Below are 47875 nucleotides of genomic sequence, written 5' to 3' on the forward strand. Positions count from 1 at the left end.
TGAGGAGGCTTGCCAGTTCGTCCGCGGAAAGCGAGTAGATTCCATGACCATTTGAAAATTAACAATGGAATTTAACAGAGCTTAATAAAAAGGAGACTGACCATGCTTCCTAAGTAACTCAGCAATAAATATTCATAAACGTAAGTAACATTAAAAGGTGAAGGGACCTTTAATTTTAGTTATGTAAACGTCGGTTAAACCACGTTTTATAAAACAAGATGATGATTATGAGGAAAATCAAATAAAAGATAGCGCTTATTAATAATTTAGGCAATGATGAGATGTAGGTTAGAAAAGCGATGCCAACTACACCCGAATATATATTAACCACAGGGGGAGGAATAACAGGGATTGTTCTTGCAATAAAAATGGCAACAAAAGCGTTTTTTTGAATCATTCGCTGAAATTTATCAATTCCTTTAAACCTTTTCAAATACACACTAAAAAAGTCGGTAAAAAAATAGCGTGCAGATAAAAAATAGATGGCAGAAGAAATTATCCTTCCAAACCAGTTGACCAGTGCCCCGACAACCAAACCATATTTCGCACCCATTAAACCAGAAAATAAAGTAAAGGGGATAATCGGGATGGTGGCAATAAACGCTGAGAATAGAAACATAAGGGGTAAATGCGTATTTTCTTCAATTTCATTTGGGTGGTTTCGGAATACCATTGTATTTGACGACTGGCCATTTTTCCTTCCGTAATGAGTTCATCAGTTCCGGTCCTACACTCAGGTGATCCTGTACTAGTTCTTTTGGAGTCAGAGCCATCCACTGATTTAAGGACACGTCGGCAAAACGATTACTCTTGAACATCTCCAGAAACCATAGGCTTTGGTTGCCTGTATTTTGGATGTAATGTCCCATGGAGAACGGTACATATCCTACATCACCAGCCCGATAATTAAATGTTCGGGCCTTACCACTCGAAGCGAATACTGTCATGCGCCCGGTTCCCGAGAGGTAATACTGCCACTCATCGTTATTCGGATGCCAATGCATTTCTCTCATTCCTCCGGGTTTGATTTCAACCAATGCCGCCGCGATTGAAGTGGAAATGGGAAAGTTGGTGGAGTCAACTATACGTACCGTACCGCCAGAAGTTATGATTGGATCCTGTGCAAGCAGCCGATATGTCATGCTTTTTGGCACAGTACCATAAGGATCAGACACATGCTGGCTTTCCAGTGAGCCAGGCACTTTTGCTTGGAAAATGTACCGCTGTTTTGTAGGGATGTGAGCAAAGGTACTTTTAGGCACTCCAAAATTCGCAGCCAGCACGTCCTTTGGAGTATGTGCGAACCAATCGGTAATAGTAAAGGTATTGAGTTCGGAGAAGTTCCCGTCGTCGAAGACGAGAAGAAATTCACAGCCTTCCTCCAGCCCTTGAATCGAGTGTGGAATTCCGGCTGGAAAGAACCATAAATCTCCTGGACCGACATCGGCAATAAAGTTCCGCCCATCCTGGTCGACCGAGGTGATTCGAGCACCACCCAAAATCATATAGGCCCATTCTGCTTGCTTATGCCAATGTAACTCACGTACACCACCAGGGGTCAGGCGCATGTTCACCCCCGCAAGCGTTGTTGCGATCGGCAGTTCTCTAACTGTTACTTCCCGTGACCAACCGCCGTGATTTAACTGCATATGTGTATCGGAAAAAGAGAATTTTAAGTTAGGCACCGCTCCTGCGTCGGTGGCTGGCGGAACTAGCATGTCAGGGTTCTCAATATCCCTCATGACATCTCGAGGCCCGAAATCGGTTGCGCCTGCACCATCATTCCTTATCGGCTGCGGTACATTTCCGTATGAAGTTTGATTCCAATGGCTTTTTTTCAAAGCGATATGCTCCCTTCGTTGGGATTGGTTGGTATAAAATATCTCAGTTTATGTTTAACCAGGAAAAAGGTACTTGCGGTAGTTAAGCAAGAATAGAGGATTGACAGGATACAGTCGATCATCGGATAACGATATATGGTCTCATCATTTCATAATCCTCGTGCTCCAAAATATGGCAGTGCCATACATACAATCCGGTAAAAGGACCAAATTTCATGATAATTCTAGTTACCTGGTTAGGATTAGCTCTTACTGTATCTTTCCCTCCTTGTTCTTGGGGTTCCGGAGGCATTGCCGGGCCCGTATAATGGATAACCCCTTCCTTGTTATACTTTTCCACATCGAAATCTCTCCGGTCTAATATTTGAAAATCAATTAAGTGAAGATGAATAGGGTGTGCATCCGTAGTTAAGTTAATTAGATACCAAATTTCGGTTGATCCCAATTTTGGATTTTCTGTTATGGGGGCATCCCACTGTTTATTATCCAATAGCATGAATTCACGGCCGTACTTATCCATATTGTCGTTTAATGTTAGATATCGTGTCTTTGAAGCTGTCTGTTCGTTTATTTTTGGAAGAGGCATCATATAAGCCGGAATAACACTTGTATCAACATTTGACAGTGGAAGTGTCACTCTAAATTGCATTACAGTACCTGTATTTTCATCCACTGGATCTCCGGTTGGAAAAGGAGCGGGGGCATCATTTGTCAGGATAATATTCTTGCCATGAAGATTGGTAAAATCAATAATTACATCAGCTCGTTCTGCAGGTGCCAACATGATTTCTTTGACTCCAATAGGATATTGCATCAATCCTGCATCCGTCGCGATTTGATAAAAAAGTTGTCCTGAATCCAGCTTCATCCTGTAAAAACGGGTGTTGGATGCGTTTAACAACCTAAATCGATATTTACGTGGTTCCACTTTTAAATAGGGCCATACTTTGCCATTCACCAGGATGGTATCCCCAATAAATTCAGGAACGATCGACGTTTCCAACTCCGGGACTGGTTTTTCCGGTTGCCTCGGGTAATATAGAGAACCATTTTTATTAAAAGTCTTGTCCTGTATCATAAGAGGGACCTCATATTTCCCATGTGGCAAATTCAATAAACGTTCCTGCTGATCTCTGATCAGATAGAATCCTGCCAATCCAGCATATACATTGAGCCTCGTGATACCAAGCGTATGGTCATGATACCAGAGTGTGCAAGCTCGATTGCAATTTTCATATTGATATATTTGCTTTCTAAAAAAGGGACCGACTTGTTTGAATCCCTTTGTAAACCAAGCCTCGGGGTATCCATCGCTTTCCCATTCAACACAAGCGCCATGTACGTGTACCACGGTTCGAACTTCCGGTACATCCTTATGGGCACCATGCACCGTATAGTCAACAGGCAAAAGATGCTTATCTGGAAGATTATTAATCCATTTAATAAACACTTTTTCTCCGGTCTCTACTTCAATGGTAGGTCCTGGATAGCTGCCTTCATAACCCCATACCGTTGTATCATTTAACTCACTATGGAGTGATTGCTTAAATTCCGTCATATTCACTTCATAATAAGTATGAGACTGATTTTTCCACCGAGGCTTCAACCTAGGAGGAATGGGGAGTTCATCTATGAATTTAGAAAGAACCATATTTCCGCTCCTTTATAACCTGCTAATTAGAATTACCTTCTTTATAAAGGTTATAAATCTTACAAGCCATGTATGACAACTTCAAATGGTTCTTTCCTAAACAAATCGTGCGATTGTGCCAGAATACAAAAAACAAAAGAGACGTACGTTGCTGTTCACCTGGCGGCTACTATTTTAATGATTAAAATTTATCCTGCATACATGAATAGGCATTCACCTATATTTGCCAAAGTGAGTATATTATTGCAGATGAGAATTTTATTAACATGGAGGAATCAACGTGGGTTACTTTGTAACTGTAGAACCAGGCGTAAAAATATATGTTGAAGATGTAAATCCGGGGGGCAACAAGACAATCCTGTTTATACATGGTTGGCCGTTAAACCATAAGCAGTTTGAATATCAGTTTAATGTTCTTCCTGCAATGGGATATCGATGTATAGGCATTGACTGGAGGGGGTACGGTAAATCGGATAAACCAATGAGTGGCTACAATTTTGACAAATTGGCAGACGATATCCGTACAGTAGTTGGTGCACTTCAATTAGACAATTTCACACTCGCGGGTCACTCCACCGGTGGCGCGATTGCGATTCGTTATATGGCCCGATACAATGGTTACGGAGTATCCAAACTTATCCTTATAGACGCTGCAGCTCCCACTGGCTTTACAAAAGAAACTGCTAATCAACTTCTTACTGAAACGTTAAATGACCGGCCAAAGATGATAAGAGGAGTAACGGACACCTTTTTCTTTCAGTATATAACCAGCCCATTCTCGGATTGGTTTTTTCAATTGGGATTACAGGCAGCAGGTTGGTCTACCGCGGCAATCATAGTTTCACTGAGAGATGAGAAGCTGTATGCTGATCTACCAAAAATATTAGTCCCTACTTTAATAATTCATGGCATTCACGATAAAGTAATCCCATTTGCACAAGCTCAGGAACTAAATCAAAAAATAAGAAATTCGCAGCTTGTCCCGTTTCAATACAGCGGTCATGGTCCTTTCTGGGAAGAACGTGACAAGTTTAACAAGCTGTTGACACAATTTATTGGATAGTATAGTTTTTGAAATTATGACAGGAATAGAGTATATGACATACGTAACGATTTGGAGCACGAAGATTATGAAATGATGAGACCGTTAATGTTTACCCGATAGTAGAGTAAAGAAAAAGAGCCTCCCATAAAACTGGGAGGCCTTGACGTTTCAATCCACTACGATATAAGCGATCATTGGACCGTTATTTTTGATGTCATGATGAGCGGTACAAATGAGCCGATAGACTCCTTCTTTCTTAATACGTAAATTCAACACGGTTTCCTTGCCTTTTTTTACTGTCCCTTTAATGTTAGTACCTTCGATATAAAATGGATGTTCTTTCCCATTTACACCAAATATGCTTAATTTTAAAGGTTCATCTTTCGGTACATAAATCGTCCCGGGGTCCCATCGATATGCTTCAATTTCTTTCCCATCATCCCTTGTGGATTTAAATTCCCCGGTGACCATATTGATGGCGTATTTTTTTGCTGCAGTTGACGATCCTGATGTCTCGACAGCTTCCGGCCTTGTTATAAACCAGCCTCCAACTAAAAAGCAGATGCAGATGGCTAAAAATAAAAACCATTTCTTTTCAATAAACACAATCCTCAGAAAAACACCTCCCAAATCAGCTTGTCTCCTTAATATGTATGTGAAAGGGAGGGGAAAGTTGTCTATCATCTTAATTATATAAATCGACTTAAATCGCTCAATTTGGACGGCGTACGGTAACCTGATGGCTTTAAAAAAGGAGTTAGGACTTATTTCGTGGAATAATTATAGTGTAAAGAACAAAGTAGTTAACTGAATATATAATATATTGGGAGGTCATATGAATCCTTTTATTAGCTTATTAATTTATCCTGGAACATTGACAGCCATTTTGAGTTCCGTAGCCTTATATTTTTTTGTTAAGTTTTTTGAAAGGTTACCATCTTCTTATATGAGCATTATTATTATTTCTTTAGTCATTATTATTTCTGTGAATGTATACCGTGGTATTGACTTTTTGTTCTGGTTATTTGATTTACCAAGCAATTTTCATTTCTAATATCGATTGCTCTTAATACTATTTCCAGTGTATATATTAATTTGATAAACAGGCTAAGTATTAATAGCTTTTTATTCAACTGACAGGGCAGGTTAGTTGAATAGTAATATGTAATCTAGGTTCAACAATCAGGCCAGATTGTGGAAAAGCATCTGGAATATTGGATTTTTATGGTTAAAAATAGATAGAATTGTGAAATATTCTTCTTAAACACTAACGAGGGACAAATACATAAATAAAGGTATGGTTTATTTAGGGTAAAGTAATCATACAAGGAGTGTGACATAGTGGAGAGACTGAAAAAAATGAAGTGAAGGACTAACAATAATAGGTGTATTTGCTGGAGGAGTCGCGGGGTGGGTAGTTAATACTGGGTTGAATAATATTACTGATACTGATATGACACACCTTTATGGAATATCAATATTCTTAGGAGTGATTGTTGGGTTACTATGGGATATAGCAGATAAGTTAAACGGGATTAAGAATAAATATTGAAAGGAGGAAGGAGTAGAAGTAACAATAGACCCTACTGACTTCATATCTTTTGCTTTTGAAGCTAATGGGAATACTACTATGTATCAAAGACAAACTGGTGATGTTCTAATATATGCTTCTGACCATGATTTTTTTGATTTTATTAAACCATATAAAAAATATCCTAAATATACAGTTTATGAATTTAAAAACTGCCACTCGTTTAGTGAATGGGTCGAAAGAATTGCTGTACAATGGTTAAACCATATACAAAAATAAGATGCTTTTGTTGAATAATCCATGCCATTCGGAAGGGTTTTTTTATTTAAAAAGTATATTCCTAAATATCCAGACTGGTACAAAGTGGGAATCTCAAGAGGTTGCTTGATATAAGCACTAAATTGGACCAGAATTGTATCAAAGTATTGTTCATTAAAGATAAGCCCTCCAACGGAGAGCTTTAACTTGTTCAACTAATGGGTGGTTTAGTTGAAGATCCAGCGGCTGCATTCAGGTGGAGAAATATAGGCCATCTGGTACTACACCTTATTTAAATAATATAGATATCGATTACATGAAATCGAACTTTCGTTATGGTGTATTACGGGATGTTGAATTTTATTAGTTGTATAACCTCGAGTTAGTATCGAAATTTGCGCCAAATGTTTAAAAGCTGGCCTAATGACAGAATTTATCAGATAGGCTGATTGATTACTCCCCGGCTTTCGAGTTTTATTCAGAGCTTGAATCATTTGTTTAGCGGTACGTATACCTAATCCATGCCCAAAATACGTGCCATCTCCAAGAACAACGGCACTTTCTCCTCTCCACCAGTAGGTATTTGGATCAAAGTCCGGATTATTAAAATAAACAACATCTCCAGGAATGAAATGGTCTATATCAATGCTTTGTAACCCAAGATCAGAATCGGTATGCCAGCTGTATAAATAAAGGTTTTTGAATATTTGATTAAATAACTGTTCACCAATACTGTTTAGAACGGCATGGTAATAGATAATCACCGTTGCCGTTGCGCATTCAAACGCATACAGTGAACTGTTCCTGTAAATGTCCTGGATCGCATCAGATGGCATTACATCACGCCTCAGCATGAATCCGCCCGCCTTTGTCAAATGCCAGTATTGGGCATTGCAACGAGATCTTGCAAAGATTTCAAACCGCGCACGACCTTGATTCATGGCCCTTGCACTTAATATGATGTTTTTGCGCAGTTTGAGTTCAAACGATAATTCTTCAATGGAATTATACGAATGAATCACCGGATCTTCATGCATTCGTTGAATGATTACACTTTCAATACTTCCAGACGGCCACATGCCACTTTGTTGAAAAGGCTTTCCCAATAGTTGTATCATACTATCCCTCAATCCAAGCTAAAGTATCTTTTCTGTTATTGCCTAGCGTATTCAATTCTTCGGTTTAATGTGTATAAAGATAATACGTAAGGCTGTAAAGGTCTTCACTGAATGAACGAAGGCTACTTACGAACGTTCTCCGAAGTCAGTCATTCAGCAGTAGGGAATATCATCGGGACCCGCATGTCTCCTTGGATAAAGGACTCTTCGTATAGAGGATAATCAAAATGTCATGGCTTATAAACTATAATTTCCGCCTGCCTGGTTATCTTCATCTGAGGAGGGTAATCAGGTTTACTTAATGTTCGGACACAGGAGCCGCCTCGAATCCCAGAAGCGGTTTTGTAAATTCCAACAATCCGATTGGCTTGCCTTTTGCAACTATGTTCATTTTAGGGAAGTTATTGGAAGTGGACAATTATTGTAAAAAAGACGCTCTACAGTTATATACTTTTAGACAGACCAGCTATCGCTGGCGATATAAGTCAGATACTTTTTAAAGCCTCTAATATGCTTTTAAAGACATTTTGACTATCCAGGTTGTAAAATATATAGTTGGAAATATGAGTTGTTTAAGAACGTGTCTGAGCGGTTCTGTGAGGAGTTTTAACAACGAATGGGTTTGAGGGACTTCTCTGAACGACGTAATTTTTATTTTAGGAGGAAAAAGATGGAATTTTTCGCAGAATATTAAGCGCATATTGATAACCCGCAACATCGGATCCGAACGGAAGAAGTTTTGACTTGGGTAACTAAGAAATTTCCAAAAATTTAATGCCAAAAATTGCGTGGAATCAGCCTATGTTTACCAATCACGGCACATTTATTATTGGCTTTAGCGTAGCCAAACATCATTTGGCTGTTGCCCCTGAAAGGGCAGGGGATTAATCATTTTTCTGATGACATTGTGCAGGCTGGCTATGTTCACAGCAAGGAGTTGGTAAGTATCCAGTGGGATAGTCCGGTTGATTTCTCATTACTTGAGAAAATGATCGAGTTTAATATTTTGGATAAGGCAGACTGTTCAACTTTTTGGCGGAAATAAAAAAATAGAGAAAGGAAAATAAAAAAAAGTCTGTTATCAGATCCTTTTTTGGTGTTTTTTTATGCCGTGATCCAAATTCCAAAACTTACTTGTAACATAAAGCGAGCTGCAATCGATTGTTTAATGGAAGATGGTCCCATGTGATGATATGTTTATTTCTCCGATGCTTCTCCATAAAAAGGTAATAACCTGGACGGCGAACTAATCATGACAGAAACACTGATAGACTTGCAAAAACTGTTTGGTTTGAAGGTAAGGGCATCGAACTGTTCGATATATGTAGTAGTAAGGGCCTGGAAGGGATCGTGCATAAGGATGCAGAATCCAAATATTGACTGAAGACATAAATGTGTTGTCTTTTTTTTTGCCGAAATGACTGAGTTTTTATTTTCGAGACAACAGATTTATGTCAATATTTTGTGACAAAAATCTGTTGTCTTTTTGTTTTTATGACATAAATGTATTGTCAAATTGGAACACACATAAAAAATACAAATATTATATTCACTTTGTAAACGAAATTTAGTTAGCCTGGAAAAAAGAAACTTATAAGAATTTCACATCCGTTACTTCAATAATGTGATAAGCTGATTTTGGGGGATTTTGTAAAAAAACATCTATTAGGGGAGATTAAGTTGAAAATAGCAGTCGATTTTCTTATTGAATGGGCAGGAAATGATTCATGGAAAAAGAAAATTTGTAACGCTGTACTTTCAGAAGAGCAGGTTGATATAAAAGAACTTACTAAAGAAGTAATTAATCTATTTTATTCAAAGGAAGAAATTATATTTCAAATACCTAAAAATGAATCAAAACCAGAGGCAAATTCATTATTTATTGAAAAAATTTCTCAGCCAATTAATATAAATGCGTTATCTGCAGATAGTGAATTTGTGTTGGGTAAGAATCTAAACGTGATATATGGTGAAAATGGTTCTGGAAAGTCTTCCTACGTTAGGACTTTTCGTAAACTTGCTAATAATTACTATACACAACTTAAAACATTAGAACTTTTACCTAATGTTTATCTCCCAAATACATCTGGAGAACAGTCAATTCATATTTGTTTTAAAGATGGTAGTGACAGTATAAAGGAAACAGTAGATATAAATGTCCCTCATGAAATTTTATCAAAAATAAATGTCTGGGATAGTGAGTCTGTTATTCCACTGATTAATAGTGACTTATCGTTTAGCGTTCTTCCCAAAGGATTTGAATACTTTAAACAAGCATCACAGGTAATAGATCAGATTAAAGAACAAACTACTGCAATTTTAAAAAAGTATGAAGATATGAAAGCACAATTATTTATTGATTCTTCATACGAATTAATCACAGAAGAAATTAATTCATTGTTAACATCCGGAATTAAAAGGAACGAATTACTTTCCTTCTTGCAATCGGAATACCCCATCAGTGATGATATCAACGAACTAATTACTGAGGTAAGTATCCAGGAAAAGGAATTACAAAGTAATAGTCCTCTGGAAAAAATTAAATTACTGCGAGTACATAAAACTAAATTAAATGAAATGAATAAAGAAATTGAAACGGTATCTAAAACGCTAAATGAAGAGAATTTCGAAAAAATTAACCAGTTAATTTATCAGTATAAAGCCAAAATTAAATTGGAGCATAATTTAAATGAAGAATATAAAAAGAGTATATCGGTGCTAAATAATATTAATGAAAATTGGCTTCAATTTATTAAATTTGGTGGCGAGTATTATAAGTCAATAAATGGGAAGCCGAACGAGCACGATCGCTGCATCTTTTGCTCTCAAGAATTGTCTCAATCTAGCGTTGAATTTATTAGTACTAATATAGATCATGTTGAAAAATCATTTGCGCATGAAATAGAATCATTAAAAAAGCAAATAGATGGATTTGAGCCGAAGAATCTAATGAGTAATTTAAATGGAGAGGAAAAAGCAATACTAGAAAATGAATTCCTAATAAAAGAAATTGAGTCCTCAATAAATATAATAAAGAGCAACCAAGAAGTACTTCAAAAATGTATTAAAGAAAAAGAGTTGATAGGTAAGGTTCCCTCAATCGATTTATCAGATTTGTTGATGAAAATTAATAAAGAAATTGAAACTATCTCAACAAGAATAAGTTTTCTAGAGGGAAATGATGCTGAAATTAAGAAGCGATTAAAATCGCTTTCAGATATTAAAAAGAAATTTATGAAACATCAAAAAATGCATCAATCACTAGATAAATTCCATACATATTTAAATATCGATGAAAAATGTGTGAAGGTAAATAATGTAAAGAAAAAGTTGACTACAATAGCTTTAACAAGGAAATCACAGGAAGCATTTGAACATATTGTTAAAGATGACTATGTTGCTCTTTTCAAAGAACATTGTGATGAATTAGATGTAGATAATGTATCAATCCAATTAAAACCTTCAAAAGGCATGAATCTTAGAGGAAAATCAGTTGGCTCTACAAAGTTTAAGATATCTAATGTAATGAGTGAAGGCGAACAAAAAGCTGTAGCATTAGCAGAATTTGCAACAGATTTAAATATTAGAAAAAATTATAATACAGTTTTATTTGATGATCCAGTCACATCATTAGATTATAAAAGGGCAGAAAAATTTGCAAAGCTAATTTTAAAATTATCACAAGATAGACAAGTAATAGTATTTACACATAACATAATGTTTTACTATTTTTTATATAACTTATCACCAAAGAAAAAGAATGATGAAAATTTTAAGTTTTTTAAAGTAGATGAATCTGACACTAATAATAAAGGAATAATTACGCAATCCTTTAGCGGCCGATTAGAAAATTTAAATGAAGCTACCAAAAAAATAAACAAACATAAAAATATCATTGAAAGTAAATCATGTGTTGGAGATATTTTAGAAGCGCAGTTAAAACAGGCATATTCAGATATTAGAACTTGGTGTGAATTAATCATTGAAGAGGGCTTTTTTAAGCATATCATAAGACGCTATGAACCAAATATTCAATTTGGATATGTTCGGAAACTTAATCCTAATTTTATAGGTGAATTAGAAACAGTGGCTGATTTATTTGAAAAATCATGTCGATGGATGATGGGCCACAACCAACCTGTTGAAACTCAAATGGCATCAGCTGGTAGAGCAGCTTTTTTAGTGGATCACGCATATATAATTACTATGTATAATGAATATGGTAAATAGCACTAAAGGCATCTTTTTTAAGATGCCTCTAGTGCTATTTACTTTGAGAAGTACACTGCTTTTGGCAATTAATCGATGTATCTTTTGGCAGTGTGTTATTTAATCCTTTAAGATTATTAATTAAAGGGAATTTGATGTTTGAGGCTGCAGCTCCACAAGCCCCGCAAGCAATACATGTGTCTTTGTCTACATTCGTACACTACTTTGCCATACCCTACTCTTCCTTCTAACAATGTCTTATTTCAAATGAAACCGCCACATATCCTAAACCTAATTGAATATGTGACGGTTTGATTCTTGTTTATTTAGAATGCGGTGTTATCCAACGATATTAACTGAAATCGAATCCGATGTTATTTGCCCCTACAACATGGAGGTTGGATCTACAGGCTGAGCCGGTGTGAACTCGCCAGCCAATGCCCGTCGATGGAGGTCATCATGTGATGCACCTCCATTGGCGGCCTCAATCATCAAATCGGGATCGACCTGCACTCCGAGTGGGTTCTTCATCATCTCTTGTGAATTTCCCATGTATTCTCTCGACTTGTCCCAGTCACCGAAGTTGTCGACTTGCAACTCAATCATGTTGCCATCTGGATCTTTGTAATAGAAAGAAGTGGTCGCGCCGTGGTCCACTGAGGCAATAGGCGTGATTCCGATTCCTTTCATACGTGCATAGGAGTTCAGAAGGTCATTGATCGTTTCATACTCGAATGCCACATGCTGCATCCGAATATGAGCATTCTTGTCTCTATCTTCACTCACACCCGGCAACGACATCAACGCAATGCGATGATTTGCCCTGTCATTTGTGAGCCAAGCACCCACAGGAGCTTGATTCTGATCTACCCCCATCGAAGTGGAAGACTCAAGAATTGTCGTTGTACCGAGTACCTTGTTGTACCAGTCAACCATTTCGTCCAGATTGCCTGTGATGATGCCGAAGTGGTGCAGTGTAGGGCGGATGATGCCGTCGTTTTTTTCTTGTGACATAAAGTTCCCTTCCGGGTTAATTGCAGGTCTTAAAGCTTGTTCATTGGATTGACTCATAAAATATTCCACTCCTTGTAGTGATTTTAACTGAATTTAATTCACTGAATATCATTCAGTTAAATTTATTATAACTTAATTCACGAAAGTAGCAAAAATATTACACTTCCTCAATAGGATTTAGTTTCCTCTAGGATGTGTTCATTCACAGAATTCCCTATTTTTAGTGGCATATGCATACTGAAAGGTGGCGAGGAGTTGATTTTGTTTAATCCGTGTTTTAAACTTCATAAATGGAGCGTCCTTCTATGTGATGGTATTTAAGGGCTTTTGAAATTCTACGAGATCATAATTTATTAATATAGGGGTAATACATATGAAAGAACAGAAGCTAACCAAGAGGAAAGAACGGTCCATTCAAACCAAACAAAATATTTATGATGTGGCTTTGGAACTCATGAAGAACATAAGTTTCAATGATGTCACAATCGAGGAAATAAGCAAAAAAGCCGGGGTATCTGTTGGTTCGTTTTATTACTACTTCAGTTCAAAAGAGGATATTTATCTAAAACTGTTCAAACAAATGGATGAAGAGCTTTTTCAGGACTTTGATGTTAAAGGTCAAACGGGGCCTGTGGATGGAGTCATTCAGGACTTCTTTATCCAACTTGCCAGGTATATTACGGAACTGGGGTTAAATATTACGAGGTATAATCTTTTTACAGATCACACTATTTTTTATGAAGAAGATTTATATATGAATATTGCTTTGCAAAATATAATAAAACTAGGTCAGACAAATGAACAACTCACCACTGATATGAGTGAAAAGGAAATGACTAACTATCTGCTGGTCATAGTCAGGGGAATCGTACTCGACTGGTGCGTCAACAATGGGGATTACTCGTTAGAAGAAAAGATAATGGAGTTTATGAAACGGATTCTTTCGTCCGTCAAATCTTGATATTGATAGCTGGACGACGGCGGCCCATTTCAATGCCTTATCAGGCTATAGATTTCATGAAAAAGACTGGAACTCGTCAATCCTGAAAACATTGGAAGCCACTGCGAAAGTAAAAACACAACTTTCAAAATTTCGGTTAATACAAAAGGCAGGGTTAACTAATATGTACCCTTTGTAAAGGACAATTCTAAAAAAGGTCAGGTAGCCTTAAGAAGATGATCTCTGTATTGAACAGGGGTCATCTTTTTTAGCTTCCATTGATACCTGTGATGATTAGGTAATATACTTGTCTATCTCACGTTTCAATTCAGTTAACGTTTTACACGTCTTTATATTTGCTTCATCTTTAAGGTGGCCAAAGAAGGACTCGATTGGTGCTTTGTCCCAACAGTTGGCCACGTCTAGACATAGACGGACGCAGTCCCATTTTCTTGACGAGTTTTTGAAAGTCAGGATGTGTATAGTGGGTTTCTAGGTCTGAATAAATGAGTGCGTCCTTAGCTTTCTTAAAGTTACGTTTCTTCTTATGGTTGTGTAAAGTGTGGTAGCCAGCTCCATCGTGATGTGGTCCGACAAATGTTCAGCCAGGACTTGCCCCGTTGAACCGTCTTTGATGATGGAAATTGGTCCTTTGCCCATTGTGGTAGATTAGATACGTGATATCAGTGACAAGCACTTTGCCAGGGATCTCTTGCTTAAATTCACGATTTAACAGGTTGGGAACCACTCGATGTTCTTTTGTGGCCTTCATCATTCTTTTGTATGGATTTGCTTTTCTAATAGGGCAGATAATATCGAATTTCTTCATAATTCTGCGAAGGCGTTTCAAATTGTAGACATACTTAAATTGACCAGCCAAATACCGGTTGAGCTTTGTGATCCTAGGATTATAATAATAAGATATTTACATCAATACAGTTCCTATTTTTTTATGAAATGCATTAATTGCTTTAGATAATCTTCTGGTTGTGTCGTTTGATTTTGCATCCAATGCATCGCAGCTCCATAAAGTGCCCAACTTAACATCACCGCAACAGCCTCTACCTCATTTTGGTTTCGGTTAGGCCATTGATTTTGTGCCCACTCTAAAAAAAAGGCTTGAAGTTCCTGTTTAAAAATCGTTTCTATTTGGGGTGTGAATGCCTCGTAGCTTCGCTGACATTGGTTACTGATAGACGTTTGGAACTTAATAATGGATAAAAAAATAGCCTTAATGGTCTCTTCGTTAATTACCTCATGTGTACTTACTTCTTGAATGACTTCTCTCATAACACTTTCACTTAACACCTTTTCAAGCAAGTCATATTTGTCAACGAAATGATAATAAAAGGTTGCACGATTAACAGTGCAGTAGTTGTAATATCTTTAATTGTGATGTCCTTAAAATCTTTTTTCATTGATAACTCGATAAACGCATCCATAATGAGTTTGCGGGTGCGGAGAATACGGGGGTCAATTTGTTTTTCCATAAAATTATCTCCTATTTTTTAGACATTTTTATCGATATGTTGGATATACGATATATTTCTTATTTTATCGGTTGTTTACCGTTTTCCGACTTGTTATATTGATTTTACAACAAGTGTAGGATAAACGAAAGGTGTTGGAGTGGAGAAAATGAAATTAACGATTTTTGGAGCAAATGGTCAAATTGGTCAGCTTCTTGTTAAGCAAGCACTTGAGGGTGGATATGATGTTACAGCCTATACAAGACGACCTAATGCTTTAAATATAGAACATGAAAAACTACAAATTGTAGTTGGGGCTTTAACAGACCGAGAAAAATTAAGAGAAGCAATTGTAGGAAGGGATGCGGTTTTAAGTGCCATTGGACCAGCACTGTCAATGAAACGACAAGTTGTGGACCTTCCTATTGCAGAAGCACATAAAGCTATTGTCTCAGTTATGGAAATGTGCGGACTTAAAAGGTTGATTACACTTGGAACACCTAGTATCTCTGCTGAAGAAGACGTAAAACAATTTATTACTGTGTTTCCAAATATAATGCCAAAACTATTCTCTCCTACTCCATACGCTGAGATGAAAGGAATAGAGACATTGATCAAAAATTCTAAAATGGATTGGACTGTTGTACGGATTATTAATCCGAATGTTAAAACAAATGGTAACGGTTATTCAGTTTCTTTTGGAGATACAAAAGGTAAGATGGGTGTTTCCCGTTATAATGCTGCGAAATGTATGCTTGATGCTGTGACGAGAGACGAGTGGATTCATAAAATGCCAATCGTATTTAACAACTAGGAGGGCAAGCGAATGAGTAAATTTGAGTTTGGTGTCTATTCTTTAGGCGAACGAATACCTGATACAAATGGGAATATTCCTACTGCTCAATCCAGAGTAGAAGAGATTATTCAAATGGCAAAAATGGCGGAGGAATCAGGACTTGATATTTTTGGTGTTGGAGAACATCACCGCCTGGATTTTGTCACATCTTCTTACGCCATGCTGCTTGCAGCTATTGCTCGGGAAACGAAAAATATTAAACTAACCAGCACACTGTCCGTGATTAGTACAGCCGATCCAGTTCGTGTGTATGAAGATTTTGCCACATTGGATTTATTATCGAACGGACGAACTGAAATAATTTTAGGTCGTGGGGCATTTTTAGAATCGTTTTCTCTCTTCGGAGAAAGTTTAGAGAATTACAATGAATTGTTTGAAGATAAGTTAGATCTATTTTTGAAACTACAAGAACAGGAAGTCATCACATGGCAAGGGAAATTCCGTTCCCCTCTTCAAGATTCACAAATCGCACCTAGACCTGTTCAGAAGAAACTGCCGATTTGGATTGGTGTTGGGGGAACTCCTGAAAGTGCAATTCGTGCAGGAAGACTTGGTTTAAATATGGCACTTGGCTTGCTAAGTGGTCGTCCAGAATCTATCAAACGACTAACAGACCTATACTGGCAAGCCGCAAGAGAAGCAGGACATGACTTAACTAAGTTACGAATTTCTGTGACAGGACATTCGTATATAGCCCAAACAGGAGAACAAGCCATAAATGAATTTGTTCCTCACTATAATCAATACTTTGGTTACTTTTTAAAAGAGCGTGGTCAACGCTTCCACACAACAGCTGAGTATTTGATGCCTCAGAGAGATGCTGGACAAATTTTAGCAGTTGGAAGTGCAGAGGAACTAGCAGAAAAGATATTGTATCAGCATGAGTTATTCGGACATTCACGATTTATGGGACAGTTTGATATGGGGAATCAGCCATTAGCCAGAGTGGAAAAAGCTATTGATTTACTGGCAACCAAAGTAGCACCAATCGTTCGTAAAGCCTTATCAAAATAACGTAAAACTTAAAAATAGTTTAATAAATAAAATAATATAACAAGGGGAGAGAAGAATAATGGTGATTTTAACTTATATTTTACAAGGGATTCTTGTATTACTGTTTTTAATGGCAGGGTACGGGAAACTATCAGGATCTGAGATGCATGTGGAAGGTTTTAAAAAATGGGGATATCCACAATGGTTTAGAATTGTAACAGGGATCGTGGAGTTAGTAGGGGCTGTCCTTTTAATCGTCGGATATTGGGCAGAAGCTTCAGCAATAACTGGAGCATTAATACTCGGTATTACAGGTATTGGAGGAATCCTTACACACATTAAGGTTAAGGATTCCTTTAAGGATACAGCGATGATTCTACTCTTAACCATTCTAGCGTTCGTTGTATTTTTTCAATATTTAACGTAAAGAAGTAATAAGATGATATAACATACATTTTGGAGGAAAAATAGAATGAAAATATTAGTTACAGGTTCAGCAGGGAAATTAGGATCAAATATCGTTGAAAATCTAGTGAAGAAAGTACCCGCTTCAGATATTATCGCTGGTGTACGTGATCCACAATCAGAAAAAGCAAAGGCATACGAAGCACAAGGTATTGAAGTTCGCTTAACAGATTTTGAGAAAAAAGAAACATTAGTTGAAGCATTCAAGGGTGTGGACCGTGTCTTCATAGTTTCGACAGTACCTGTTATGGAAACAGCCATCCAACAGCAGAAAAATACTGTAGAAGCAGCGAAAGAGACTGGTGTATCTCAATTGGTTTACTCAAGTGCTCCGCGTGCAGATGTGAGTGATTTCGTTTTAGCTGCTCCTCACCGTGAACGTGAAAACATCATAAAAGAATCAGGTATTCCATATGTATTAGTTCGTAACAACTGGTATGTTGAAAACGAATTAGGTACCATTCAACAATGCTTAAATGATGCACCTTGGGTTACATCTGCAGGAGAAGGGAAGGTAGCTTGGGTCTATCGTCCAGATTTAGGTGAAGCCACTGCCAATGTGTTAGCAGGTGATGGTCACAATAATAAAGCATACGAATTAGCAGGTGAAAACTTAACCCAACAACAATTCGTTGATGCAGTTAATGAGGTTACAGGTAAAGAAATTCCTTTATTAGTTGTAGATTCTGAAGCTCATGCAAAAATGCTAAAAGAGGCTGGCGTGCCAGAAGAATTTGTATCAATGTTAGTCATGATACAAAAAGGAATTCGTGAAGGTGGGTTAGATGCTCCACATTCTGATTTAGAAATGCTTCTAGGTCGCAAACCAACTTCTGTGAAAGAAGCGTTAAAAATTTTATTAAAATAATTACAAATGAAACTGTATCAAACGCCTAGTCGCGCCGATGAAGAGGCTTTGGGCCAAATTGTTAGCCAACTATGCTCAAACAAACAATTAAATGATCTTAGAACTAATTCAAAATATTCGTTTTAATAGATCTAGGAGGAAGAAATCATGACAAATGAAAAATTAAATATCGGAATTATTTTAGGAAGCACTCGTCAGGGTCGAGTTAGCCCTGAAGTTGGAGAATGGGTAAAAGGAATCGCTGACAAACGTGAAGATGCAAATTATGAAATTGTTGATATTGCCGATTTCCAATTGCCGTTTTTCGGAGCAACCGATGGAACAGAACCTGGAATAGCAGCTTGGAGTGCGAAGGTTGCCAGCTTGGATGGATTCGTATTTATTGTTCAGGAATACAATCACAGTATTACTGGGGCATTAAAAAATGCACTTGATATTGCTACTCGTGAAGCTTGGAATAACAAAGCGGCGGGCATCGTTAGCTATGGTGGAGCTGGTGGAGCTCGTGCAGCTGAACATTTACGAGGTATCTTTGGAGAATTACAAATTGCGGGTGTGAAGGGTCACCCAACATTATCTTTGTTTACTGATTTTGAAAATTTTTCAACATTTAAACCTGGTGATGTACATCTTGATACAGTTAATTTGATGCTTGACCAAGTTAACGCTTGGAGCGGTGCATTGAAAATCTTGAGAAATAACGAGAATTGATAATAAAATCCGAATATCAGATGCTAGCATAAAGTGTCTGGTATTCTTTTTTTATGGAGAAAACTTAAAGAGTGCAATCGATAAAAAAAGATTGTGAACCGTTACACTTAAGCTAACGGGTGCTTTACTTCAATAAGGAGTAAGGCTTTTTACTTGTTCAACTAAAGGGTCAGTTTAGCTGAAGAAGGATTTTTTATTATGAATGTTGAAACTGTTGTTATATTTCAAAAAAGGGGAAGAGGAATGTATATTTCTACTAATGATGGAGTCAAATTGTTTATAGAAAGAAAGGGTAACGGTATGCCTTGCATTTATCTTCACGGAGGACCAGGTTATTGGAGTAAATCGTTCAGTGAGGTTGCTGGTAGTCTTCTTGAAAATCAAATGGATATGATTTATTTGGACCAAAGAGGATGTGGTCGTTCTTCAATTAATTCAAAGACTATTCTTTAGATAGATTAGTAAAAGATATTGAAGAAGTTACATACCAGTTAAAACTTAATAAATTTTACCTTTTAGGACATTCATTCGGTGGGATTCTTGCTTTAAATTATGCCTATAAATACCCTAATAAAGTAGCTGGAATCATTCTAACAAACGTTACACTAAATATGAAAGAATCATTTATGCATCAAATAGCCAAGGGTAACCAGCTTTTACAATTAGATAATAACGTTACATATGAAAATATCATTGATGCGTTTATTCCCATTCAATTAAAATTACTCGAACAGAATATGTATTTTAACCTCCAATTTAAAAATATAGAAAATAAAATGGCTTTAGATGAGATAGATAAGTAACTAACTTTTGAATCCAATTTTCAACAGTATGTATTTTCTTCTGGAGAATACTTTAAACATTTTACGCCATTATCAAAGGATATAGATAAACCCGTCTTAGTTTTGACAGGAAAGTATGATAATGCAATCGGTCCAGAACATTATAAGAAATTTAATTTTAAGGATTTAGTTGTTCATAGATTAGATTGTGGACATCACCCTTACATAGAAAGTCCACTCGAGTTCCAAAATGCTATATTAAACTTCATAGAGTAGAATTTTTGTGAAATATTGTACTTAAACAAACGGGTGCTTTAGTTTAAGAAGGATTGCTGCTGCAATCCATTTTTCTTATTCAACTAAAGGGCAGGTTAGTTCAATAAGAAGTGACTAAGTTTTAAAAAGAGGTACCCTGCACTTTTGAGCCAATCCAAAGATAGATCTAGAACTTTTTTTATCAAGGTCATTGGTCAGAGGATCGGAGTCTGCTAATTTGCTATCAGCGTTCGTTAATCTTACACCTGATCTCCTTTTCTGTTTCACATTATTTGTGCCGATGAGCTAACATTGTTATGATGTCATGTAAAGGAGGGATATCAATTGATTGAAAAAGTAGAAAAAGCAGTGCAAGAGCGATGGGTTCCATCTTTTCGTTTTGAACGAAACGAGGCAGCACCCTTCACACCCTTTAAGAAAAAAACCACAGAGGCCAAAATTGCTCTCATTACAACCGGTGGAGTATATATAAAAGGAATGACACCGTTTAACGATAACTATGGTCTAGGTGATGTTTCTTATCGGGAAATTCCAGTTGATACTAATTTATCCACCGTATCATTTGCTCATGAACATTATGATCAAACCAATGCACGGAAAGATCCTAATGTTGTATTCCCTTTGGATGTATTAAAAGAATTGCGGTCAGAAGGAAAAATAGGTGAATTAGCGGAAACCCATTATAGTTTTATGGGATATATTCCTGTTCCCCATTCCTTAAAAAATGTTACTGCCCCTGAAGTTGCAAAAAAGTTAAAGAAAGAGAAAGTGGATGCTGTCATATTGGTTCCTTCCTGACCACTTTGCCAGCAGTCGGCCGGTCTGGTCGCACGAACCATTGAATCTCATGGAATTCCAACTGTAGCACTTACGTTAGCCAAAGAAATTTCTGAAATTGTTAATGTTCCCCGATCTCTTTATAATCGCTTCCCTTTTGGTAGCCCCGTGGGTGGACCTGGAGCCAAAGAACAGCAAAAACAAGTTCTTAGCTTAGCATTAGAAGTATTAGAAACATCTACTGAGCCGGGTACGATTATCGATTCAAACTTAAAGTATGAACGTTAACATCTTTCCGTCTTTTAAACAGGTGAAGTAACTGTGTAATATGTAAACAGGTATTGAAAACACTCATTTCCTACATGCATAAACAAATCCCCCTTGGCTAAAGCCAAGGGGGATTATTTATACTCATTTTCTCGAAAGGGGCATTAAATTGGTTATAGCGTAATTATTTCATAATCTTCGGAGATTAGTTTAGCTATACTAGGGTGACCTTCGTAGTCATTTGCTGTGGATATGTTTGCTTTTTGAACATCTTCCTGTACCCCAAAAGCTCCCGCACAATGTTCACAAGCCTCAATGACACCTAATGCCTTAACTTTTTTATATAATGGGTTCATCGGATGGTTTGTGTCTTCAAAACGGCCAATCCACTGCGTCCCTTCACCATCAAAAATCAATCTGACTTTTCCGCCGGCAGCGTGGATTTCTTCTGAATACAACAATCCATGGACTGCTCTTCCCAGTTCCTTTTCACTTGCGTGTACAAATATAGCTACTTTTTTCATCTGCATTCTCTCCTTTATGTTGATGGCTTCATTATAGCTCGGGTTTAAGTAGTAGTCTGTAATCCAGTTCCTTTAATAAATGTGAACTAGAATACATTATTTGGACCAATCATTAAGTTAGTCATGCATATCGTTCCCGTGATAAAGTAAGGATATTCAATATGATTACAACGAGGTTGGCTTATGATTGATAAACTGTGGTATTTGACTCAAATTAAATTGTTTGACAAAGTCTCTCCGGAGGATATGAAAGAGATTAATAAAGGGACTCACCATGCCAAAATAAGAAAGAATACAATTATTCAATCTCCTGAAATGGTTCGGGATGGACTTTATTTTGTAAAGGAAGGGGCTTTACGTCTCTATATCGTTAATACAGAGGGGAAACAGTTTACAATAGGTATTTTAGGAAAATGGAGTACCTTCGGTGAAATTGATTCGTTCTCTTTAGGTACCCATGGTGTTTATATTGAAACGATGGAAGACACCTTGCTTTGTTCTGTTGGCAGTGAGCAGTTTGAGAAATTTTTATCAACCCGCCCTCTTATCATGAAACGTGTAATTAGGATTCTGAGCGATCAATTGCAAGAAAAGAATAATATGTTGGAGAAGATGGCTTTAGGCACCGTCAAAGAAAAGATTATCTTTCTATTACTGAATCTTTCCGAAGAATTTGGTGTGCAGGAGGATAACTTTCATCGAATAGATCTCCCTTTGACTCATCAAGAAATTGGTAATATGATTGGGGCCACTCGTGAGTCGGTGACTTCAACTATCAATGAACTAGTAAAGGTAGGAATGATCCGAACAGGGCGTAAAAGTCTTTCTATTGATCCAAAGCTAGCGAAAGAACAACTATTGATCTAGACAAGGCAACACTTCTTGGTTTTTTCCATGTGAATGTCATACAATTATGGCAGCATTGATCCTGTAAACTAAAAGTGTCACACATACAGGTGGTTTTTCTCATGAATAAAACCCCTGTATGTATGTGATCATTGCGAGTCATGTGAACAGGTATTGCAATATTTCAAAGAAAAAGATATCTAAGGGATTTTGTTAAACCTCACCGCGCAAAGCCCAAAAAGCAGGCCACTCTCCGGTTCGAAACCCCTCCGGGGAAACAGGCGCAGATGGACAGGGCAGAGGTCGGAATGTTGTTATGCAGAAGATTTTCTTATTCATACAAACTTTTCAGATTGTGTAAAAAAACCTTAACGAAACTGAGTAAATATCGTTGTAGCATGGTTTTCGTATTCGGAATACTACTAATCGGTTATTCTCAGCCGTAATTCATAAAGGGTTTTCGAAAAGGATATTTATGTTAAAATTGGCGTGAGATTGTGAAAAAATGGGGCAGGTTAGTTGAATGAGGATACCCATTTAAGAGCGATAGGGTGCGGATATGAACAAAGTATGAGATACTAATAAATAATAATACATTTGAATACTTCAATGACTTGGAGGAGCCTGTCACCAAGGGATACGTATGTCCCTTGGTGACAGGCTCTTTTTGTATGTCTGTGTGTTATAAAACAAATAATAAAGATGAAAGGTGGAATATGGGTGTTAATACTACAGTTAGCCATTATTCTAGTTACAGCCAAAATAGCCGGGAGCTTGAACGTGAGATTGGGGCAGCCCGCAGTTCTCGGACAATTATTGATCGGAATTGTCTTGGGTCCCTCTGTCCTGGGCTTGGTGAATGAAACAGAAACACTGGCAGAATTTAGTCAGATTGGTGTTATACTTTTGATGTTCATCGCTGGCTTAGAAACGGACCTGGATGAATTTAAACGCACCGGGAAAGCCTCCGCATATGTAGGTTTGGGCGGTATCGTTGTTCCTCTGTTAATTGGTTTCTTAGCAGGCATTACATTGAACCTTGGTACTTTCGAATCCTGGTTCCTCGGTTTGCTGCTCTCTGCTACCAGCGTTAGTATTTCCGTGCAGGCTCTAAAGGAGATGAATCAATTGCAAACCCGAGAAGGCACCACGATTTTAGGGGCAGCTGTAATTGACGACGTAGTTGTAATCATTGCCTTGGCATTCTTAATGAGCTTTGCAGGCGGAGATGTAAGTTTGACGACAGTCGTGCTTAAAAAGGTACTATTCTTTGCTGGAGCGATTCTTATAGGATGGAAACTGGTGCCGTGGTTCTTGAAAAAGTTTTCAACATTAAAAGACTCGGAAACGGTGATCTCGTCCGCCCTAATTATTTGCTTCGTTTATGCGTTCCTCGCTGAATATACGGGAGTGGCTGCGATTATCGGAGCCTATATCGCAGGTGTTGCTATCAGCGTGACAAACTTCAAGGGAGAAGTTTTTGAAAAGGTCGAGACGATCAGTTACGCCATCTTTGTTCCCGTGTTCTTCACATCCATTGGTGTGACAGCTCAATTTGCAGGCATAGGTGAAAATTTGGGTTTAATTACAGTTTTAAGCCTTATCGCAATCATCACCAAATTAGTTGGTGCGTCGCTCGGGGCAAAATTGGCTGGGTTTAATTGGAACAGCTCATTGGGCATCGGAGCAGCGATGGTTTCAAGGGGAGAAGTCGCATTGATTTTGGCAGCATTGGGACTTGAATCTGACTTACTTTCACAAGATATGTTTGCTGTGATTGTCGTCGTAATACTGGTTTCCACCATTGTGACTCCACCAATGATGAAATGGTTCTTTCAATCGAAAAGCAAAGCACAGAATATCGCATAATCTGTAAGTCAAGCCTCCAAGTTTTCTTGGAGGCTGTTTATTAGAGATGATTTATTGTAGCTTTTCTTGTTCCACTAAAGGGGCAGGTTACTTGAAGAAGGATTTGGTATTACTATATCGAATATCTATAAGATACCACCCTTTGTTTAATAGAGTTTAATTTCAAACAAATGGAAGTACTCCTATAATAGAGCAGTTAATTAGAAATTATAAAAGAGGTGAGTTATTTGGTAAGGACAAACCTAAATGTGTTCACTAAAATTTCATTCTATATAGCATTGGCTACGATTAGTGTTATCCCTATATCTATATTCACCTCAATGATAACTTTAAACGAGAGTTCCGTATCTATCATAAGGATGTTTGCATTACTTGCGTTTCTCGGTTCCGTGTTTAGCATTCCATTGAGCATCATTTCAATGTTCAGCAAAGAAAACTTGGCTAAAAGAATTTTTTCTTTAATTGTAAATTTATCACCTATCTGCATTATTGTTTATGCTCTAATTATGGAATTTATAGATGAATTTCTCCGAACTGCACCTTAAAAAATTTAATTGGAAAATAGTCTTCAAACTCATATTTCTTGTTCAACTAACGGGTGCGTTAATGGAAAAAGGTGTTGTGTCCTGTTTATTAAACAGTTCGCATTGTCATTTTTACTGGTTTGTGTATTTTCCCTTTGAGGTAATATCCACTAGTCAATGTATTCAAATGTAAAAATGGTTATTGAAGAGGTGACTCATATTGGAGAAAGCAAATGTTATAAGTGAATTGTGTGATAATTTAATGTGTGGGGAGAGAGATAAAGGAGAAGCTTTACTTACTAAGCACTATCCTTTTTATGGACTAGAATATGCTAATCGATCCTACTCAAAATTACAGATGCTTAATATATTCATCCGAGACGGGTTTATCGATCGATACAGCGCTCAAAAACTTATTTTCCCTCCTGTATTAAGAATTTTATCGGAAACTTACCCTAATCAATTTCCTTATCATCCAAATTGGAAGATGAACGAATGCCATCCGGCTTATTGGGATCTTTCACCGACGATAGACCATATTGTACCCATAGTAAAAGGTGGAGAAAATAATAGTGAGAATTTAGTATCCACTTCTATGTTAAGAAACAGTGCCAAATCCAATTTTACTTTGGAGGAACTGGGATGGAAATTGTATGAACCAGGAAAATTGTCCGAGTGGGATGGGATGATACACTGGTTTATGGAGTATGTTGAAAATCATCAGGAGTTGCTAACGATATCGAATATCAAACAATGGTATATGACAGTTCAAAAGGTCAATGGGTATAGTTAAAAATAATATGTATCAAATAGAGCTAACGGGTGCTTTAGCTGAAGAACAGAGCTGTTTTTAAGGCAGCTTTTTCTTATGGAACTAACTGGCAGGTTAGCACAATAAGAAATGATAAAATAAATCAAAAACTGATAGTGGTAGAGGAGTTTTATTTGTGAGTATTATTACATTCGGTGAAAAAGAAGAAGGTAAAGAATACATATGGAGACCTGCTGCTTATTGTTTAATGTTCAATGTTCAGAAAAATAATATGGCTATTATTCAAAGAAGTGATGGTAAGTACTTTCTTCCAGGCGGTGGAATAGAAAATACGGAGACTCACAAAGAGTGTTTAAAGAGAGAAGCCCTTGAAGAAATGGGAATGGATATTAAAGTAGGTCCATTTGTGGGATGTGCCAGAAGATATTTTTATTCCACGAATGAATTTAATTATTACCTTAGTGAAGGTCATTTTTATATATGCTATATGGGTCAGCAAATCAATAACCCGATAGAAGAAGACCATATCCTAGAATGGATTGAACCATTCCAAGCAATAAAAAAGTTATTCCACGAACACCAAAGGTGGGCGGTATCAGAAGCATTAAAACAGATTTAATGTTGCTGTACTATAATCGAGCTTACTAGAGTCGTAACAGCAAATTGGGGCAATTTAATTGAATAAGACCTTCTAAACAAAACTGGATATTTATGTTAAAATTGGTGTGAGATTGTGAAAAAATGTACTTAAACTAAAGGGCAGAAGAGTTTAATAAGTGAACGGGGGATTATATTGCCTGTGTATAAAATGTCATTATTTTGTGTAGCCTTCAATATAACGTTTAGTATAATGAGTTTTTTGACTAACAATTTTGATGTTATTTTTCTACGAAATTTAAGTATTGGTATTTTTTTCTTACCAATGGTGACATTTTGTGGAGTTCTTTTAGGAATAGGTGCAATTGTGTTAAAAGAAAATTTCATCAAATCAATCATTTCGATCGCATTAAATATTGCTTATATTTTTGCATATTACTATGTTTTGGAAAACTAATAGCAGTATTATTGCAACATCAGTAGTGCTTTTTTCTTCTTCAACTAACGGGTGCAATACTTAAAGAAGGAGTATTGCATTTTCTTATTGAACTATAGGGCAGGTTAGCTTAAGAAGGATTTCTTAACTGACTGGCTGGACATACCGGAGGACGGGATTTGTGGGGAGGAGACAGTATTAATCGTTAAGTTCGGTTAATTTTAAGAACAGTTATTAATATAGACTTTATCTCGTGGTCTTTGATAAATACTTTAAGCACTTTACCTATCCGGATGAGAAGCTGGTAGACAAGACCATTCTTGCTACCGGTGCTCTTCGTAAAAATACGTTTAACAATAAAAATTCAACAGAAATGATCGTGAAATCAAACCGATATATCGAATTCCTTCCAAATATATAAAAAATAAGAAAGAATACTAGAGGGGATAATTAATGAAAAACTCTAAAATGCAATATTGGGAGTTGATAGTTTTATGAAAAAAGAACATTTTTGGGGTCAAAATGCAATTTTCTTTATTATTGCTTTTATATGTATTTATTATAGACAACCAGCTACATTTATATATCTAGTTCTTATTCCACATTTGATAATTATTTCATTTAGAAAAAGAGATGGACTGTTTCGTGTAGTTCTAAATAAGATGTTTAAAAGAAGAAGAAAGAACCATTTAAATATATGGCATAAGAAACCTTCATCAGAATCTGAAGAACTTGTACAATATGAATTTGTAATACCTGGACAACATACTTTTTCTTTTTTAGCTGATCATGAAGAACATAACTTTTTCAATCAAGAACCTCTTTATGTACTTGAAGTACTTGATGGTTCACCATTCAAAGAAACTGCTATGTCTCTTGTTGAAGAAAGAAGTGGGTTTTATCTAAATGGTGATTGGATAGAATACGAATCAAAATGAGGAGAAACTGGGGGCTTTTTGTGAATATTGGACGCCTGCTTTTAAAGATTAGCTCGATATTATTTATTTTTGTTGTCTTAGTATTTCTATTAAATAATTGTACCCTTTTTCAAAATAAGAAGGCTATAGTTGCAGATACACCCAGCACAGATTTATCTGAAGAAAATCTCGATGGTATTGCTATAGGTATGAAAATAAAAGATAGTAATTTTATAAATAAACATCAGATTAAAAAAGATGATTCAGATTCATATAGTTTAGATAATGATAAGTACAGCATAATGACTGATAACGAAGGTGAGATAATTTATATCTCAGGCGATGAAACTGCTAAAACAAACAAAGGAATAAAGGTCGGGGACCCCATTAACCAAGCAATCAAAAAATATGGGAAAAACTATTATGAATACACTGTACAGGGCGTTCAAACAATAGGATACGTTGACCATAAAAATAAATGTAAAATCGACATTTGGTATGTTGACGATAAAGTATATTCTATAGATTTATCGAGAGAAAACGTTGATCCAATTCTTTAGAATAGGTTTAAAACAAAACAACTATTTATTTACAAGCTAATAGAATTATCTAAAATGAGGTGAATGAGATGGTGAATATCGGTGACATCCTTTTTCAGTTATTCGCAATTTTAATCGCAATTTCAATCCCTATCCTTTTTATCGTGATGATTGTATCTTTTGTTCGTTCTTTCAAAAAACAGAAAGAACAGTTAGATAGAATAGAAGAAAAATTAGATAGCGCATCAGGACAAGCACCTAACAATGAAAAAAAATAAAAGGTTCGTATATGTCCTGGCCATCTTGTTTGTTATGGGATTAACTCTTTATGATATTACGATCGAAAAAAAATGTTGGATTCTTTTCTATTGTTGGGCTTGGCCTATTGCTTTGGCTGCTCTTTTCTACTTTCACGCGGGGAGGAACCGGCGAATAAAAGAAAAAATAACAGTATATACCTAACATATTTACAAAGGTTTGGAATACGGAGGTCTGGGTGACATATGCGGGGAAAAATAGCTGTTTTGATAGTATTAATTTGTTCGATCTTAATAGGCTGTACAAGCAAAGAGACCATTAGTAGACACAATTACAAATTTTACGGTGAGAGCAAACATTGGACAGCAACTTTACATTTTGTAGGTATTGGTGTGAATTCTAACCATTACGATGAAGACAAGAAAGATTTCGTACTTGAATATAAGGGCTCCTATACTGACATATCTAAGTCTATTGTAAAATACTCGATTAAATCGAGTGGGTTTTCAGAAGGTGGATCCGAAAGTCCTCCTGGAACAAAATATATACGACACAGTGACGAAGGAACGGGCGGTGCAATACAAAAAAAGGACGACGTAATTAAGGTCCTTGTTGAGTGGAATGGTGAAAAAGAAGTTGTACCTATGAAAGTAACAAATCATTAAATATCCTTGTTAATAGTATAATCGAAAAGCCAATTTAAAGGCGCCTTTGCCTTATTGAGCTAACGGGGCAGGTTTGTTGAAGAAGGATATACAACTAATCGACTTGAATATATTCTAAAAATAATAAAAAGTTTTTACCAGAGGAGCCGAAAATGAAGTGTTTTTGTGAACAACAAGAAACATACGAGTTAAAGGTCGAAGGTGATGTTGGAGCCGACCCTATTTGGTGTAATCAATGCGGCTGTAATTTTGATTTAGATGATATTGCAATCTCAAAAGAATTAAAAAGGGAATTGAGCGAGTGGGCAACAAAGTATGGTGATTGTATTGATTGGGATTTAGATCAAATAATTGAAAATGGTGTTGAAATAGAGGAAGAACATAACAGACAAGGTGCTTATTTAACAGAAAAAGTTAAGTTAGAGCTCAGCGGTAAATATAAAATAAAGTTTTCGCCTTCGTCAATAGGAAGAAGTTATACAAATAATAAACGTCTTTAAAGCAACTGTAGTGCGATCTATAATTAGGTAGCACTCTTTTTTCTTATTGTACAAACGGGGCAGGTTAGTTAACTTTCTACAATTTAACTATCGTCTTCCTATGCTGTTTTTGTGTATAGTTAAAACGGAAGAAAGGATGGTTATAGTATGAAAAGGGCTTGGGAAGCTTTGCAGTTACTATTAGTAAAATCTCGTCTCCGAGTAACACTGTATGCCTTAACCCTCATCACTGGTATAGGATTTTTTTTCGTTTCACCAGATATTTTTTTGCCGACCGTTTTTATAACATTACTAGGGTCCTTATTAGTTTTTGAAAGTATTCACCTTGATAGCTATCACAGTGTTTTTCTTGGTGATATGATACCTGGGAAGCTGCGAACTACCATTTCTGTGTTTGTGATAATTATAGGTATCAGCCTGGGGGTATTTCTAATCTTTATCGGGATTGGCGTAGAAGTAGGGCGACACTTTCGATAAAAGTAAATCAATTACCATCCTAAATCAAAGTTGTGAATTAAAAGGTCCTACATAATAAATGCACACCTTATTGAACAAACGGGGCAGGTTAGTTAAAGAAGGAAAAAACGTCTTTTTCCAGAATAAGTATATGAGATAAGAATGTTTGGGACAGGAGGATTATTGTGAACGAAAAAAGGCTTTGTGGAAATATTCCTGTAATAAATGAACTTTTAAGGGGATTTGTGAAGAAAGACACTTAAACAATCGGGGTGCGTTCGTATTATAAGGTCAGCCAGATATTTCTGGTTGACCATTTTTTATATGGTTTTATCATAACGGTAGCCGGGGCAGAACGGAAGCACCCGTGGGATTTAATCTCGTCAACTAAACAGTTTGCCCCCTACTTGTAGAAACATGATTGAGGCTGGTTGGGACGTAGATCTCGTATAACAAGCGAAGCTATGATACTGCAAGAAGGATTAGGGGTACCGGCAAATAGGATTTAGGAGGAGAAGCCAATGAATCCAGTGGTTGGACTGGATGTAGCCAAAGGTGAAAGCCAGATACAAGCTTTCCTGGATAAGAAAAAACCTTATCAAAAAAGCTTTAAAGTTGATCACACTCTTGAGGGTCTGGAAAAACTGCATTCCTTTCTCTCCGAAGTTGAGAGAATAACTGGGGGGAAACCTCCATTAGTCATGGAGTCAACAGGTCATTATCATACTCCAGTAGTTCATTATTTTGAGGAAAGAGGCTACTTAATTATTATTGTTAATCCTTTAGTCTCTTATCGAGCCAAGAGTTCAAGTTTAAGAAAGGTAAAGACAGATATTATTGATGCCAATCATCTCTGCGAGATGTATTACAAAGAGGGTTTGGAACCTTATAAAAAACGTGGTATCCAGCTCTTGAACCTTCGAAACCTGACCAGACAGCACGAAAATATTACAGGGATTTATGTGCAAACAAAACTCCAATTCCAAGCAGTCTTGGATCAAGTGTTTCCAGTATATAGAGGAGTGTTTGGTGACTTATATTCTGTTGTCTCTCTACTCACCTTACTTGAGTTTCCTACATCCCAAAATATCTTAGAAGCAGGCGAAGAGACCGTTACTAACACAATAAAAGAGTTATGTCCAAGGCGTTCCATCAAGTGGGCTAATACAAAAGCGATAGCCCTTTTAGCTGCCGCAAGCCAAAATCCCTTTAGGGAAAATCTCTACCAAAGCCATATTTTAAGTATGGAAATGTATATAAAAATGCTTCTGGAATATCAAAAGCATCTATCCAAATTTGAAGAAGAGATAGATGCTTTGGCAAAGGATATTGAAGAATATAAAATCATCCAATCAATCCCTGGTATTGGAGAAAAGATCGCTGCCACGATCATTTCCGAAATTGGCGAGATTGAACGGTTTGATCACCCTAAAAAGCTTGTCGCATTCGCTGGTATTGACCCAAGTATCTTTGAATCAGGTAAATTCAGAGGCACTGTAAACAGAATCACCAAAAGAGGTTCCAGCCGACTTAGGCACACTCTCTATATGGCCGTCAGATGTGCAATTCGCGACTGCAGGAAAAGCAAAACGACGGATGAATTAATCCCTCGTAACAAAAGGTTAAGAGAATTCTATGATAGAAAACGCGAAGAAGGAAAACCCTTTAAAGTAGCAATAATAGCCTGTGCGAATAAGCTTTTACAATGGATTTATGCCCTTTTGAAAAGTAGAACGACTTTCCAAGATCTAGCTTGGTTACTCAAATGTACTAATAAATGCAAAACCTTCCAAACAACCGGGTTAGGAAGGTTATTTGGCATGCTTATTTTTAGCATACCATACTATAAAATTCTATTTCATTGAAAAATGTTGACAAACTATTAGCTGGTTTAGTTCAATAAGAAGTAAGCAACTTTATTATTCATTTTTTTGTATTATATAAACAGATAGAAGTAATATGGAACAACTTTAAAGAGCCTTGCTACATATAGAATGTAGTAAGGCTCTTAACTTTTTTAATCAAAATTCAATAACTTTATTATCACTATACATATGGCACAGTTTATTTCTTTACGGTAATAATGAAACCGACCGAAGATTTTCAGAAAGATTCTTAACAATATGTTAAAAGTAGCAAACAAAATAAAAATGAGGTTATTATTTAAAGATAAATGCAGGAAAATACCTCCAATTTATTGAAATGAATAGTAAAAAGGAAGGAGAAAAAATTTATAGTATATCTCTAGAAATTTAATTACTTACCACAGTGAAAAATGGATTAAAGCAGGAGCAATAACTTTAAGGCCACGATATTACCCAAAAGAGTGTCATTAAAAGGAGTTAATCATTTGTACCAACCAATTAAAATGAAACGAAGTACTAAATACGGAAATAATTATTGGCATGGATATAGTCCAAAGGTAAAGAGGGATGTTCATTTCTTTAGTGATTTAGAATATGAGCATTGGCTACTTGTTGAATGCGACCCAAATATTGAAACATTTTGTGAGCAACCTTTAAAAGTTAGCTATCTCCATAACGATAAAATGAAGAGTTCCATTTTTGATATGTGGGTACAGTACTCTAATGGTACTGAAGAGTTCAGGGAGATTAAATACCAATCACATTTAGAACCAAATCACAAAAAATATCTAGAAACATCTAAACAAATTTCTGTACAAAAAAACTGGTGCAGTGAGAAAAATATCCAATATAGTTTGCAAACTGATGATGTAATTCGAAGTAATATGATCTTATTGGATAATTGTCGAATTATTGTATCGTTCGTCAGGCTTTACTATCAAATGCACAAACAATTACTGCAAAGCATCATTTCATTTCTTTCAGATAAAAAGGCATCGATAAGTTCCCTATGTGAATATTTCACATCATTACCAACGCATTCTGACCAGGACGTTAAAATTGCTATCTTTTACGGTTTATATATTGGAGTCCTTAAAGGATCACTTGGAACACAACCAATAACGAATGGAATGGAGGTATGGATATGACCAAGGGAAGATATAAAAAAATTGATATGCCGTTAGAGATTGAACAATGGCCTGATGTTGATATATCAGTACTTAATATAGAGAAACAAACTGTTTTTTTAAATCGGAAAAAAGCAGTAATTTTATATTTGACCACCGAAATATCATTGGAAGATATATTTAAACAAACAGGAATAGTTAAGCAGGATTTATATAGACTTATTTAAAATAATATCCCATAGTAGGATATTATATTTATATTTGATTAATAAACAGAGCTTAAAACAATGATAATAAGATTAAATTAATAAAAGTTTCTAATTCATGAGTAAGTATCTTTATGTCGGGAAGCAGATTGAGTAAGTATCTTTATGTCGCATTTATACGATTTAATACACGTCCATAAGTATTATTGTGTCGCAGTCAGTAAGTATTATTGTATCGTAAAAGGTAAAGTAAGTACTTTTGTGTCGCGTGGGTAAGTACTTTTGTGCCGTTATGCAGCGGAGGGGGACGCTAAAATAGGTAAATCAGTTTAGTTTTAATTTAGTTTACATAATATATATTATAGGTAGTTCTACAAAATAAACAAACTTCATCTCAAAACAAGAGATTACTTAAAATAGTGAGATATTTTTAAATTTTTGTACTAAATCAGTTCTTCGTTTTCTTTAGTTCCAACCCGCCATTTAATTAATTATGTCCTGAATTATATTTGAATCTATTGAGCTGTCAATTAAAGAAGACATCACTCATTAAATCTTCCCACAATGATTCAGAAAGGATTTTGTCTTTTTTTAAGATGCCTTCGATTTTAAAGCCAAGGTTTTTATATAGCTTAATGGCTTTTTCATTAGTTTCTAAAACATTCAATGTGATTTTCTTAATCCCATGGGAATCAGCCCAAACAATTGATTCATTTAAAAGATTTTTTCCAATACCGTACCCCCAAAAATTCTTTAAAACGCAGACTCCGAATTCTACTTTATGAGCGAATCTATTCAAATAATGACCTTCGCATCTTGAAAATCCGACTATCCGATCTTGGACGACCGCAACTAAAAATAAATTCTTTTTACTTTCGGTATCTGTTTGAATAATTTGTTCGAAACCTGTCGCATCTATGTATGCTTCCCCTTGTTCCCTGTCTAAATTTTCCGTCTCTCCATCAATTTGCACCCTTAATTCAGACAAATCTTTTGCATCTATTCCGATTGCAGATCTAACCGTATAATTTATTCCGTTCATATAAAATTCTTGTTCTTTTATTACCATGATATACTCCATTAGTAAATTAAGTTTAGAAAAAAAGGAGAAACTTTGGTCCAGCTCCCCTCCCCATGTTTGTCATTTATCTAACAGGTCTAATCCTTTTTTACCGAACCACATGAACCTTTTTCAATTAATTTATGCTGTATGATGATTCTTTTAACCGGCTCTTCCGGATTTTCGATTTTTTGGATAAGGCTTTTCGTTGCATAGTATCCCAAGTCGAATATATTAATATCCACTGTGGTCAATGGCGGTCTTGATAAATCAGAAAGCATTGTGTTGTTAAAGCTGATTACAGAAATATCTTCTGGAATGCTAATGTTCATCTCATCAAGAGTGTTTAGCACTCCCAGTGTCATTAGCTCGTCGATAACAACGAGTGCTGTAGGAGGTTTATTAAGAGAAAACAGCTCTTTCACTGCTTCCTGGCCCCCTTCTTTTAAAAACTCCTCATGAATGACATATTCATCCTTAAGCATAATTCCGGCATCACGTAATGCCTTTTCATACCCAAGCAAACGATCTACTGTCATAACAAAGTTGAAACTTCCCCCAATAAAACCAATATGTTCATGGCCAAGCTGAACCAAATATTCCGTTACTTCTTTAGCAGCCCGGAAATTATCATTATCCACATGGGTAATTTCTTCCACATGCTTGAAAGGCTTCCCAATCACGACGAAAGGGAAATTCCGTTTCTGTAAGTAAGTGAGGATTTTATCTTCCACCCGGGAATATAGTAAAATGATGCCGTCCACACGTCCTCCCTGCACCATTTGAACGACACCCTCGTATATTTCGCTTTCCGTTTTCCCGGTATTAATTTGAAGCGAATAACTATGTTCATGTGCCCCTTCGCTTAGTCCACGTAATACAGTTGGAAAGAACGGATTTTGAAAAAATATCTCCGTTGAGTTCGGTAATACCAGTCCAATCACCTGTGTAGATTGGCTCGCAAGGCTCCTAGCGATAAAATTAGGATGATAACCTAGTTCATCCATCGCTTCCCGAACACGCTTTTTCGTATTTTCGCTGATCCGAGGATTGTTGGCAATTACTCTTGAAACTGTGGAAGGAGCAACGTCTGCTAACTTCGCAACATCCTTAATTGTGATCGACATCTTCTTTCTCCCCTCATGCAGCAGTTCATATATATGAGGGCTGCGCTAACATGCTAAAACATCTTATAGTTTAATAATAATTCTCTTTTGAAAAATTGAAAAGCTCAGGAGTTTTAATGCTGTGTCCAGCATGACCTGGTTATACAGGGATCACCCTTTCGTGCCTCCAGAAGTCAAACCAGAAACGAAATACCTTTGAAATGCCAGGAATAACAGCGCGATCGGAATGGCAATTAACACAGCTCCAGCAGCAAACTTTGTAAATTCATTCCCGAACTGTTTGGCTACCATTTCATACAGCCCTACCAGAATGGTGTATTTTTCGTCAGTACGAATCAGCATACGGGCAATGATGAAATCCGCAAACGGAGCCGTGAACGAGAATAATGCTACAACAGCTATAATCGGCTTTGCCAAAGGCATCACGATCTGCCAAAAAATACGAAAGTGACCGGCACCATCCATCTTCGCTGATTCATCAAGCTCTTTAGGGATGGTATCCAGATATCCTTTCATAAGCCACGTATTGATTGGAATTTGGCCTCCGACATAAAACAGGATCAGCCCTAAATGGGTGTCGATTAATCCTGTGCGGGTCGCAAGCACATAGATGGCGATAAGAGCGGCAAAATTAGGAATCATTTGTAGGATTAAAAATGCCACCAACCCGTTTTTCCTGCCGACAAAACGGTATCTTGAAAACGCATAAGCTGTAAATGCCACCACAATAATGGTAAGCCCCATTGTTGACAAGGAGATCTTAATAGAATTCCAGAACCAGGTGAAATACAGGCTTTTATCGGTATCGAATAAATAGGCATAGTGCTTGAAAGTTGGATTCTCAGGAAACATGCTTGACCCTGACAAGCTTTGACCAGGATTGAGTGATGATCCGATGATCCAAAGGATTGGATAGAAAATGATGACACTCATCACCAAAACGACTAAGTAAGTTAGTGAAAGCCGGATAAATCTATCTCTCTTTATGCTCATAGTTACATCAAATCCTCTTCCTGGAATGATTTTGTGCGCTTAAATTGCCATAATGCGATACTGATGATAATGAGTGAAAGAATCATCGTGATGGCGGCTGCTTTTCCATATTGGGCTGAAGTCATCGTTAAACGGTATATCCATGAAATCAATATGTCCGTTCCCCATGCATTCTGCTCAGGGATTGCAGGCCCCCCATTATTGAATAGGAAGATAACATTGAAATTGTTGAAATTAAAGGTATATTGCGTAATTAAAATCGGTGCTGTAGCAAAAAGGACCAATGGTAACGTAATCGTTTTGAACTTTTGCCAAGCGTTTGCGCCATCCACTGTTGCAGCTTCGTACAATTCATCGGGAATTGATTGAAGGATCCCGGTTGTCATCGCAAAGATGAACGGGAATCCTAACCAAGTTTGGACCATAATCAATGCCAGGCGCGTCCAATTTGCTTCGGTCATCCAATTAATCGGATCGATTCCCAATATCGGAAGAATTGTGTTATTAATCGCTCCGAAAGATTCATTGAACATTCCTGAAAATATCATTGTAGATACAAAGGCAGGTACGGCCCAAGGTAAAATAAAAATCGTACGGATGATCGCCTTCCCCTTCAAGTCTTTTTGATTAACGAGAACGGCCAGAAAGATCCCAAGGGCAATCTGAAGGGTAGTGGCGGCCAATGTCCATACAATCGTCCATCCTAAAACCTTGAAGAAAGTCGTTCTCCATATATCGATTTTAAAAATATCAATAAAATTCTGGATGCCAACCCAGTCCACCAATTTCGCCGGCGGAGAGTGATACAAATCGTAGTTTGTGAAGGCTAATAAGAAAACAAAGATAATCGGGAAGATAACAACGAATAGTAACAGCAAAAAACCAGGGCTAATCATAAGATATGGAAATCCGTTATCGATAAGATTATGATATTGCTCCCGCACGCTATTAATCTTCAGTCCAAGGTCGCGTTTTTTCCCAGTGTTATATGCGTCATACAAATTGAAGATATAAACAGCTAAGCCTAAAGCCGTTACAATCAAAGCCAATATCCCATTAATTAGAAGAAAAATGGAATGGTCCTCTCCCGGAAGCTCACCTAAAGTAAATAGACCCCAAAATCCCATATTCATTAAATCACTAAATACAATAAAAAATGAGGCCGCTAAAATCAGGTACACGATGCCTTTTAAAACTTGTTTATTATAAAGCTGGCCTATCCCTGGAATAATTGATAATAAGGCAGCATTTCTTCCGTATTTAGAAGTGGATTTTATTTCATTAATTTGTGGATCGGTCGTTTGTAATTCTGCCATGTGTACCTTTACTCCCCTTCCCTATAGGAGGAAATAGTCTCGCAGATTGTGCAAGGCTCTGATTAGCAATTAAGCATATGTCCATACAGACCAGCTACTCATTCATTTTTTTGATGGGCAGGGTTAGTCCGCGGTATAAAAAAGGCAGGCCATACCTCTATTCGGAGGTATCGCCTTTTCCATTATTTCTTATGGTTTGTTTCAATATTAGTTTTTATCGCTTTAACAGCTTCATCCATCGCTTTTTTCGGTTTCGCTTTTCCGGTGGCAATTGTTTGAAGAGCGGTCGCCATTGGATCCCACACTTCAGCCATTTCCGGAATATTAGGCATTGGAACGGCTACTTCAGATTGCTCAGCAACTGCTTTAGCTGCCTCATTGTTTGAGATAATTGGGTCGTTAATCAATTCCTTCACCGGCGGGATTTCCTGGCTCGCTTCAAAGCGTGCTTTTGCACTGTCTTTATTTGTAATAAATTCTACAAGTTTCGTAGACCAATATGGGTTTTTCGTGAACGCGGTAACATGCCAGCCTTTCACTCCCATGAACGTTTTTACCGGTTCTCCGTTTGCCAGCGTCGGCATAGGGGCAACACCATAATCGATGCCAGCATCTTTCATAGCTTGCAATGCCCAAGGCCCGTTCATGACAGAGGCAACCTTACCTTCGTTGAATAGTCCATCCATAGCCGATCCGCCATTTTCGCCAATAATACCTTTTGGAAATAAACCTTCTTTGTACCATTTTTGGATGTACTCGGCGCCTTTAACAGCACCTTCGTTATTTAACCCAATGTCGTCCCGATTTAAAGCGCCATCGTTATCAGCGAATACATAACCGCCCATGCCGCCAACTAAACCGTGTGCGAAGTAGAAATTATCGAACAAAGCCAAGAAACCGTAGTTTCCGTCTTTTGTGAATTCTTTAGAAAAACTATAAACCTCATCCATAGTAGCGGGAGCGCTATCCATTAATTTCTTATTATAAATAAATACAGGAGTTTCCGTTGATTTAGGCAGGCCGTAGAGTTTTCCATCATACATTTGTGCTTGCACAGAAGCCTCCGTGAATGTGTCCAGTATGGATTGCTCCACTTTAACTTCTTGGATTAAACCTTCTGTTACAACTTGCCCGATTTGGTCATGCGGAAGAGTGACAACGTCCGGAGCGGTTCCGGCTGGCCCATCCAGGCGCAATTGGTCACGGATTTTATCGGCCATATTTAATTCTTTAAATTCGACTTTAATGCCATATTCTTTTTCGAATTCTTTAATAGCAGGCTCCAAGGCAATTCCTTTGTCTTTATCCTCCCAAACCACCAGTTTTTCAGGCTTCTTTTCTTCTGCGTTTTGTCCATCGTTCTTGTCAGTTTTCGTCCCACTGGTTTCACGATCCGGACCACATGCTGCAAGTACACCCATCATTAAAACAAACATCATTAAAACGGATACTAATTTTTTCATCTTTTCTAAACCTCCCTAGAGTGTAAAAATAATTTAATGTTTAAAAATCAAACAACCGTTTGCACAAATTTAGTGAAAATAATTATGTAAGCGTTAACATTAAAGTTTTCAAAAAAGATAGATAAAGAGATATAGTCTAACATATCCCTATAATCATGTATTATAAGCTTCTCGGTGTATTGCGAAAACGATTGCACAATTTATAAATTTATTATACAATCTTTTTAATCTTTTACAACCAATTTTTACATAATTACCTTAAAATATATGTTATTCCACCCTATTCCATCTTAGATCCTCTAGAATCTACTATTTTTTCTGAATGCTATCTTTCTTTAAAAAATAATCCACCAAATCAATATCTTTAACAAGGAGTGACGATATGGAAAAGTCCGCTATTTATCACCGCCCGGAAGATAGTTATCTTTACCTCTTGGATTCAAGCACGCTGTATATTCAAATAAGAACAAAAAGAAACGACATCGAGAGAATCGGAGTCATTTACGGTGATCCTTTTGATTGGCATGAGGGATCTTGGGTAACGGAAGAATCATCAATGAGTCTTTCCGGAAGTGATGATTTATTTGATTACTGGAACATTGTGATTGAACCGCAAACGCATCGGTTAAGATATGGATTTAGACTAGAGTCCCCTACAGAAGAAGCGATCCTTACTGAGAAAGGCTATTTTCAGGTTACTCCGGAAGACCCGGGGCACTACTTCTGCAAGCCTTATACGCATAAGACAGAAGTATTTTCTCCCCCTGAATGGGTAAAAGATACAGTTTGGTATCAGATTTTCCCTGAACGGTTTTCAAATGGAACGATTGATAATGATCCACCACACACGAAAGCTTGGGGCAGTGAAGCACCGGCATGGGATAATTTCTTCGGCGGAGATTTAGATGGGGTTATCCATCACCTTAGTTATTTAGAGGAGCTTGGCATAAGCGGAATTTATTTCACGCCTATTTTCAGAGCACACTCAAACCATAAATATGACACGATTGATTATATGGAGATCGATCCCCAGTTCGGGACGAAAGAAACTTTAAAACGATTGGTGGAAGAATGCCATAAGCGAGGGATTAGGGTAATGCTAGATGCCGTCTTTAACCATAGCGGATTCTACTTCCCTTCTTTCCAGAATGTATTAAAAAATGGCGAAAATTCACCATTCAAGGAATGGTTTCATATTCACAGTTTTCCTGTACAGACCGGTGACCGGCCCAATTATGAAACATTTGCCTTTAGCGACGCCATGCCAAAGCTCAATACATATCATCCTGCAGTGAAAAAGTACTTATTTGATGTTGCGAAATATTGGATAGAGGAATGTAATATTGATGGTTGGAGGCTCGATGTCGCAAATGAAGTAGACCATCAATTCTGGCGGCAATTCAGAGAGGAAGTTAAAGCAATAAAACCGGATTTATATATTTTAGGGGAAATTTGGCATGATTCCACTCCTTGGCTGCGCGGAGACCAATTTGACGCTGTCATGAACTATCCTTTTATGGCAAACATCTTAAACCTCTTTGCCAATGAAACCATTTCTGTAGAACAATTTGTTCATAACATGGGGACTATCCTACACAGTTATCCGATCAACGTATTGGAAACAACCTTCAATCTGGTAGGAAGCCATGATACACCAAGAATTTTGACAGAATGCAAGGATGACATTAAAAAAACGAAACTGATTTACACAATGCTTTTGACCTTTTTGGGCTCGCCATGTATTTATTACGGCGATGAAATTGGGATGACTGGCGGCGGAGACCCTGATTGCAGAAAATGTATGGAGTGGGATACAACTAAACACAATCAAGAAATTTTTCAACATATTCAAAAGCTGATTGCTTTAAGGAAACAGGAAAAACTCCTCGCAAATAAGGGCCGGCTTCAATTCTTATCAACCGAAAATAATAAGGAAATTGTTGCTTTTAAGAAATATGATGAAGAATCAACTATAATAGTCGCCCTTAATCCATCAACGGAGACAAATAGTTTATCTCTCCCGGCTTATACAAAGGACGTCTCTATGCGGGATATATGGACAGATAAAGAAATCATTTTAAATCCAGATGACTTTCACTTAGAACTGGAACCCTATTCTTTCGTTATTCTACTCATTAAAGACAACAGCTAGATTACGTTTAATAAGTAAAAATAGAGCAATTGTCATTTAATATTCAATGATCGATAGTTGCTCTATTTTTTTTTATATTATTTTCTGTTCGAGATCAATCTAACGCTGACTTTGCCAACATTTGAATCGTTGAATCATCCATCGGAGGATTGTGAAGTCCTGCACGAACATCCCGGTAATAACGTTGCATCGGGTTTGATCGCTGTAAGCTTTTCGCTCCGACTACTCTCATCGCCTTATCGACAATGGAAATCGCATTATTGGTAATACGGAATTTGACGGCAGCTAGATCCTTTGAAAGTTCTTCATGCAGCTCGGGTTTGGTTTCCCATTTTTCGGCTACAGAATAAAGAAAATGCCGTGATTCTCTGATTTCAAGTTCGATTTCACCAATGATCCTCTGGACGTTTGGCAAATCCTTTATCGGCACTTTGAGGCTGTTAGGTGAATAGGTTTTAGCAAACTCGACGGCATAATCCCTTGCTGCAATCGCGATACCGAGGTAGCATGCCGGAATGTGGAGCAGCCAAGCTGATTTCCCTCTTGGTCTGTCCTCTAGTTTTTCGACGTAGTACTTTTCAAGAACTTCTACATTGTCAAGCACAAGATCATGGCTTCCCGTTCCTTGCATCGAAATCATGTCCCAGGTTTCTTCGATGTGAACACCTTCGTTATGCCTATGGATCAGGAACGAGCCAATTGTTTCCTCTTCCGGAACCCACGCACTGACAATAATAATATCCAAAACAGGAGCAAGGGTCGTAAACGTCTTGCGTCCATTGATCACCCATTTGTCCCCTTTTTTCACAGCCGTGGTTTCCGGCCGTCCCCCACGGGTCGGACTCCCGGTACTCGGTTCTGTTGCTGCCCGATTTACAAGAGCACCATTCGCCACTTCCCGGAAAAACTCCTCTAAAACCGCTTGATCCCAGTTTTGGTTTTCAGCCAATTCCAGAACAACTCCATTATGCCAGCCGATTCCGAGCGCAGTCGGCCCGCATTCCCGGGCGATTCGTTCCTGGGAAAGGAGATAATCGTACAACGATCCGCCCCTGCCGCCATATTCTTTCGGCAGTGTTAACGTGTGATAACCAAATTGCTTCAATTCCTCCATATTCTTAAAAGGAAATCCTCCAGTCTCATCAAGTTCCTGTGCTCGCTTGGAGAAATCCTGTATCGCTTTACCCAATTCGTCGATATATTCTTTCTGCTGATCTGACTGATAAAAAGGCACCCGTTTTCATCCTTTCAGGACATAACATTATCCATAAATCATACCACCAACCCTATCAAATCTCTAAGTGATATGCTTCCCTTAATTTGTCCCCCTAAAGCCATAATGTTTCCCCGATTTTCAATATTTCCAGCTGTTCATCCGGCATTTCAAGCCGTTTCCACTCTGCCATTAATCGATCGAGGGCTTCGGGCCCAGTATCATCAGCAAGACGATAAGCCCCATAATGCATCGGAATAAAGAATTCCCCTTTCAGTTCTAGAAAAGCTTTGACGGCATCCTCTGGATTGATATGGGAAACTTCCATGAACCATTCCGGCTCATAAGCCCCGATTGGCATCAGGATATGTCTGGGTTTATATTTTTCTGCGACATCGTTAAATCCCCTGAAATAGCCGGTGTCCCCGACAAAATAAACGGACTGATTGTTTTGCTCTTCTTCTAGCAGCCAGCCTCCCCAATGGGATGTATTGGTATCAAGCAGACTGCGCCGTGTCCAATGCTGGGCGGGAACAAATGTTAGTGATATTCCTTTGTCATTAAAAGATTCCCACCAATTAGCTTCAATTACATGGGAGTAACCTTTTCTTTTAAAAAGGGATCCCAATCCTTCGGGGACATAAAAGACCGGGTTCCCCTTCAATTTTTTAATCGTCGGAAAATCCAGATGATCATAGTGGCCATGGGAAATACAAACGATATCAATTTCCGGTAGTTCAATTAAAGGGATACCAGGTGCTGTAAGCCTTTTTTGCATCCCCATTCTGGCAGCATATACAGGATCAGTAAGAATATTCATACCGCCCATCTGGATAAGGAATGTTGAATGGCCAATCCACGTGATGGAGCCTTTCGTCTCGTTATAAAGGAGAGCATCTACTTCTGCTTGGTCCACGCTTGGAGTCTGCGTGATCAAATCCTTTTTCTTTGCTCGTCTCTCCCTTGTCCATTTCAACATATCCCCTGTTGTTTTTATATTCGAAATGCCATCCAGATTTTCATATCTCTTCTTCATACTCGCTTCATCCTCTATAACTTGATGCTTTGTTTCTCCTCTAAGAATAATAACACGTTCGTTAAGTATTTTTGAATTTCGCGTACTTGGTAAGCGGCAGAATCGGCAATCTGCTTATAATGATAGCGGCCTTCCTCTGTAATTCTTAAAAAACGCTTTGTTCTTTTCTCGCTTTCCCAGCCGCCGATCAAAAGTCCGGTCTCTTCCATCTCATGAGCCAGATCATATAAATACCCATTGCTCGCATTCCAGCCGAAGTTCATCTTCAAAATTTCGCCCACTTCTCCCATATAGAGTTTCGTTCTTGTCTGTGCCGTTCTTAATGTGATGAACCGGACAAGATCTTTGACTGAGATAATCTTTGAGAAGTAAGAGCGGTATTCTTCTGGAAGCTCGTGATGGACAGCCGAATTGCTGCCGGAACCGGTAAGTTCATACATAAACCGGTCAATCACCAGCTTCACTTCAGTCATTCTTTCCTTGAAGTTGGATTTATACCATGTAAATAATTCTTTTCCTTTTTCGGTAAGTTTGTAATAATTTCTTCCTTTTTCCGTATATAATTCTAAGTGACGAGATTCGACAAGTTGATTACAGATCTTACATAAATAATCATAGCTGTGTGTTTTTTCGGAAAACTGGTTCGTTAATTCCTGATGTATCGCTCTTGGGTAGTTATCCCTGTCCGAAAGAGTATGAAGCAAATATAACGTCAAAAATTCCCTCTGGCTCATTCCGACTGATTCGATTGAAACAGACTGATCCTCGGATTTTTTCATTTATCATTCTCCTCTCTATTGCTTAAATGACTGCTTTTACTATAGAATATATGTTCTGCATCGATCCTTTCTTTTCCTGCTAATCAGTCAAATATGTAAGGTAATTAAGCCTTTTCGCCTCTTAGTACTACTGAATATGATGATTTTCGAAATAGTGAGGATTGCCGGGTGAATTAATATATTCTATCGAGGTTATTATTGAAATAACCCTTATAGGAATGGCTACATTTGGTTGAAGCTCTAAACAATGAGGGTGTTGCTAATTGTTCATAATGAAAAAAATCCTGAGGGTTCATGCTTCAACTTGAACCCTCAGAATTATTACATTTCCTTTTACTTTACCGGTATCCAGATCTCAGAATATAAATCAGGACTCGCAGGATGTTCTTTTGTATAGACTTCTAAGTCCGGACTGTTCGTGAGCTCACTCTGTTGTTCACGTTCTAACTTCTTTTGTACCAAGTATTCGCTGTAATTTCCTGAATATATACGTACCTTGCCTTCATGAACTTCCCAAATCGTCGTAACAAGTTCATCTAATACAGCACAATCATGACTAATTATTACAAGCGCTCCGTAGTAATACCTAAGTTCATCAAGTAAAAACGAAATACCCTCTTGGTCCAAATGAGTAGTCGGTTCAACAATTAGTAAAGCTTCATAATAATGTGTAAACAATTGAGCGAGTTTCATCCTTGTTTGTTCCCCACCGCTTAACCGATTAGAGTCTCTTGGTATGACTAATTTTCAAGTAACACTGGATCTGCATCATGCACTGATGGAGTTTCAAGTTGCTCAAAATAACTATTCTCAACAAGGTGATGCACCTTTCCAGTTGTTGGTTGAATATTACCCGCCAGTAATTTTAGTAACGTGCTTTTACCTGCACCATTTTTACCGACTATGCCGATACGGTCAAATTGGTGTACAGCTAACCTTTCAATCTTTAAAACCTCTTTATCTAAATATGTCACTTCGACATTTTCTAATTCAAAACAGATTTTTTTCCATTTTTGCTACCTCCGAAATATTTTTACTTCGTATCGATAGCTAGGAACGATACGAGCCTCTTTCTCTAAAGCAAGCTCGTATTAAAAGAATAATAAAAATTGCATGAAATTCCCCTCCTATTTTGCTTTCCTTGCGATAACAGCATTTAATACGATTAAAATGCCTGTAATAGAAAATAATATGGCTACATTTGTTAACTCAATCAGAACTCCAGCTAATGCATAACCAATCGGTGTTGCTAATAACGACAAACTTGTTACAAAACTAAATACCCTCCCAAGTAAGTGAGGTTCGATTTCTGTTTGGATAAAAGCATAGAATGGTGCTGAAAATAATGGGCCGGACACTCCAATTAGACCAGCCATTACAATAAAACCGTAGAATAAATTTGGTGAGAGTGTACCAGAAATGAATAATGCAATACCCATCAACATCATTCCTGTAACAATCATTTTAATTTTTTCGAATCGATCCCCGATAATCCCAATTAATGAACCTCCTAAGAGTAGGCCAACAGCAAAAACAATCTCGATAATTCCAGCTTCGACTACACCCTTCTCAAAATGATTTCTTGTCATAAGAGGAAAATAGGTGCCTAGCGGAATATATAGCACCGAAACAACCGTAATCGTCATTGTTAACCTTAATAAAACAGGATGTTTTACAAGTGCATAATATCCTTCTTTCATTTCCCCTAAAAAACTAGGAGAATCCGCCGTTTCTGTTCTTTGCACTTTGGGAATGTGAATAAACAGTAAAATACTACTTGCGATAACTGCTCCAAAAACATCTAGTAATAATACCCACTCAATGGAGCTTATGGCTAGTAATGACATACCTACCGCTGGACCTGCAATGTTTGATATAGAACCGATTGTCTGTCCCCATCCAGAAACTTTTGTCAAGTGCTCTTCTGGGGCAATTAGTGGTATGGATGCTTGCATGGCCGGCATATGGAATGCATTTGCTAATGAACGAATGATTAACACAAGTATTACCAATAGAATACTTGGTTCAAAAAAAATCATTGATACAAATAAAGCTAAACTTCCAAGTGCAACTGTCATGTCTGCAGATATCATCATTATTTTTCGTGAATACCGATCCGTAATCGTTCCTGCAAAAGGACCTAACAATGCTTGTGGCATAAATCCAGCCAGACCTGCTAGCGTTAAAATCAGTGGCGAACCTCCTGTTGTATCTGTTAACCACCAAATGATACTAAATTGAACAGCAGCACTGCTTAATAATGAAAAGAACTGCCCTGTAAAAATCGCGAAAAATTTCCGTTTCCAATTCTTATTATCCATTTTCCCTACCTCCAAATAATAAAAAAATCACAAGCATCTGCCTGTGACTGTAGAGTAAAGGGAAAGAGACCCATCCTTATTTTTGTGGCTTGTAGAGAGCCAACAGCAAACAAACCTAACTTTAGCATAGCTAAGAAGGTGAAAAAAGATAAAAATAAAGAAAGGTAGAACAAGCCGCCTTTCTCAACATGACATATTTTCATCCCACATAAATCAAACAGTAAAGAGCCTTCTTCAAAATAGGCAGACAAACTACTTGTATGGAGTAGGTGATATTTATAAATATGAAATGAAGATTATTAAAAAAGGACAGACTAATCCCGTTTACTCTGTATACACAAACAGAGCCTTTGAACGTATTTAATTACTTGTTCAAAGTTAGGGAACGTAGTCTCACAGAATGTGTCATTTTTTAATAATCCTCCTTGAAGTTTAAAAATTCATAATTAATAATATGTCTTCTATAAAAAAAAGTCAAGGCAATTAAGACTATTACATCTTCCACTATACTGCCCACTGGCATTGTACAATTTTTTCAAAACTAAACCTTATCTGTATTTTAGCCTAAATATCCAATTGCTGTTTTGTGTTATTCCGTAATGGCCCTTTCCATGAAGAAAGACGCTTTCCTTATTTCAGAAAAGCACCCGATAATTTAAGATAGCTATTTTCGGGTAATCGGAATTTTAGTTATTTCCGCAAAATCTTCTCCATCGCTTTTCCCTTTGCTAACTCATCGATCAGCTTATCCAAATAGCGAATTTCCTGCATAGTTTGTTCTTCAATGTCTTCCACTCGGACACCGCAGACCACACCTTGGATCAAAGTCCGTGAAGGATTCAGTCGGGGAGCTTCCGCAAAGAAGGTCTCAAAGTCTGTCTGTTTTTCCAGTTGCGCTTCTAACTCTTCCTGGCTATACCCTGTCAACCAACGGATGATTTCATCGACTTCTGTTTTCGGACGTCCTTTTTTTTCCGCCTTCGTAACATAATGGGGATAGACACTTGTGACACTCATTGTATAGATCTTATGTTTGGTTATGATACATCCTCCCTTTCTGTATGTTCAGGTATGAAGTTTTTTGAGGTTTCCACATGATTATCCGAATACCCAATTCGCGCCCTTATATGGAATAAGCCCTTTGGAGAATTCCTATACTATACATTTGATAGTCTCTAAAGAATTATTTCCATAATATTTAACTAATTCGATCAAATGCTTCCCGATAAAATTCCCTTAACTC

The 47875-nt window shown here is 37.3% G+C and carries 42 protein-coding genes and 4 pseudogenes; 25 read left to right on the forward strand and 21 right to left on the reverse strand.

Annotated features, from left to right (window positions below; all coding sequences use genetic code 11):
• Positions 1-175 precede the first annotated feature (175 nt).
• From D0463_RS02620 to D0463_RS02630, 3 genes are all read right to left on the reverse strand, one after another.
• Positions 176-673: a TVP38/TMEM64 family protein gene (locus D0463_RS02620; protein ID WP_117304753.1), complete on the reverse strand. Its 498-nt coding sequence runs from the start codon at positions 671-673 to the stop codon at positions 176-178.
• Positions 648-1841: an oxalate decarboxylase family bicupin gene (locus D0463_RS02625; RefSeq protein ID WP_117304755.1), complete on the reverse strand. Its 1194-nt coding sequence runs from the start codon at positions 1839-1841 to the stop codon at positions 648-650. Before D0463_RS02625 ends, D0463_RS02620 begins: the two co-directional genes overlap by 26 nt.
• Positions 1842-1959: 118 nt before the next feature.
• Complete coding sequence (locus D0463_RS02630) at positions 1960-3492, reverse strand: multicopper oxidase family protein (RefSeq protein ID WP_117304757.1); 1533 nt, start codon at positions 3490-3492, stop codon at positions 1960-1962.
• Between the two features lie 280 nt (positions 3493-3772).
• Between D0463_RS02630 and D0463_RS02635 the strand changes: the two genes are divergently transcribed.
• Positions 3773-4555 (forward strand): alpha/beta fold hydrolase, encoded by a 783-nt coding sequence (locus D0463_RS02635; RefSeq protein ID WP_117304759.1) that lies wholly within the window; start codon positions 3773-3775, stop codon positions 4553-4555.
• 150 nt (positions 4556-4705) lie between these two features.
• Here D0463_RS02635 and D0463_RS02640 read toward each other — a convergent pair whose 3' ends face one another.
• Positions 4706-5074, reverse strand: a complete 369-nt coding sequence (locus D0463_RS02640) for a cupredoxin domain-containing protein (RefSeq protein ID WP_254052703.1) — start codon at positions 5072-5074, stop codon at positions 4706-4708.
• Positions 5075-6607: 1533 nt separating this feature from the next.
• Positions 6608-7444: a protein-glutamine gamma-glutamyltransferase gene (locus tag D0463_RS02655; protein ID WP_117304769.1), complete on the reverse strand. Its 837-nt coding sequence runs from the start codon at positions 7442-7444 to the stop codon at positions 6608-6610.
• Between the two features lie 700 nt (positions 7445-8144).
• On the opposite strand from D0463_RS02655, the pseudogene D0463_RS19660 reads away from it, so the two are divergent.
• Positions 8145-8489 (forward strand): annotated as a pseudogene (locus tag D0463_RS19660) (iron chaperone).
• A 635-nt stretch (positions 8490-9124) separates the two neighbouring features.
• The gene (locus D0463_RS02665; protein ID WP_160118351.1) at positions 9125-11674 is read left to right on the forward strand and encodes an AAA family ATPase; all 2550 of its coding nucleotides are present in this window, start codon (positions 9125-9127) and stop codon (positions 11672-11674) included.
• A 363-nt stretch (positions 11675-12037) separates the two neighbouring features.
• On the opposite strand, the gene D0463_RS02675 is transcribed toward D0463_RS02665, so the two are convergent.
• Complete coding sequence (locus D0463_RS02675) at positions 12038-12724, reverse strand: VOC family protein (protein ID WP_117304774.1); 687 nt, start codon at positions 12722-12724, stop codon at positions 12038-12040.
• Positions 12725-13040: 316 nt separating this feature from the next.
• Between D0463_RS02675 and D0463_RS02680 the strand changes: the two genes are divergently transcribed.
• Positions 13041-13628 carry a TetR/AcrR family transcriptional regulator gene (locus D0463_RS02680; protein WP_117304776.1) on the forward strand — a complete coding sequence of 196 codons (588 nt, stop codon included), beginning with the start codon at positions 13041-13043 and terminating at the stop codon, positions 13626-13628.
• 197 nt (positions 13629-13825) lie between these two features.
• On the opposite strand, the pseudogene D0463_RS19765 reads toward D0463_RS02680, so the two are convergent.
• The 3 genes and pseudogenes from D0463_RS19765 to D0463_RS19775 form a co-directional block, all read right to left on the reverse strand.
• Positions 13826-14478: pseudogene (locus D0463_RS19765) on the reverse strand (IS3 family transposase); the annotation flags it as partial.
• A gap of 71 nt (positions 14479-14549) precedes the next feature.
• The gene (locus D0463_RS19770; protein WP_254052699.1) at positions 14550-14897 is read right to left on the reverse strand and encodes a hypothetical protein; all 348 of its coding nucleotides are present in this window, start codon (positions 14895-14897) and stop codon (positions 14550-14552) included.
• An 11-nt stretch (positions 14898-14908) separates the two neighbouring features.
• Entirely contained in the window at positions 14909-15097 is a 189-nt protein-coding gene (locus D0463_RS19775; RefSeq protein ID WP_254052700.1) for a hypothetical protein, read from the reverse strand.
• A 148-nt stretch (positions 15098-15245) separates the two neighbouring features.
• On the opposite strand from D0463_RS19775, the gene D0463_RS02695 reads away from it, so the two are divergent.
• The 8 genes from D0463_RS02695 to D0463_RS02730 all read left to right on the forward strand — a co-directional run bounded on the left by D0463_RS02695 (position 15246) and on the right by D0463_RS02730 (position 20825).
• Positions 15246-15890 (forward strand): NAD(P)H-binding protein, encoded by a 645-nt coding sequence (locus D0463_RS02695; RefSeq protein ID WP_117304781.1) that lies wholly within the window; start codon positions 15246-15248, stop codon positions 15888-15890.
• 12 nt (positions 15891-15902) lie between these two features.
• On the forward strand, positions 15903-16946 hold the full coding sequence (locus tag D0463_RS02700) for an LLM class flavin-dependent oxidoreductase (protein ID WP_117304784.1): 1044 nt from the start codon (positions 15903-15905) through the stop codon (positions 16944-16946).
• 58 nt (positions 16947-17004) lie between these two features.
• Complete coding sequence (locus D0463_RS02705; RefSeq protein ID WP_117304786.1) at positions 17005-17352, forward strand: DoxX family protein; 348 nt, start codon at positions 17005-17007, stop codon at positions 17350-17352.
• Positions 17353-17397: 45 nt separating this feature from the next.
• Positions 17398-18258, forward strand: coding sequence for an SDR family oxidoreductase (locus tag D0463_RS02710; RefSeq protein WP_117304789.1), 861 nt, complete (start codon positions 17398-17400; stop codon positions 18256-18258).
• 147 nt (positions 18259-18405) lie between these two features.
• Complete coding sequence (locus tag D0463_RS02715; RefSeq protein ID WP_117304791.1) at positions 18406-18969, forward strand: NADPH-dependent FMN reductase; 564 nt, start codon at positions 18406-18408, stop codon at positions 18967-18969.
• Positions 18970-19167: 198 nt separating this feature from the next.
• A complete protein-coding gene (locus D0463_RS02720) occupies positions 19168-19422 on the forward strand; it encodes an alpha/beta hydrolase family protein (RefSeq protein ID WP_117304794.1) in 255 nt (84 codons plus the stop codon).
• Positions 19423-19439: 17 nt separating this feature from the next.
• The gene (locus tag D0463_RS20205; RefSeq protein ID WP_117304796.1) at positions 19440-19772 is read left to right on the forward strand and encodes an alpha/beta fold hydrolase; all 333 of its coding nucleotides are present in this window, start codon (positions 19440-19442) and stop codon (positions 19770-19772) included.
• A gap of 579 nt (positions 19773-20351) precedes the next feature.
• On the forward strand, positions 20352-20825 hold the full coding sequence (locus tag D0463_RS02730) for a glycine/sarcosine/betaine reductase selenoprotein B family protein (protein WP_117304798.1): 474 nt from the start codon (positions 20352-20354) through the stop codon (positions 20823-20825).
• 419 nt (positions 20826-21244) lie between these two features.
• Here D0463_RS02730 and D0463_RS02735 read toward each other — a convergent pair whose 3' ends face one another.
• Positions 21245-21595: a DsrE family protein gene (locus D0463_RS02735; RefSeq protein ID WP_160118353.1), complete on the reverse strand. Its 351-nt coding sequence runs from the start codon at positions 21593-21595 to the stop codon at positions 21245-21247.
• 183 nt (positions 21596-21778) lie between these two features.
• On the opposite strand from D0463_RS02735, the gene D0463_RS02740 reads away from it, so the two are divergent.
• From D0463_RS02740 to D0463_RS02815, 12 genes and pseudogenes are all read left to right on the forward strand, one after another.
• Positions 21779-22462, forward strand: coding sequence for a Crp/Fnr family transcriptional regulator (locus D0463_RS02740; RefSeq protein ID WP_117304804.1), 684 nt, complete (start codon positions 21779-21781; stop codon positions 22460-22462).
• A 699-nt stretch (positions 22463-23161) separates the two neighbouring features.
• Positions 23162-24310 carry a cation:proton antiporter gene (locus tag D0463_RS02745; RefSeq protein WP_117304806.1) on the forward strand — a complete coding sequence of 383 codons (1149 nt, stop codon included), beginning with the start codon at positions 23162-23164 and terminating at the stop codon, positions 24308-24310.
• Between the two features lie 744 nt (positions 24311-25054).
• Entirely contained in the window at positions 25055-25627 is a 573-nt protein-coding gene (locus D0463_RS02755) for an HNH endonuclease (protein WP_117304811.1), read from the forward strand.
• A 154-nt stretch (positions 25628-25781) separates the two neighbouring features.
• Positions 25782-26225 (forward strand): NUDIX hydrolase, encoded by a 444-nt coding sequence (locus D0463_RS02760; RefSeq protein WP_254052701.1) that lies wholly within the window; start codon positions 25782-25784, stop codon positions 26223-26225.
• A gap of 908 nt (positions 26226-27133) precedes the next feature.
• Positions 27134-27577, forward strand: a complete 444-nt coding sequence (locus D0463_RS02770) for a hypothetical protein (protein ID WP_117304815.1) — start codon at positions 27134-27136, stop codon at positions 27575-27577.
• 20 nt (positions 27578-27597) lie between these two features.
• Positions 27598-28116: a hypothetical protein gene (locus tag D0463_RS02775; protein WP_117304818.1), complete on the forward strand. Its 519-nt coding sequence runs from the start codon at positions 27598-27600 to the stop codon at positions 28114-28116.
• A gap of 68 nt (positions 28117-28184) precedes the next feature.
• On the forward strand, positions 28185-28373 hold the full coding sequence (locus D0463_RS02780; RefSeq protein ID WP_254052702.1) for a DUF4083 domain-containing protein: 189 nt from the start codon (positions 28185-28187) through the stop codon (positions 28371-28373).
• 225 nt (positions 28374-28598) lie between these two features.
• Entirely contained in the window at positions 28599-29018 is a 420-nt protein-coding gene (locus D0463_RS02790) for a hypothetical protein (protein ID WP_117304822.1), read from the forward strand.
• 152 nt (positions 29019-29170) lie between these two features.
• A complete protein-coding gene (locus D0463_RS02795; RefSeq protein ID WP_117304824.1) occupies positions 29171-29518 on the forward strand; it encodes a hypothetical protein in 348 nt (115 codons plus the stop codon).
• A gap of 977 nt (positions 29519-30495) precedes the next feature.
• Positions 30496-31728: pseudogene (locus D0463_RS02805) on the forward strand (IS110 family RNA-guided transposase); the annotation flags it as partial.
• A gap of 596 nt (positions 31729-32324) precedes the next feature.
• Positions 32325-32987, forward strand: a complete 663-nt coding sequence (locus D0463_RS02810; protein WP_117304828.1) for a TnsA endonuclease N-terminal domain-containing protein — start codon at positions 32325-32327, stop codon at positions 32985-32987.
• A complete protein-coding gene (locus D0463_RS02815; protein ID WP_117304830.1) occupies positions 32984-33193 on the forward strand; it encodes a hypothetical protein in 210 nt (69 codons plus the stop codon). Before D0463_RS02810 ends, D0463_RS02815 begins: the two co-directional genes overlap by 4 nt.
• Positions 33194-33698: 505 nt before the next feature.
• Here the strand turns inward: D0463_RS02815 and D0463_RS02820 are convergent.
• The 5 genes from D0463_RS02820 to D0463_RS02840 all read right to left on the reverse strand — a co-directional run bounded on the left by D0463_RS02820 (position 33699) and on the right by D0463_RS02840 (position 39131).
• Positions 33699-34241 carry a GNAT family N-acetyltransferase gene (locus D0463_RS02820; RefSeq protein ID WP_117304832.1) on the reverse strand — a complete coding sequence of 181 codons (543 nt, stop codon included), beginning with the start codon at positions 34239-34241 and terminating at the stop codon, positions 33699-33701.
• 89 nt (positions 34242-34330) lie between these two features.
• On the reverse strand, positions 34331-35359 hold the full coding sequence (locus D0463_RS02825) for a LacI family DNA-binding transcriptional regulator (protein WP_117304835.1): 1029 nt from the start codon (positions 35357-35359) through the stop codon (positions 34331-34333).
• Between the two features lie 150 nt (positions 35360-35509).
• Entirely contained in the window at positions 35510-36352 is an 843-nt protein-coding gene (locus D0463_RS02830; protein ID WP_117304837.1) for a sugar ABC transporter permease, read from the reverse strand.
• 2 nt (positions 36353-36354) lie between these two features.
• The gene (locus D0463_RS02835; protein ID WP_117304839.1) at positions 36355-37668 is read right to left on the reverse strand and encodes a carbohydrate ABC transporter permease; all 1314 of its coding nucleotides are present in this window, start codon (positions 37666-37668) and stop codon (positions 36355-36357) included.
• A gap of 182 nt (positions 37669-37850) precedes the next feature.
• Positions 37851-39131, reverse strand: coding sequence for an extracellular solute-binding protein (locus tag D0463_RS02840; protein WP_117304841.1), 1281 nt, complete (start codon positions 39129-39131; stop codon positions 37851-37853).
• Positions 39132-39513: 382 nt separating this feature from the next.
• Here D0463_RS02840 and D0463_RS02845 point away from each other — a divergent pair, with 382 nt between their 5' ends.
• Positions 39514-41283, forward strand: coding sequence for an alpha-glycosidase (locus D0463_RS02845; protein ID WP_117304844.1), 1770 nt, complete (start codon positions 39514-39516; stop codon positions 41281-41283).
• 94 nt (positions 41284-41377) lie between these two features.
• Here D0463_RS02845 and D0463_RS02850 read toward each other — a convergent pair whose 3' ends face one another.
• From D0463_RS02850 to D0463_RS02875, 6 genes and pseudogenes are all read right to left on the reverse strand, one after another.
• Positions 41378-42517 carry an acyl-CoA dehydrogenase family protein gene (locus D0463_RS02850; protein WP_117304846.1) on the reverse strand — a complete coding sequence of 380 codons (1140 nt, stop codon included), beginning with the start codon at positions 42515-42517 and terminating at the stop codon, positions 41378-41380.
• A 94-nt stretch (positions 42518-42611) separates the two neighbouring features.
• Positions 42612-43532, reverse strand: coding sequence for an MBL fold metallo-hydrolase (locus D0463_RS02855; RefSeq protein WP_117304848.1), 921 nt, complete (start codon positions 43530-43532; stop codon positions 42612-42614).
• A 14-nt stretch (positions 43533-43546) separates the two neighbouring features.
• Positions 43547-44311 (reverse strand): helix-turn-helix transcriptional regulator, encoded by a 765-nt coding sequence (locus D0463_RS02860; RefSeq protein WP_117304851.1) that lies wholly within the window; start codon positions 44309-44311, stop codon positions 43547-43549.
• 423 nt (positions 44312-44734) lie between these two features.
• Positions 44735-45312, reverse strand: a pseudogene (locus D0463_RS19665) (ATP-binding cassette domain-containing protein); the annotation flags it as partial.
• Positions 45313-45438: 126 nt separating this feature from the next.
• Positions 45439-46632 (reverse strand): MFS transporter, encoded by a 1194-nt coding sequence (locus D0463_RS02870; RefSeq protein WP_117304854.1) that lies wholly within the window; start codon positions 46630-46632, stop codon positions 45439-45441.
• Between the two features lie 690 nt (positions 46633-47322).
• The gene (locus tag D0463_RS02875; RefSeq protein WP_117304856.1) at positions 47323-47673 is read right to left on the reverse strand and encodes a DUF2200 domain-containing protein; all 351 of its coding nucleotides are present in this window, start codon (positions 47671-47673) and stop codon (positions 47323-47325) included.
• Positions 47674-47875: the final 202 nt, after the last annotated feature.

Origin of the sequence: Bacillus sp. V59.32b (assembly GCF_003429085.1) — a bacterium.
In the GTDB taxonomy this organism is placed as follows: Bacteria; Bacillota; Bacilli; order Bacillales; family DSM-1321; genus Peribacillus.

Excerpts from the sequence above, each read along its gene's own strand:
- D0463_RS02620 (WP_117304753.1), bottom strand. The coding sequence starts at position 673 with ATGGTATTCCGAAACCACCCAAATGAAATTGAAGAAAATACGCATTTA.
- D0463_RS02630 (WP_117304757.1), bottom strand. The coding sequence starts at position 3,492 with ATGGTTCTTTCTAAATTCATAGATGAACTCCCCATTCCTCCTAGGTTG.
- D0463_RS02655 (WP_117304769.1), bottom strand. The coding sequence starts at position 7,444 with ATGATACAACTATTGGGAAAGCCTTTTCAACAAAGTGGCATGTGGCCG.
- D0463_RS02675 (WP_117304774.1), bottom strand. The coding sequence starts at position 12,724 with ATGAGTCAATCCAATGAACAAGCTTTAAGACCTGCAATTAACCCGGAA.
- D0463_RS02680 (WP_117304776.1), top strand. The coding sequence starts at position 13,041 with ATGAAAGAACAGAAGCTAACCAAGAGGAAAGAACGGTCCATTCAAACC.
- D0463_RS19770 (WP_254052699.1), bottom strand. The coding sequence starts at position 14,897 with ATGAGAGAAGTCATTCAAGAAGTAAGTACACATGAGGTAATTAACGAA.
- D0463_RS19775 (WP_254052700.1), bottom strand. The coding sequence starts at position 15,097 with ATGGAAAAACAAATTGACCCCCGTATTCTCCGCACCCGCAAACTCATT.
- D0463_RS02695 (WP_117304781.1), top strand. The coding sequence starts at position 15,246 with ATGAAATTAACGATTTTTGGAGCAAATGGTCAAATTGGTCAGCTTCTT.
- D0463_RS02700 (WP_117304784.1), top strand. The coding sequence starts at position 15,903 with ATGAGTAAATTTGAGTTTGGTGTCTATTCTTTAGGCGAACGAATACCT.
- D0463_RS02705 (WP_117304786.1), top strand. The coding sequence starts at position 17,005 with ATGGTGATTTTAACTTATATTTTACAAGGGATTCTTGTATTACTGTTT.
- D0463_RS02710 (WP_117304789.1), top strand. The coding sequence starts at position 17,398 with ATGAAAATATTAGTTACAGGTTCAGCAGGGAAATTAGGATCAAATATC.
- D0463_RS02715 (WP_117304791.1), top strand. The coding sequence starts at position 18,406 with ATGACAAATGAAAAATTAAATATCGGAATTATTTTAGGAAGCACTCGT.
- D0463_RS02720 (WP_117304794.1), top strand. The coding sequence starts at position 19,168 with ATGAATGTTGAAACTGTTGTTATATTTCAAAAAAGGGGAAGAGGAATG.
- D0463_RS02735 (WP_160118353.1), bottom strand. The coding sequence starts at position 21,595 with ATGAAAAAAGTAGCTATATTTGTACACGCAAGTGAAAAGGAACTGGGA.
- D0463_RS02740 (WP_117304804.1), top strand. The coding sequence starts at position 21,779 with ATGATTGATAAACTGTGGTATTTGACTCAAATTAAATTGTTTGACAAA.
- D0463_RS02770 (WP_117304815.1), top strand. The coding sequence starts at position 27,134 with ATGAAAAAAGAACATTTTTGGGGTCAAAATGCAATTTTCTTTATTATT.
- D0463_RS02780 (WP_254052702.1), top strand. The coding sequence starts at position 28,185 with ATGGTGAATATCGGTGACATCCTTTTTCAGTTATTCGCAATTTTAATC.
- D0463_RS02790 (WP_117304822.1), top strand. The coding sequence starts at position 28,599 with ATGCGGGGAAAAATAGCTGTTTTGATAGTATTAATTTGTTCGATCTTA.
- D0463_RS02795 (WP_117304824.1), top strand. The coding sequence starts at position 29,171 with ATGAAGTGTTTTTGTGAACAACAAGAAACATACGAGTTAAAGGTCGAA.
- D0463_RS02815 (WP_117304830.1), top strand. The coding sequence starts at position 32,984 with ATGACCAAGGGAAGATATAAAAAAATTGATATGCCGTTAGAGATTGAA.
- D0463_RS02820 (WP_117304832.1), bottom strand. The coding sequence starts at position 34,241 with ATGGTAATAAAAGAACAAGAATTTTATATGAACGGAATAAATTATACG.
- D0463_RS02825 (WP_117304835.1), bottom strand. The coding sequence starts at position 35,359 with ATGTCGATCACAATTAAGGATGTTGCGAAGTTAGCAGACGTTGCTCCT.
- D0463_RS02830 (WP_117304837.1), bottom strand. The coding sequence starts at position 36,352 with ATGAGCATAAAGAGAGATAGATTTATCCGGCTTTCACTAACTTACTTA.
- D0463_RS02835 (WP_117304839.1), bottom strand. The coding sequence starts at position 37,668 with ATGGCAGAATTACAAACGACCGATCCACAAATTAATGAAATAAAATCC.
- D0463_RS02840 (WP_117304841.1), bottom strand. The coding sequence starts at position 39,131 with ATGAAAAAATTAGTATCCGTTTTAATGATGTTTGTTTTAATGATGGGT.
- D0463_RS02845 (WP_117304844.1), top strand. The coding sequence starts at position 39,514 with ATGGAAAAGTCCGCTATTTATCACCGCCCGGAAGATAGTTATCTTTAC.
- D0463_RS02855 (WP_117304848.1), bottom strand. The coding sequence starts at position 43,532 with ATGAAGAAGAGATATGAAAATCTGGATGGCATTTCGAATATAAAAACA.
- D0463_RS02860 (WP_117304851.1), bottom strand. The coding sequence starts at position 44,311 with ATGAAAAAATCCGAGGATCAGTCTGTTTCAATCGAATCAGTCGGAATG.
- D0463_RS02870 (WP_117304854.1), bottom strand. The coding sequence starts at position 46,632 with ATGGATAATAAGAATTGGAAACGGAAATTTTTCGCGATTTTTACAGGG.